The sequence below is a fragment of the Tsuneonella sp. HG249 genome (genome assembly GCF_053819205.1).
This window is the reverse complement of the sequence record NZ_JBSOQY010000002.1, coordinates 1-56,915: the sequence shown is the minus strand read 5'-3', so window position 1 is coordinate 56,915 and position 56,915 is coordinate 1. Positions and strand designations below refer to the sequence as shown.

General features: G+C 65.4%; 50 protein-coding genes and 1 pseudogene (1 of these 51 running past the window's edge). 29 read left to right on the top strand and 22 right to left on the bottom strand.

The features are described from left to right. Positions 1-889: the 3' portion of a DUF3667 domain-containing protein gene (locus tag ACWPM1_RS12355; RefSeq protein WP_455695211.1), read on the top strand. It extends 179 nt beyond the left edge of the window; only the last 889 of its 1,068 coding nucleotides appear in the window; its start codon lies beyond the left edge, outside the window; its stop codon occupies positions 887-889. A gap of 19 nt (positions 890-908) precedes the next feature. Here the strand turns inward: ACWPM1_RS12355 and nhaA are convergent, their stop codons facing one another. Further along, positions 909-2,156: a Na+/H+ antiporter NhaA gene (gene nhaA / locus ACWPM1_RS12350; protein ID WP_455695210.1), complete on the bottom strand. Its 1,248-nt coding sequence runs from the start codon at positions 2,154-2,156 to the stop codon at positions 909-911. Between the two features lie 162 nt (positions 2,157-2,318). On the opposite strand from nhaA, the gene ACWPM1_RS12345 reads away from it, so the two are divergent. Further along, complete coding sequence (locus ACWPM1_RS12345; protein WP_455695209.1) at positions 2,319-2,996, top strand: winged helix-turn-helix transcriptional regulator; 678 nt, start codon at positions 2,319-2,321, stop codon at positions 2,994-2,996. A 6-nt stretch (positions 2,997-3,002) separates the two neighbouring features. Here ACWPM1_RS12345 and ACWPM1_RS12340 read toward each other — a convergent pair whose 3' ends face one another. After that, positions 3,003-5,618 carry a TonB-dependent receptor domain-containing protein gene (locus ACWPM1_RS12340; RefSeq protein WP_455695208.1) on the bottom strand — a complete coding sequence of 872 codons (2,616 nt, stop codon included), beginning with the start codon at positions 5,616-5,618 and terminating at the stop codon, positions 3,003-3,005. A 182-nt stretch (positions 5,619-5,800) separates the two neighbouring features. Next, positions 5,801-7,393 carry a hypothetical protein gene (locus tag ACWPM1_RS12335; protein ID WP_455695207.1) on the bottom strand — a complete coding sequence of 531 codons (1,593 nt, stop codon included), beginning with the start codon at positions 7,391-7,393 and terminating at the stop codon, positions 5,801-5,803. A gap of 252 nt (positions 7,394-7,645) precedes the next feature. On the opposite strand from ACWPM1_RS12335, the gene ACWPM1_RS12330 reads away from it, so the two are divergent. After that, the gene (locus ACWPM1_RS12330; RefSeq protein ID WP_455695206.1) at positions 7,646-8,011 is read left to right on the top strand and encodes a hypothetical protein; all 366 of its coding nucleotides are present in this window, start codon (positions 7,646-7,648) and stop codon (positions 8,009-8,011) included. Positions 8,012-8,187: 176 nt separating this feature from the next. Here the strand turns inward: ACWPM1_RS12330 and ACWPM1_RS12325 are convergent, their stop codons facing one another. After that, a complete protein-coding gene (locus ACWPM1_RS12325; RefSeq protein ID WP_455695205.1) occupies positions 8,188-8,904 on the bottom strand; it encodes a response regulator in 717 nt (238 codons plus the stop codon). Further along, positions 8,904-11,177: a hybrid sensor histidine kinase/response regulator gene (locus tag ACWPM1_RS12320; RefSeq protein WP_455695204.1), complete on the bottom strand. Its 2,274-nt coding sequence runs from the start codon at positions 11,175-11,177 to the stop codon at positions 8,904-8,906. Before ACWPM1_RS12320 ends, ACWPM1_RS12325 begins: the two co-directional genes overlap by 1 nt. Before the next feature lie 165 nt (positions 11,178-11,342). Here ACWPM1_RS12320 and ACWPM1_RS12315 point away from each other — a divergent pair, with 165 nt between their 5' ends. The 7 genes from ACWPM1_RS12315 (at position 11,343) to ACWPM1_RS12285 (ending at position 17,390) form a co-directional block, all read left to right on the top strand. Then, positions 11,343-11,468, top strand: coding sequence for a hypothetical protein (locus ACWPM1_RS12315; protein ID WP_455695203.1), 126 nt, complete (start codon positions 11,343-11,345; stop codon positions 11,466-11,468). A 34-nt stretch (positions 11,469-11,502) separates the two neighbouring features. After that, entirely contained in the window at positions 11,503-12,414 is a 912-nt protein-coding gene (locus ACWPM1_RS12310; RefSeq protein ID WP_455695202.1) for a diiron oxygenase, read from the top strand. Between the two features lie 50 nt (positions 12,415-12,464). Continuing rightward, positions 12,465-13,022: an OsmC family protein gene (locus ACWPM1_RS12305; protein ID WP_455695201.1), complete on the top strand. Its 558-nt coding sequence runs from the start codon at positions 12,465-12,467 to the stop codon at positions 13,020-13,022. 96 nt (positions 13,023-13,118) lie between these two features. Further along, a complete protein-coding gene (locus ACWPM1_RS12300) occupies positions 13,119-14,072 on the top strand; it encodes a homocysteine S-methyltransferase family protein (RefSeq protein ID WP_455695200.1) in 954 nt (317 codons plus the stop codon). 26 nt (positions 14,073-14,098) lie between these two features. Continuing rightward, the gene (locus ACWPM1_RS12295) at positions 14,099-14,908 is read left to right on the top strand and encodes an alpha/beta fold hydrolase (RefSeq protein WP_455695199.1); all 810 of its coding nucleotides are present in this window, start codon (positions 14,099-14,101) and stop codon (positions 14,906-14,908) included. 124 nt (positions 14,909-15,032) lie between these two features. Beyond that, a complete protein-coding gene (locus ACWPM1_RS12290; protein ID WP_455695198.1) occupies positions 15,033-16,160 on the top strand; it encodes an ester cyclase in 1,128 nt (375 codons plus the stop codon). Positions 16,161-16,181: 21 nt separating this feature from the next. Then, positions 16,182-17,390: an MFS transporter gene (locus ACWPM1_RS12285; protein ID WP_455695197.1), complete on the top strand. Its 1,209-nt coding sequence runs from the start codon at positions 16,182-16,184 to the stop codon at positions 17,388-17,390. Here ACWPM1_RS12285 and ACWPM1_RS12280 read toward each other — a convergent pair. Continuing rightward, entirely contained in the window at positions 17,339-18,616 is a 1,278-nt protein-coding gene (locus ACWPM1_RS12280) for an NAD(P)/FAD-dependent oxidoreductase (protein ID WP_455695196.1), read from the bottom strand. The two genes, ACWPM1_RS12285 and ACWPM1_RS12280, sit on opposite strands and share 52 nt — an antisense overlap. A 91-nt stretch (positions 18,617-18,707) precedes the next feature. Between ACWPM1_RS12280 and ACWPM1_RS12275 the strand changes: the two genes are divergently transcribed. After that, complete coding sequence (locus tag ACWPM1_RS12275; RefSeq protein WP_455695195.1) at positions 18,708-19,889, top strand: pyridoxal phosphate-dependent aminotransferase; 1,182 nt, start codon at positions 18,708-18,710, stop codon at positions 19,887-19,889. On the opposite strand, the gene ACWPM1_RS12270 is transcribed toward ACWPM1_RS12275, so the two are convergent. Further along, entirely contained in the window at positions 19,856-20,974 is a 1,119-nt protein-coding gene (locus ACWPM1_RS12270; RefSeq protein WP_455695194.1) for an NAD(P)/FAD-dependent oxidoreductase, read from the bottom strand. The two genes, ACWPM1_RS12275 and ACWPM1_RS12270, sit on opposite strands and share 34 nt — an antisense overlap. Positions 20,975-21,233: 259 nt before the next feature. On the opposite strand from ACWPM1_RS12270, the gene ACWPM1_RS12265 reads away from it, so the two are divergent. The 6 genes from ACWPM1_RS12265 (at position 21,234) to ACWPM1_RS12240 (ending at position 29,240) form a co-directional block, all read left to right on the top strand. Beyond that, the gene (locus ACWPM1_RS12265; RefSeq protein WP_455695193.1) at positions 21,234-23,975 is read left to right on the top strand and encodes a TonB-dependent receptor; all 2,742 of its coding nucleotides are present in this window, start codon (positions 21,234-21,236) and stop codon (positions 23,973-23,975) included. Between the two features lie 82 nt (positions 23,976-24,057). Continuing rightward, entirely contained in the window at positions 24,058-25,095 is a 1,038-nt protein-coding gene (locus ACWPM1_RS12260) for a histone deacetylase family protein (RefSeq protein WP_455695192.1), read from the top strand. Continuing rightward, positions 25,092-26,012 (top strand): SMP-30/gluconolactonase/LRE family protein, encoded by a 921-nt coding sequence (locus ACWPM1_RS12255; protein ID WP_455695191.1) that lies wholly within the window; start codon positions 25,092-25,094, stop codon positions 26,010-26,012. Before ACWPM1_RS12260 ends, ACWPM1_RS12255 begins: the two co-directional genes overlap by 4 nt. Before the next feature lie 113 nt (positions 26,013-26,125). Continuing rightward, positions 26,126-27,175, top strand: coding sequence for an ester cyclase (locus tag ACWPM1_RS12250; RefSeq protein ID WP_455695190.1), 1,050 nt, complete (start codon positions 26,126-26,128; stop codon positions 27,173-27,175). Positions 27,176-27,193: 18 nt separating this feature from the next. Then, on the top strand, positions 27,194-28,453 hold the full coding sequence (locus ACWPM1_RS12245) for an MFS transporter (protein ID WP_455695189.1): 1,260 nt from the start codon (positions 27,194-27,196) through the stop codon (positions 28,451-28,453). A gap of 13 nt (positions 28,454-28,466) precedes the next feature. Further along, complete coding sequence (locus ACWPM1_RS12240; RefSeq protein ID WP_455695188.1) at positions 28,467-29,240, top strand: HpcH/HpaI aldolase family protein; 774 nt, start codon at positions 28,467-28,469, stop codon at positions 29,238-29,240. A gap of 10 nt (positions 29,241-29,250) precedes the next feature. On the opposite strand, the gene ACWPM1_RS12235 is transcribed toward ACWPM1_RS12240, so the two are convergent. Then, on the bottom strand, positions 29,251-30,744 hold the full coding sequence (locus ACWPM1_RS12235; protein ID WP_455695187.1) for an MFS transporter: 1,494 nt from the start codon (positions 30,742-30,744) through the stop codon (positions 29,251-29,253). Positions 30,745-30,823: 79 nt separating this feature from the next. Further along, the gene (locus ACWPM1_RS12230) at positions 30,824-31,879 is read right to left on the bottom strand and encodes a serine hydrolase domain-containing protein (RefSeq protein ID WP_455695186.1); all 1,056 of its coding nucleotides are present in this window, start codon (positions 31,877-31,879) and stop codon (positions 30,824-30,826) included. Positions 31,880-31,942: 63 nt separating this feature from the next. On the opposite strand from ACWPM1_RS12230, the gene ACWPM1_RS12225 reads away from it, so the two are divergent. Then, a complete protein-coding gene (locus ACWPM1_RS12225; RefSeq protein WP_455695185.1) occupies positions 31,943-32,395 on the top strand; it encodes a cupin domain-containing protein in 453 nt (150 codons plus the stop codon). On the opposite strand, the gene ACWPM1_RS12220 is transcribed toward ACWPM1_RS12225, so the two are convergent. Further along, positions 32,392-33,270, bottom strand: a complete 879-nt coding sequence (locus tag ACWPM1_RS12220) for a LysR substrate-binding domain-containing protein (RefSeq protein ID WP_455695184.1) — start codon at positions 33,268-33,270, stop codon at positions 32,392-32,394. The two genes, ACWPM1_RS12225 and ACWPM1_RS12220, sit on opposite strands and share 4 nt — an antisense overlap. 132 nt (positions 33,271-33,402) lie before the next feature. Here ACWPM1_RS12220 and ACWPM1_RS12215 point away from each other — a divergent pair, with 132 nt between their 5' ends. After that, positions 33,403-34,596: an acetylornithine transaminase gene (locus tag ACWPM1_RS12215; protein ID WP_455695183.1), complete on the top strand. Its 1,194-nt coding sequence runs from the start codon at positions 33,403-33,405 to the stop codon at positions 34,594-34,596. Continuing rightward, positions 34,593-35,993 (top strand): succinylglutamate-semialdehyde dehydrogenase, encoded by a 1,401-nt coding sequence (gene astD, locus ACWPM1_RS12210; RefSeq protein ID WP_455695182.1) that lies wholly within the window; start codon positions 34,593-34,595, stop codon positions 35,991-35,993. Before ACWPM1_RS12215 ends, astD begins: the two co-directional genes overlap by 4 nt. Position 35,994: 1 nt before the next feature. On the opposite strand, the gene ACWPM1_RS12205 is transcribed toward astD, so the two are convergent. The 3 genes from ACWPM1_RS12205 to hisD all read right to left on the bottom strand — a co-directional run bounded on the left by ACWPM1_RS12205 (position 35,995) and on the right by hisD (position 39,178). After that, entirely contained in the window at positions 35,995-37,020 is a 1,026-nt protein-coding gene (locus ACWPM1_RS12205; protein ID WP_455695181.1) for a LacI family DNA-binding transcriptional regulator, read from the bottom strand. Positions 37,021-37,083: 63 nt separating this feature from the next. Beyond that, a complete protein-coding gene (locus tag ACWPM1_RS12200; RefSeq protein ID WP_455695180.1) occupies positions 37,084-37,848 on the bottom strand; it encodes an SDR family NAD(P)-dependent oxidoreductase in 765 nt (254 codons plus the stop codon). 7 nt (positions 37,849-37,855) lie between these two features. After that, on the bottom strand, positions 37,856-39,178 hold the full coding sequence (gene hisD, locus ACWPM1_RS12195) for a histidinol dehydrogenase (protein WP_455695179.1): 1,323 nt from the start codon (positions 39,176-39,178) through the stop codon (positions 37,856-37,858). An 86-nt stretch (positions 39,179-39,264) separates the two neighbouring features. On the opposite strand from hisD, the gene ACWPM1_RS12190 reads away from it, so the two are divergent. After that, a complete protein-coding gene (locus ACWPM1_RS12190) occupies positions 39,265-40,227 on the top strand; it encodes a cupin domain-containing protein (RefSeq protein ID WP_455695178.1) in 963 nt (320 codons plus the stop codon). A 12-nt stretch (positions 40,228-40,239) separates the two neighbouring features. Here the strand turns inward: ACWPM1_RS12190 and ACWPM1_RS12185 are convergent, their stop codons facing one another. The 8 genes from ACWPM1_RS12185 to ACWPM1_RS12150 are packed head-to-tail and all read right to left on the bottom strand — an operon-like array spanning position 40,240 to position 48,568. After that, a complete protein-coding gene (locus tag ACWPM1_RS12185; RefSeq protein ID WP_455695177.1) occupies positions 40,240-41,388 on the bottom strand; it encodes a cobalamin-independent methionine synthase II family protein in 1,149 nt (382 codons plus the stop codon). Further along, positions 41,370-42,098 carry an alpha/beta fold hydrolase gene (locus tag ACWPM1_RS12180; RefSeq protein WP_455695176.1) on the bottom strand — a complete coding sequence of 243 codons (729 nt, stop codon included), beginning with the start codon at positions 42,096-42,098 and terminating at the stop codon, positions 41,370-41,372. The genes ACWPM1_RS12185 and ACWPM1_RS12180 overlap by 19 nt, the downstream gene beginning before the upstream one ends. 5 nt (positions 42,099-42,103) lie before the next feature. Beyond that, positions 42,104-42,745, bottom strand: coding sequence for a hypothetical protein (locus ACWPM1_RS12175; RefSeq protein WP_455695175.1), 642 nt, complete (start codon positions 42,743-42,745; stop codon positions 42,104-42,106). Continuing rightward, entirely contained in the window at positions 42,742-43,812 is a 1,071-nt protein-coding gene (locus ACWPM1_RS12170) for an ester cyclase (protein WP_455695174.1), read from the bottom strand. The genes ACWPM1_RS12175 and ACWPM1_RS12170 overlap by 4 nt, the downstream gene beginning before the upstream one ends. Continuing rightward, positions 43,812-44,885, bottom strand: a complete 1,074-nt coding sequence (locus ACWPM1_RS12165; protein WP_455695173.1) for an ester cyclase — start codon at positions 44,883-44,885, stop codon at positions 43,812-43,814. The genes ACWPM1_RS12170 and ACWPM1_RS12165 overlap by 1 nt, the downstream gene beginning before the upstream one ends. After that, positions 44,885-45,931, bottom strand: coding sequence for an arginine N-succinyltransferase (locus ACWPM1_RS12160; protein ID WP_455695172.1), 1,047 nt, complete (start codon positions 45,929-45,931; stop codon positions 44,885-44,887). The genes ACWPM1_RS12165 and ACWPM1_RS12160 overlap by 1 nt, the downstream gene beginning before the upstream one ends. Positions 45,932-45,953: 22 nt before the next feature. Then, positions 45,954-47,816 (bottom strand): hypothetical protein, encoded by a 1,863-nt coding sequence (locus ACWPM1_RS12155; protein ID WP_455695171.1) that lies wholly within the window; start codon positions 47,814-47,816, stop codon positions 45,954-45,956. Further along, positions 47,813-48,568: a hypothetical protein gene (locus ACWPM1_RS12150; RefSeq protein WP_455695170.1), complete on the bottom strand. Its 756-nt coding sequence runs from the start codon at positions 48,566-48,568 to the stop codon at positions 47,813-47,815. The genes ACWPM1_RS12155 and ACWPM1_RS12150 overlap by 4 nt, the downstream gene beginning before the upstream one ends. A 141-nt stretch (positions 48,569-48,709) precedes the next feature. On the opposite strand from ACWPM1_RS12150, the gene ACWPM1_RS12145 reads away from it, so the two are divergent. The 4 genes from ACWPM1_RS12145 (at position 48,710) to purU (ending at position 53,252) form a co-directional block, all read left to right on the top strand. Beyond that, entirely contained in the window at positions 48,710-49,633 is a 924-nt protein-coding gene (locus ACWPM1_RS12145; RefSeq protein ID WP_455695169.1) for an ornithine cyclodeaminase family protein, read from the top strand. After that, positions 49,626-50,867, top strand: coding sequence for an MFS transporter (locus ACWPM1_RS12140; protein ID WP_455695168.1), 1,242 nt, complete (start codon positions 49,626-49,628; stop codon positions 50,865-50,867). The genes ACWPM1_RS12145 and ACWPM1_RS12140 overlap by 8 nt, the downstream gene beginning before the upstream one ends. Before the next feature lie 23 nt (positions 50,868-50,890). Continuing rightward, complete coding sequence (locus tag ACWPM1_RS12135) at positions 50,891-52,357, top strand: MFS transporter (RefSeq protein WP_455695167.1); 1,467 nt, start codon at positions 50,891-50,893, stop codon at positions 52,355-52,357. A gap of 67 nt (positions 52,358-52,424) precedes the next feature. Continuing rightward, a complete protein-coding gene (purU, locus tag ACWPM1_RS12130; RefSeq protein ID WP_455695317.1) occupies positions 52,425-53,252 on the top strand; it encodes a formyltetrahydrofolate deformylase in 828 nt (275 codons plus the stop codon). Here the strand turns inward: purU and ACWPM1_RS12125 are convergent, their stop codons facing one another. Continuing rightward, the gene (locus tag ACWPM1_RS12125; protein ID WP_455695166.1) at positions 53,253-54,275 is read right to left on the bottom strand and encodes a hypothetical protein; all 1,023 of its coding nucleotides are present in this window, start codon (positions 54,273-54,275) and stop codon (positions 53,253-53,255) included. Between the two features lie 1,233 nt (positions 54,276-55,508). Here ACWPM1_RS12125 and ACWPM1_RS12120 point away from each other — a divergent pair. The 4 genes and pseudogenes from ACWPM1_RS12120 to ACWPM1_RS12105 all read left to right on the top strand — a co-directional run. Further along, positions 55,509-55,859: an ArsR/SmtB family transcription factor gene (locus ACWPM1_RS12120; protein ID WP_057883725.1), complete on the top strand. Its 351-nt coding sequence runs from the start codon at positions 55,509-55,511 to the stop codon at positions 55,857-55,859. Beyond that, positions 55,856-56,326, top strand: coding sequence for an ArsI/CadI family heavy metal resistance metalloenzyme (locus tag ACWPM1_RS12115; RefSeq protein WP_057883336.1), 471 nt, complete (start codon positions 55,856-55,858; stop codon positions 56,324-56,326). Before ACWPM1_RS12120 ends, ACWPM1_RS12115 begins: the two co-directional genes overlap by 4 nt. After that, complete coding sequence (arsC, locus tag ACWPM1_RS12110; protein ID WP_455695165.1) at positions 56,323-56,730, top strand: arsenate reductase (glutaredoxin); 408 nt, start codon at positions 56,323-56,325, stop codon at positions 56,728-56,730. Before ACWPM1_RS12115 ends, arsC begins: the two co-directional genes overlap by 4 nt. Further along, positions 56,723-56,915: pseudogene (locus ACWPM1_RS12105) on the top strand (arsenical-resistance protein); the annotation flags it as partial. The gene arsC and the pseudogene ACWPM1_RS12105, both read left to right, overlap by 8 nt.

Below are 56,915 nucleotides of genomic sequence, written 5' to 3'. Positions count from 1 at the left end.
CCACGTGCACCGGACGCTCAGGGCATTCTTTCACGACCTGCTCCACGGCGTGCTGCATTTCGAAGGCAAGACGTGGCGCACGATCCCTTTGCTCGTCTGGCAGCCGGGCAGGCTGACTCGGGAGTACATCGACGGGAGGCGCGCGCGCTACGTCAGCCCGATCGCCCTGTTCCTGTTCGTGGTGTTCCTGAGCTTCGCGCTGTTCAACGCGCTGGGAGGGTCGCTGGAGAATGGCGTTGGGCCGGAGGGCCAAGGCGTCGTGCAGATCAAGACTGCGTACGACACCGGCGAAGCCGAACTTGCGGAGTTACTCGATCGCCGCCGGAAGACCGCCGATCCAGCCGAGATCTCGCGGATCGATGGCCAGATGGCTGAGGTACGCCAGCGACAGGCCGCCCTCGAAGGAGTGGCGAGCCAGATCGGCGGCGATTTTGCTGACGGCTTCCCCGGGGACTCGATCCCCAGGAACACCAGGCTCGGTCAACTCGTCGAGCATGTGCGCGAGAACCCGCAACTGGCGATCTACAAGGCACAGACCGGCGCCTACAAATACAGCTGGATGCTCATCCCGCTGTCGGTGCCGTTCGTCTGGCTGCTGTTTCCGTTCAACCGCCGCTTCCGGGGGTATGACCACACCGTTTTCGTTACGTACTCGATCGCGTTCATGATCGCCCTCCTCGCGGTGATCAGCCTGTTGCTCTACGCCGGGTCGGGCGGCGCGGGTCTGCTTCTCGCATTGTACGCCCCTTTTCACCTCTACCGGCAACTGCGGGGGACTTACTTCCTCTCGCGCGCGGGTGCGGTCGGGCGCACGCTGGCGATCAGCCTGTTTGCGTGGCTGGCCATTGCACTGTTCGCGCTGGCGATATTCTGGATAGCCGGCGCCTGAGCCTTCCGTCCTCGGCAGGCTAGCGAACGTCCCCATCCGCTTCGATCTCGCCGGTCTGAGCCGTTTCCTCGGCGAGATGATCTGGATGCGAGGGAGCGAGTCGCAGGAGCAGGTAGCCGGTCACGGCTGCGAGCACGGAGCCTCCCAGCGTGCCCAACTTCGCGTCTTCCACGATAGAAGGCTCGGCGAACGCCAGCCCGCCGATGAACAGGCTCATCGTGAAGCCGATCCCGCACAGCACCGCGACCCCGTAAATCTGCAGCCAGGTGGCCGCTCTCGGCTTGGCGGCGAAACCGAGGCGGACGGCCAGCCACACCGCCGAAAAGATGCCGACCTGCTTGCCGAAGAACAGCCCCGCCGCAATCCCGAGCGGCACGGGCGCCGCGAGGTCCGCCAACCCCACGCCGGCGAGCGAGACCCCCGCGTTGGCGAATCCGAACAGGGGTACGATAAAATAAGCCACCGGAGCATCGAGCGCGTGCTCGAGCTTGTGGAGGGGCGAGTCTGCCGCGTCGGGCAGGCCCGGCGTGCGCACGATCGGGATTGCGAACGCGGCAAGCACGCCGGCCACCGTCGCATGCACGCCTGACAGCAGAACCGCGTACCAGAGTACCAGAAAGGCGAGCAGGTAGAGCGGCAAGCTGCGCACGCCTAACCTGTTCATCGCGAACATGGCCGCGAGCACTAGGGCGGCCGCGGCCAGCGCGGGAATGGCCAGCTCGGCGGTGTAGAACACGGCGATTATCGCGACAGCGCCCATGTCGTCGACGATCGCGACCGATACCAGGAACAGCTTGAGTGCCGTCGGTGCCCTCGCCCCCAGCAGCGCGAGCACGCCGATCGCGAACGCAATGTCGGTCGCCGCGGGGATCGCCCACCCGCGGGCGAGCTGCGGATCACCAGCGCAAAACAATAGGTAGACCGCCGCAGGCACCGCCATTCCGGCGGCAGCTGCGACCACGGGGAGCCGGCGCTGCTGCCAGGTGGCGAGACGGCCGTCGACCAGTTCGCGTTTGATCTCCAGGCCGACGAACAGGAAGAACACCGCCATCAGGCCATCGTTGATCCACAGGTGGGCCGTCATCGGTCCAAGCTTCGGGGTCAACGTGGGTCCGAGCGGCTCGTGCAGCGCGTGGAAATACAGCGGAGCGAGATCGGAGTTAGCGACGATCATGGCGGCCAGCGAAGCCGCCATCAAAATGATGCCGCCCGCGGACTCGCTCGCAAGGAAGGCGCGCAGAACCGAGCGATCTTGTGCCTTGCTCATCGCCGGACCCTTAAGGCGACGGCCGCGCGGCGCAACAGTGATTGGGCCTCCACAGCGCCACAAAGCGCCGCATTGCGTGGTCTCACGAGCATTCGCATGTAGTCACGCGCCCGTCACATCGCGCTGCCACTCATTCCGCATACGAACGGGAACGGCAGGGCAATGAGCGTCGTCAATATCTTCCTCACCAATCCCACGGCCGCGGCGATGGAGGATTTCACGCACGGCCAGGATCGGTTCGTTTTCGGACGGCTGACCGCCGAAGGGCCGGAGCGGCTGATCGAAGGACCTGTCTGGTTTTTCGTCGACTGGGTGATGGATTCGCTTGCCGGGATCGAAATGTGCCGCCGTTTGCGCGCCGACCCCCGCACCGCCGCCGCGCACATCACGATAGTGCTCGAAGCCGACGATGCGGACGACCGGCGCCGGGCCCTGCGCGCCGGGGCCGACGATTACGCTGTCGGTCCGCTGGACCGTCGCGCGATCCTCGATCGTGTCCTGGCGGTGGACCCTCATGCCCGTCGTCGCTTCTCGCCCGGACGGATGGAGTTGGGCGCGCTCACGATCGATCTCGACGCGCTCATGGCCCGGTGGAACGGCAAGCCCGTCGTCCTCCCGCCGAACGAGTTCCGCCTGCTCCGGCTGATGGCCGAGAACGCCGACCATGTCCTTTCCCGCGAAGACGTCATAGTCGGCCTCGGCAAGCACGGTCACCCGCTCGACGCCCGCACGGTCGACGTATGGATCGGCCGCCTGCGGCGAGCGCTCAAAGCGGCCGGCGCGGGCAACCCGCTGCGAACCGTGCGTTCGTTCGGCTACGTCTTCGATACCCCCAACTAAACGGGGTCAGAACTTCGCGCTGATGGAAGCAGCGAAAGTCGTTCCAATGTCGTAATTGTTGATCCGGGCGCGGCCGCTGGCGTAATCCTGGACTTCGATGCGGCCGCGTCCGAAGATGTTGCGCGCCTCGAACTTCAGCTCGATCGGCGGCCAGCCTTCGTTCTCCCAACCTTGCCGCGCGACGATGTCGACGTTGAGGCCCGGCCTTTCGACGATGTCGGGATCGAGCACCCCGCCCGTATTGGCACCGCGAGAAGTCACCCGGTCGCTGGCGTATGTAAGCAGAAGGGTGAGCTGCTCCAGGCGGTCCATGTTCTCGATCCCGAACTGGAGGTTCGCCAGGTGATCCGACTGTCCGGTGAGCGGGCTGCCATCGGTAAATACCTGGCTTGCCGGGGCGATCACCGGGCTGTCGATGTTACCGGGGAACAGCACCGTTTCGTCATCCGGCCCGACCTTCAGGCTCGACTGGCTCCAGGTGTAGTTGGCCGAGAGCGCGATGCGATAGGGTGTCAGCCCCTCGCCCAGCGCCTCGAGGCCGATATATTTCACCACTTCGGCCTCGATGCCGTAGAGATCGGCCTTCGGCGCGTTGGCATTGGTGATCTGGAGGCCGCCCGAGGCGTCGATCGTCGCGATCGTCTCGATCGGGTCGCTGAGCGACTTGTAGAACCCCGCGAGCGACAGGCGCTCGCCGCGACCCGGATACCATTCGACGCGCGCTTCAGCGTTCCACAGCTCGCTGTCGGTCAGGAACGGATTGCCCGCCAGAAGACGGTCCGACTCTACATCGAGGACGGGGATTGTGCCGAGTTCGCGGAACTGAGGCCGGGCAATGGTCTTCGAGCCATGCAGGCGGAACTGGAAGTCCTCGGCGAAATTCCACGTCGCGGTCGCGGCGGGGAGCCAATAGTCGTTGTCTTTGGCGATCACCGCGGGTGTTCCGGCGCCGACCGGGTTGTTGCCGTAAAGGTCGGGCAGCGTCAGGAGCTGCTCGGCGGTCTCGTAGCGCACGCCCGCCTCAAGCCGCAGGCCCTGCGCCAATTCGATGTCGGCGCGCACGTATCCGCCATGGACGGTGAGGTCGCCGCGGTATTCGGCTTGGCCGAAAGCGCGGTTGACCTGACGCAGCGAGATGTCCTCGAACGCGATGAGCTCGGGCGTCAGCAACTGGTAGATCGGCAGGTACGACTGCCCCGTTCCGGCGATCGGCGAAGCGCCGTCGTCGTAAACGAAGTTGAGGCTCTGGAACGTGCGCGCGGTGTCGCTGTAGGCGTAGCCGATCGACAGCTTGCCGTTGATCCAGTCCGACAGGTCGTACGCGAGGTCGGCGCCCGCTGCCCAGACATCCTCGTCGAGCGCGCTGAAGATGACGCCGGTCGGCGCCCCCAGCCGGACAGCATAGCCGCCGGTAGAGGGGACGTAGCGGTACTGCGTCGACCGTTCATAGGGCGAGTCGCGATCCGATTTGGAATAGCTGCCGCGCAGGTCGAACTCGACCTTGCCGAACTCGAACTCGCCCACTGCTTGCGATGTTAACAGTTGGCGGCGGACGAAGCTGCTCTCGTAGTTGAGTGAATCGTAAGGCCCGGTGAGCCGGTCCTCGTCGAGATCCTCGAACGGGGTCTGGACCTGCTCGAACGATCCCCGCACCCGGGCGACTTTCGAGGTATCGTTGATGTAAACGTTGGTGAGCCGCAGCTTGTGGCCCTGCGGCAGGTCGAGCCCGAGCGAGAGCAAGGCACTGCCTTGGATCTTGTTTTCGGTACGGACACCGTAGCTGCTGTTGATCAGCGAGCCCGCGGTCGCGGTTTCCTGGGTCGCGCCGCGCGTGCGCCAGCCGTTGGAGAAGCTCAGCGATGCCAGCGCGCCGAACCGGGTGTCTCCGAAATCGGTTCCGTAGCCGGCGGACATCGAAGCGCTGAAGTTGGCTGGAATGTCGCGATTGCGCTGGAGGATGAGTGTGTCCTCGTTCTCGAGCACGCCGGCATCGACCAGCGCGCCCTCGTTGTCGCGCAGCGCCGGCGGCAAGTCCCTCGTGCCGTCGTCGAAGCCGAACACGTCGCGCTTGCTGCCGTAGTAGGTGTAGCCGAGTTTGGCGGTGGTTTCGCTGTCTCCGCTGATGCCGACGCCCGCGGTGAGGTAGTTCTCGTCCGGCAAGGCGGCGGTGGTGAGGTTGATCACGCCGCCGCCGTATTCGCCGGGGTAGTTTACCGAGTAGCTCTTCTGGACGACAGCGCTGGAAACGATGCTGGTCGGGAAGATGTCGAGCGGTACCACTCGGCGAAGCGGCTCGGGCGAGGGAAGCGCAAGGCCGTTCAAAAGCGCCAGCGAATAGCGGTCGCCGAGACCGCGAACGTAAACGAAGCCGGCGGTATTGACGGACAGGCCGGTCACCCGCTGCAGCGCGCCGGAGATGTCCCCATCGCCCGTGCGCGCTATTTCCGCCGAGGACAGGACGCTGACGACTTGCGCCGTGTTCCGCACAGGTTCGGGAATGAAGCGCCCGGTAACCACGATTTCCGCGCCTTCGGACCCGGGGGCCGAGACTTCGACTTCCTCTTCGATATCCTCGGCCTGATCGGCCGGAGTCTGCGCCTCGTCGACGGGTGGTTCAGCCACGTCCGGACCCGCCGGCGGCATGGGCTGCGGTTCCACCTGAGCCAGCGCCGGTGTAGCGGCAAGGCCCGTTCCCGCGAGGAGAAGGGCAGCGATTAGGCGCGAGCGGCGCATTGGGTGTCCCCCGGATTGAATGTGCGGGGCGATGGCGTCCAAGCGCCATCACCCAGGTTGTCGCAAGTCGATCAGAAGACGCGGACGTCGATGCAGGCGAGGCCGCCGCGAAGGTCCGCCACGTCCGAGTTGCATGTCCAGTCGCGGGTCCACACGTCGGCCGGTCCGCTGAAGGCGCCGATGTAATTCACCTGCTGCAGGAAGCTGGCGATCGACCCCAGGCTTGTGGCCGCCACCACGGCGGTCTCGTTCGCGCCGTTAGCGACGCGGCCGACGGTGGAGCCGGTGAGGAACTGCAGCGTGTTCGTGAAGGCCCGGTTGACGTTCGAGTTCGCCGCATTGCTGAGCGCCGTCTCCTCGAACGTGTCCGAATCCGGGTCGATCAGCACGTCGCAATCGAACACCACCGAAAGGAACCGCGGGGGGCCGCGATCGGGGGTCCCGTTGTAAGCACCGGCCGCCTGGACCGTCTCGGCGTTATCGACGTCGAGACAGCCGTTGGTGCCGGCCGAGCGGGCGACGATAATGCCGTTGACGAAGTCGACGTCGGCACCGCCGCGCAGGCGGATAGCCGGCTCATTCGGTGAGTTCTGCAGCAGCGTGAAGTTGGCCAGCTTGAGATATTGGCGCGGCGCGGCGTCATTGGCCGCTGAGCTGTCGATCTCGAGCATCGTCTGGGCGCCCGCGGCGTCGCCCACCGTGCCGCCGGCGCGGCGCGCGGCGAACACGAACTGAACCGAGCCGATGTAGCCGTTGTCGGTATCGAGTGAATCGTCGGCAATGCCGGTCAGGATCAGGTGATCCATGTTCTGGGTGCCGCCGAACGACTCGATGCCGTCGTCGAGGCTGTTGTGGATCTGCAGGTACGACATCGTCGTTCCCGATCCGACGCCGCCGGTGGTGATCCCCTGGATCTCGCTGCCGCCGGAGCCGACGCCCGTGAAGTTGACCTGGACGTAGCGCAGTATGCCCGAGTTATCGTTGGCGATGTTGCCGCCAAACAGCGTGTCGACCGAGACGCCCTCGGCCTTGCGCCAGCACCCGGCCGAACCACCGACCGTCGAGGGGGAAACCGAAGGGTCGCAGTCGGAGACCGGCGCGCGACCGTTGATGATGAGGCCGCCCCACAAGTTGTCGGTTCGTTCGGTTATCCCGGACCCGGTCAGGTTGGCGAGGGCGGTAAAGATGATCGGCTGCGCGGCTGTCCCGTCGGCATTGAGCCGCGAGCCCCGATTGACGATCAGATTCGATTCGCGGGTGGCCGCGAATACGGTGACGCCGGGGAGGATGTTCAGCGTGGCGGCGGCACCGCCAGCGAGGTCGATGTCGCGACCCACATCGGTGCGGCCATTGAGGGAGTACATGATCCCGTCGGCGCGCCGGCCGCTCAACGTGACCGTGCCGGCGATGGCGTTGGGAACGACGCAGTTGCGGATCGTGCCGCGGTTGTTTTGCAGCGCCACGGTGCCGCCGTCGGTGGTGCCCGGCGTGCAGGTGGCGGCGGCGGTGACGGATCCGCCGGGGGTGCCGGTCGGGGTCGGGGTTGGGGTCGGCGCGGGGTTGACGATAATCGGCCCACCCGGTGCCACGACGTCGTCGGCACCGCACGCGCCGAGTGCGAGCGCGCTGCATCCGGCAAGAACCAGAGCCTGGAACTGTTTCACGATCTATACCCCTCATGAGCCTGCGATCATGCGGCACATCGGCCGCCGCGACTCGCGGAGTAGGGGTCTCCCGTGACAGTTTGTTTGCAAAATTGCCGCGAAAAATACGTGACTTAAACAATACGAAAGTGCGACGAATGTGACATCGGGCACGGCTTCAATGTTACAATTGAATGACACTATTTCATTTTTGTTGCAGTCGAGCAGGCCGAACGGCAGTTTCCTCTCCAACAAAGTCGTGGGAGAGTTTTCATGTCCGCCATTCTCGCCGTCGCAGGGCTGCTGGTAACCGCCGCCCCCACTCCGCCGATTCAGGCCGTCGACGCCGCTTACGAAGAGGTCGCCTCACACCGCGATGCCGATGCGATCGCCCGCCTCGAGGGTGAGGGCGCTGCCTTGCATCCGGCCCAGTTGATCAACCTCGGCATTGCCCATGCTCGCAGGGGAGACGTGGAGCGCGCTCGTGCGCTGTTCCACAAGGCGGCCAACGCCGAGGAAATCTACTCGCTCGAGACCGCCAGTGGTGCGTGGACCAATTCGCGCTTGCTCGCCCTCCGGGCGCTTGCCTCGCTCGATAACGGCACCATCGGCGGGGCTACCCGCACCGCGATGCGCTGATTCCCGCGCGGCGTCCCGCAACTGAAGCGATGGCCGCCGATGGGCCGCCGTTTCGCGGAAGTGCCAAGCGCCGCGTGCTACTGCCTCCCTTCGCACCAAGCATTTCCGGATGATAATCGCTCGACCGAACGTTTTCGCGTCGATTTGAAGCCCTTCATTCGCATCCGTTCGATCCGTCAGGTCCGGCGGCAGTCCGGGTTATAGAGATAACCCAGACCGCGGACGGTGCGGATGCAGTCGGGCTTTTCCGGGATGGGCTCGATCTTGCGCCGGATCCGGGCGATGCGGATGTCAATCGAGCGGTCGAACGGCTCCATGTCCTTCGCATGCGCCAGTTCGAGCAGCTGGTCGCGGCTGAGAACACGGTTGGGACGCTCGGCGAAGGTCTTCAGCAGCTCGAACTCCATCGAGGTCAACGGCACCTCGCTCCCGTCAGGCTCGAACAGCTTGCCCGACGCAAGGTTCAGGCGGCAGCGGCCCATCTGCACCTCGCGGCCCAAGGTGGCCGGGGCCTCCCCTCCCTGGCTCGCCCGCCGCATGACCGCGCGGACCCGCGCGAGCAGCTCGCGCAGGTTAAACGGCTTGGTGACATAATCGTCGGCCCCGATCTCGAGACCGACCACCCGGTCGACATCGTCGCTGCGGGCGGTCAACATGATGATCCCGGCATTGCCTTGCGCGCGGATTTCCCTCGCGAGAGTGAGCCCGTCGTCGCCTGGCATCGTGATGTCGAGCAGCGCCAGGTCCACTGCGCGCGTGGCCATCAGCTCGCGCATTTCGTCCGCGCTGCCGGCCTCGGATACCGAGAACCCGTTGCGAACAAGGTATTCGGCGACCGTGGAGCGCACCTCCCGGTCGTCATCCACCACCGCGATATGCGCGGTCTCCGCCATCAGGCGTCCTCACGCGGCATGAGAGCGGCAATCAGATAGTGGATGCCAGTGCGGGTGAAGGGCTTCTCCAGCACCGGCCTCTCGCTCGTGCGCAGAAAATCGGCCATGTCGCTGCCAAGCGTGTCTCCGGTGACGAACCCGAGCCGCTTGAGCAGCTGCGGCCGCCTCTCGCGGAGGCGCGTGTACATCTCCGGACCGCTCATGCCCGGCATGCGGAGATCGGAAACGATCATGTCGAAATCGGTCGTGTCGATTTTCGTCAACGCGGCCGCTCCGTCGCAAACGGTTGTCACTTCGAACCCCTCGCGTTCGAGCAACTCGGCGAGCGTTTCCGAAACGTCCGCCTCGTCGTCGACAACGAGCACACGGCCGCGGCCCTCACGCGGAGCGGCCGAAGATGCGTGGCGGGATTCGGGCATGGGAAAGCGCATCGGCCCCGCCGGCAGCTCGATGCGGAAGTGCGCGCCATGGCCCGTCGGCTGCAGGGTCAGGCGCCCTCCGTGCGCTTCGACTATGCCGCGTGAAAAGGCGAGGCCGATACCGGTTCCGGCCCCTTCTGGCTTGGTGGTGAAGAAGGGATCGAAAATCCTCGAGCGCAGGTCGGCCGGAACACCGGGTCCCGTGTCCAGCAAATCGATCAGTACCGATCCGCTCTGAGTCACCGCGGTCTGGATACGCAGGATCTTTTCGAACCGTTCTCCCCTGACCATCGCCTGTTGCGCGTTGACGATCAGGTTAGCGAAGACCTGGTGGAGCTGGTCTCGGTCGCCCTCGACCGCCGGCAGATTGCTGGCGAGGGTTATGCGGACCGAGATGCCCGCCGTGCGTAACGAGTAGTCGGTAAGTTCGAGAGCGGAGGATATCAGTTCGTTGATATCGACCACGCCCAACTGGGGTGCCTGCTGGCGCGCCATTGCGAGAAAGCTCTGCACGATCTTGGCGCAACGCTCGGCGGCCGTCGCGATCTTGCGCGCCCGCTCGGCGAACTGTGTTCCGGCTGCGTCTTCCTCCAGCATCTCGGTCTGACCGATCACCGCCGCGAGGGGGTTGTTGAGCTCGTGACTGACGCCAGCCAGCAGCGAGCCTAGCGCCGCCAGCTTCTCCGACTGGTGAAGGGCATCTCGCGAAGTGGCGAGATCTTCCTGCGCTCTCTTGCGTTCGGTGATCTCGAGCATGACCCCGTGGACCATCCGGTGTCCATCCGGAGCGATTGCCTCAGCACCGAGAGCGTAGAACCAGCGGATGCCGCCGCCTTCGTCAACGAGGCGGTATTCGTGCTCAATCCTCTCTTCAGGAAAGCCGGTACGATACGGGGTGGAAAAAGTAAGCCAGTCGTCGGGATGAAGGCGCTTCTTGAGCGAATGATAGTCGATGGGGTCATCCAGGCCATAACCGAAGCACTTGCGAGCGCGCGATGAGAACCAGATCTCAAGGGTTTCGGTGTCGTAGGTCCAGGTACCGAGCTTGCCCCCTTCCAGGGCCAGTTCCAGCCGATCTCGCGCGTGCTCCAGCTCTGCCTCGGCCCGCTTGCGCTCGGTTATGTCGAGGAGGATGCCGTGGGCGGTTCGTCTGCCGTCGGGCTGATCGACGCCGGCGCCCAGAGCGAGCAGCCAGCGAACTTCACCATCCGGCATGATAATCCGGTACTCGGTTTCCACCTGCCGGTCGGGGAAGCCCTCGAAGTAGGGTGCGGAGAGGCGCGGCCAATCCTCGGGGTGGATACGCTCGCGCACGCGCCGGAAATCCACCTCCGAGCCGGCGGGTAGCCCGTACAACTGCTTGGCAAATTCCGAGTAACGCAGTTCACCCGAACCGGCGTCGAACGTCCACGTCCCGAGCTTGGCGGCACGCACGGCGAATTCCAGTTGACGGCGCGTATCCTCCAGCTGTTGGCGCTGGCTGAAGTCGTGCAAAGGTCGCAGGTGGGCGCCGAAGAGCCGGCGCTCTCCTTCAAGCTCCGTGATGGTCACCTCGACCGGAAGCAGCGATCCATCCGATTTGAGCGCGTCGGTTTCGACCCTGCCACCCACATAGACCGGGTCACCGCCGGCAACGTAACGGGCCAGCCCGGTGCGATGCCTGTCGCGCAGGGCTTCCGGCACTATGAGGTCGGCAATCTGCGCTCCGATCGCCTGCTCGCGCGAGTAGCCCAGGAGTCGCTCGGAAGCGGGGTTGAACTCCTCGATCGTCCCACTCTCGTCTATGACGATGATGCAATCGAGCGATGAGCGGATGACCGCCGCTTCGACCGACACGGACTCGCTCTTCCCCATTTTCCCCGCTCCGGTGCGACCCGAAACGCCAGGCGCATACTAGCTCGGCCACGCGCTGTGACAATTGAAACACTTTAGCACGCTGCGCGAAATACGGCGGATACATGCCAGGTCGAAAAGGCCTCCATCGCCGCAATCGAGCGGCAGCAAGAATGGAGACCTCAAATGAACGACAGCAACACGGTCCGCTTTCGTGGTTTCGCGCTGCTTGCGATCGCCGCTTTCTGCAGCAGCGTCGTGATCAGCGGCGGCATCGCGATCTTCGAACTGCAGGGCGCGCTCATCGTCTGACCGGCCCTGGCCAATCACTCAGGAGGGAAAAAGAATGTACCAGAAATTCGACTTCGGACACATCCTCGCATCGTCGGCCCGTGCGGCCTGGCAGATCGAGGATGTGCTCCCCGCCGAGGCGGCGCTGGACTTCAAGCGCCGCTTCCTCCCGGAAAACCTTGCTCGCACCGGTGGGCTGGAAATCCTCGACGAGCGCGAGCAACGCATCCTCAACCAGATCCGCGGGCATGAATACCTGACCATATTCGGGCTGGTCGAGGAGTTCATCCTCCCCTTCGTGCTTGATCATGCGCGTCCGCAGCTCAGCGGCGATGACGAGCGGGTTCGCGCCCTGCTCAACTTCGCCGGCGAGGAAGCCAAGCACATCCACCTCTTCAAGCTGTTCCATGCTCGCTTCACCGAGGCCTTCGGCACGCCTTGTGAGGTGATCGGTCCGCCGGAAGCGATTGCGGCAGAGGTGCTGCGGCACGATCCGCTCGCAGTGGCGATGATCATCCTCCACGTCGAATGGATGACGCAGCGGCACTACGTCGACAGCGTCCGCGACGATGGCGATCTCGATCCGCTATTTAAAAGCCTGCTCAAGCATCACTGGATGGAGGAGGCGCAGCATGCCCGGCTCGACCAGCTGATGGTCGAGGCACTCGCCGAAGGGCGCGACGAGGAGGGTATCCAGAGGGCAATCGACGAGTACCTCGAGATCGGCGGGTTCCTCGACGATGGGCTGAAGGCTCAAACCGGCTTCAACCTCGACGCTTTCGAGCGTGCCACGGGGCGTCACCTGACCGAGGACGAACGGGCCGCCCTGACCGAGCAACAGCACCAGGCGCTGCGCTGGACCTATCTCGGCTCCGGCATGACGCATCCCAAATTCGTCGCCAGCCTCGAGGCGATCTCGCCCGTGGCCGCGCGCCGGATCGCCGACGTCGCCCCACTTTTCTGCTGACGCGGCGTGATTTCTCTGAAGCAACGCCAGATTTTCAAGGAGTATCAATCATGTTGGACAAGACCACCCGCCCCGCCGTTAACGACTTTGATCTCGAAGCTCTCGATGAAACCGTAGCCGCCATCGAGCAGGATCCAGGCTGTGGCCGCGTCGAGTTCGCGGTCAAGACCGAGTGGACCGGACAGACCCGTTCGGAAACAACCGTCGAGGGCTATACGATCGGCGGCGAACGCGTTGACCGCCGCTTCAAAATCATCGCGGACGAGCCTTGCGAGTTGCTCGGCAGCAATAGCGCGCCCAATCCCCAGGAGCTGCTAATGAGCGCGGTCAATGCGTGCATGATGGTCGGCTATGTGGCGCAAGCCTCGGTGCGCGGCATCAAGCTCGAATCCTGCCGTATCGAGACGCAGGGCGAGCTCGACCTGCGCGGCTTTCTCGGCCTCGATGAAACCATTCCGCCCGGATACCGCCGCATCACTTACCGCGTGTTCATCGAGGGCGATGGCACTCGTGAGCAGTTCGAGGAAATCCACGCCGCGGTTCAGGCCACCTCGCCCAACTACTTCAATATGGCGCAACCCATCCAGATGTGCGGCACGCTCGTCTGAATTGTTTGCGTCGTGTGCGGCGCCGGTCGACTCAGTCCCCCCTGCCCGGCCGGCGTCGCACGCTTCTTCTTGCCACTTCCTCCAGAACCAAGTGCAATGAGCCAATATCGCAATGCCCTGCCTCAACTCGACGGCGACCTGTACCTGACCGACGCCGGGCTCGAGACCGACCTCATATTCAACCACGGCATCGAGATCCGCGAGTTTGCCGCTCATACGCTGCTCCCCGACCCGCGTGGCCGGGCGGCCGTAGAGCGGTACTTCGAGGCCTTCCTCGCGCTCGCGCGGCAGATCGACACCGGTTACATCCTCGATACCGTCACGTGGAAAGCGCACCGCCACTGGGAGCGCGATCTCGGCGAGACCCCGCAGCAGCTCAAGGCCGCCAACGAGGCGTCGGTGGCACTGGCCGCGAGGCTGCGCGACGTTGCTGGCAATACCAAGCCGCTCGTCCTCAACGCCGTGATCGGCCCTTGCGGCGATGCCTATCGCCCGGCGCAACGGATTTCGGCGGACCAGGCCGAACGGTATTATGCCGAGCAGCTAGGCTGGCTCGCTGAGACGCCGATCGACATGGTCACAGGGCTCACATTCAGTCAGGCGAGCGAAGCCACCGGGTTGGTCCGCGCCGCGGGCTCTGCCGGCCTTCCCGTAGTGATCTCGTTTACCGTGGAAACGGACGGCAGACTGCCCGACGGTCAGCCTCTCGGCGAAGCCATCCAATCGGTCGACGACGAGACGAGCAAGACGGCCGCCTACTTCATGGTCAACTGCGCACACCCCGATCATTTCGCTGGCGCTCTCGCGGGCGGATGGGCGCGGCGCGTACGCGGGATAAGGGCCAACGCATCGCGGCGGAGCCACGCCGAGCTCGACGAGGCGGCCGACCTCGACGCCGGCGACCCGGACGAGCTGGGTACGCTTTACGCCGAACTACGCCGCCGCCTGCCATGGCTCAACGTATTCGGCGCGTGTTGCGGCGGCGACCTGCGCCACGTGGAGTGCATCGCCCGCTCGATCGGCGGCAGCGCCACTCAGGCCGCCGCCTAAGGCCAGCCATTTTCAGGAGAAGTCCCATGCTGGATTCAATCTCGACCGCCAGCCGCACGCTGGTCACGCCTGCGGGGGTACAGCTCGAATACGAAACCTACGGCTCAGGGCCCCCGCTGGTGCTGGTCCACGGCGCGCTCAGCGATCACCGCACCAATTGGATGCACGTAAAGCCGATGTTGGCAGAGCGCTTTACCGTGTTCGCCATCGCCCGTCGGGGCCGGGGACGGACAGACGCCACTCACGGCCATGCGTTGGCCGATGAGGTAGTGGACGTCATGGCTCTGATCCGGGAGATCGGCCCTCCGGTGTACCTCCTCGGACATTCCTACGGTGCCCACGTCGCTCTGGGCGTGGCGACGGCGACGCCGCGCTCGGTGGCCAGGCTCGTGCTCTATGAGCCTCCCCGGCTCGGACTCATGGAGCCGAAACACCGCGCCGCGCTGGCCGAGCTCGGCGCTCGCGAGGAGTGGGACGCGCTCGCGTGGACATTCTTCAGCGAAGTGCTCGAGGTACCGCTTGCAGATCTCGCATCCTACCGGGCTAGCGACGACTGGGCCGGCGTGCTGGCGGATGCGCCGGCTACGCTGGAAGATCTGACGGCGTTGCCGCGCCACAGCTTCGATCTTGCGAGCTGCGCCGAATTGACCATGCCCGTGCTGCTTCAGTCCGGCTCGGAAAGCCCGCCGCACCTGTGGTTGACGAACGCTCTGGCCCGGCATCTGCCGGCGTGCAGCTTGGACGTGCTCCAAGGCCAGGCCCACGAAGGCATGACGACCGCGCCCGAGCAGTACGCCAAATCGGTCATCCGATTTCTCGAAACTCCCGCGAGCTGAACCACTGCAGGAGCCAAAAGTTGCCTGCGGTCACGCTAGCATCCTGATTGCGTGCTCGATCTCGACATGTGCACGGGGCAGCGCTTGCCCAGACCATCGACCGTTGTCAGCCTATTGACTGCGGATGCATAAACCCTCAACAGTGATGGCCTCGATCCACGCCTTCACGAGGGACGCAATGCGCGATTCAAGCACACCTTTCGCTCTCCCGGAACGCCCACCAGTCACCCGGATCCGCCAGGTTCGCACCGCGGACCTGTTGCGGCCGAGCGGTCCGCGCACCCAGTCGCTAAGCGGCTTCGAGGACGATTTCGTCGATATCGTCGATTACATCATCCGCATCACCCATCAGATCTGGGTCGATCGAGGCGTTGGGCGGATTTACGACACCTACGACGCCAACTGCGTGGTCTATTCCGCGCTCGGGACCATCCGCTCCGTCGAGGACGTCGTCGCCAATACGCTGCACAGCATCGCGGGCACTGGCGACGGGGAATCGCACCATCTCAACGTTGCGTGGAGCGGCGACGAGGAAGAAGGTTTCTACACCTCGCACCTGGGCTTTGCCTATTCGACTAATACCGGGGCCACCGCGTTCGGTCCCGCGACAGGGCGACGCACGGGGCGCTTTTTCGTGGCCGATTGCATCACCAGGGACAACCGCATCCACACCGAGTGGCTGATGCGCGACAACGGCGCGGCAGTGCGCCAGATGGGCTTCGACCTGCACGAGGTGGCGCGGCGGATGGCCGACGCGCCCGCAATGGAGCAGCCGACGCTCTCTGTGCCGGGGCGGCTCAACGGGCAGGCGGCGCCGGAACCTTACATGGGGCCTACCGACACCGTGCACGGCTGGGTCGAGCACCACTTCGACTTGTGGAACATGCGCCGCTTCGATCACTTGGCGATGCACTACGCCCCGGGGGTGATCGCCCACTGGTGCGGAGGCCGGACGGCGCAAGGGCTGCGCAACGTCACCGCATTGATACTGCACCTCCTTGCCAGCATGCCGACCAGCACGATCCGGGCCGAGCACGTCAGCTGGTCGGAGGAGACCGATGGGGTAATCGTGGCGGTGCGCTGGACGCTCGAAGGCTGGACCCGCCAGGGCGGCATGCTCGGCGATGTGCCGCCCGGGCGGCCTGCCTCGATCATGGGATCGACCCACTTCCGCTTCCGCGATGGGATGATCGTCGAGGAATGGACGATCTTCGATGAGGTCGGGACCCTGGTGCAAATCTATCGCGCCTGAAGCGGGTTCTCCGGGGTTCCAATGAAGCGCTTCATTGACGTCCGCGGCGCGGCGATCGCGTATCTGCTGGCACTGCAGTTCTTCTACGCCTGGGCATGGAGCAGCAGCGATGTGCTGCGGCCGCTGTTCCGGCGCCTGTACGGTCTGTCGCTGGGCGAAGCGGGTGCGGCGTACTCCGCCCAGGTTGCCGGCGCGTTCGTCGGCGCGGTCCTCATTGGTCAGGTCCGCCACCGGTTCGGACGCCGCCCCACCCTCGCATTGATCGGCTGCGGTTGCGGCATCACCCTTGCCGCCGGTGGACTAGTGACCGACCTCGCTGGCTTGATCGCCCAGCGGCTGGCACTCGGATTGTTCATGGGCGCGGTGTTCCCTGTGACCATCGGCATCCTTGTCGACCTGTTTCCCCCAGGCCAGCGGGGACGCCTGGCCAGCTTTGTCGACGCAACCTACTTCTCGGCCGTCATCGTGCTGGGGTGGGCCACCGCACTGTGGATCGAGATCGACTGGCGGCTGCTATTCTGGCCGGCGGGCGGGCTCATGATCCTCATCGGGCTTGGCGCGCTTCGGCTGCCCCTTTCCGATCACGCAGACGACCGCCCGGATCGGGCCCCGCGTGCCCGAGACCTGTTCGCGCCCGGGCTCCGCCGGCGGACGCTGGCGCTCACTGCGCTGGTATCGGCCAATGCCTGCGGTCACCAGGCCTTCGTCGGCTGGCTGACAGTTTACCTGGTCGAGGTGAACGGGGTGTCGAGCGAAGGCGTCGCGGCGACGCTAACCGCGCAATACAGCGGAAGCGTGATCGGCTGCTTCGCCTGGGGGATCGTGATCGACAAGGCGGGCCGGCGGGCGGGCGCCATCGGTCTGATCGCTGCCGGGGTATTCACGACCCTTTTTGTGCTGGCGCCCGATCCGCTGTTCATCAAGCAGGCGGCGGTGTTCGGGTTCGGCTTCGGGTTTGGCGCGGTAGCCACACTTGGGCCTTGGCTGGCCGAGCTCTATCCGCCTGCGTTGCGCGAGCCCGCGACTTCGATCTTTCAGTGGGGCCGGGCGCTCAGCCTAGCCGCCCCGCCCACCACGGGCGTGCTGGCCGAGGCGATCGGGCTGTCAGCGGTGATGGGGCTGGCGGCCGCGGCGTTCGTCACCTCGGGCCTCATCTGGCGGGCATTGCCCGAGACCCATCAGAGCGCCTGGCGCAGCACGGTGCCCCAGCCGAACCGGTGGGCCCGATAAGGCCGCGGATCGATGTGCGGGGTCTCGCCGCACAGCAGCTCGGCCGCCAGGCGCCCGCTCGCCGGGCCTCCGATCATGCCGTCATGACCGTGGCCCGCGACTATCGCGACGCGCGGCGCGCCGGGCAGCAGCCCGATCGCGGGCACGCTATCGGGCAAGGCCGGGCGGCTTCCCATCCACGACTGTTTATCGGTGACCCTCAGCCCGGGGAACAGCCGCTCGGCGCGCACCCACAGTGCTTCTGCACGGGCGTAATTCGGAGGGGCGTCGGCATCGGCAATTTCCACCGTCCCGCCTAGCCGCAGACCCCGCTCCATCGGGGTGATCGCGAAACCGCCCTCGCGGTAGATCATCGGTATCTTGAGATCGTACGAGGCATTGACGAGCTGAAGGTGGTAGCCTCGTTCGGCCACCAGCGGGATTTTGAGCCCCAGCGGCCGCACGAGTTCAGGGCTGCGGGCCCCCGCAGCTACGACCACCTGGCCCATCTCGTGCCGGTGACCATCGTCGCACCAGACGGTGCAGCCGTCTTCGTGAGGCACGAGGCGATCGACCTTACGCTGGATCAGCCGGCCGCCCTGCCCCAGTACGCGCTCGCCCAGCGCAGCGCACAGCGCGCCGGGATCGGGCGTATGCGCATTGCCCGGAAAGAACACGGCGCGGCGCGCATGCGCGGCAATGCCGGGCACCCGCTCCTCGATCTCCGCCCGGCCAAGCTCCTCGCACACAATCCCGAGTTCCGCGCGCAGCTCAGCACCGAGCCGCTCTGCTACGGTCGGCTCTTCGCCCTGGAGGATGGTGATCCCGCCCCGCTCGTGGATATGTCGCGGATAGGCTTCGCCGAGCAAGGCGGCGTATTCGCGCAAGGTGTTGCGATGCAGCCCGCGCAAGGCATCCACCCCGCGTCGCACAGCGGGCGGGCGACTCGCAACCAGCCACTGGGCCAGGAACGGCAGCGAGGCGAACGCATCGGCCGGCCGGACCGCGAGCGGCGCAAGCGGATCGAGCAGCCAGCGAGGCACCTTGCGGATCATTCCCGGCATCGCGACGGGGAGATGCGCATCGGGATTGATCAGGCCACCGCTGCCCCATGAGCAGCCGAGCCCGATGCCCAGCGGATCGAACAGCGTCACGCCGCGTCCACGAGCCTGCAAATTGAGCGCGGTCGCCAATCCCACGATCCCCGCGCCGATTACCGCGACGTCGGTTTCGTTCGAATCCTTCACCCGCTCACCCCTTCGTCAAACCAATGCCTAGGCTAGTGCATTCGGATGCACTTGGCTATGTCGCGCAAACCCAGCCATCGGGAGAGCCGCCTTGCCGCACCCTGCCGCAGCCGTCGCCGCGATGCCCGCCAGCGGCATCCGCACCATCACCAACCTGGCGCTGGCAATGCCCGATGCCATCCGGCTCGAGATCGGCGAGCCCAACTTCGCGACCCCGTCGCACATCGTCGAGGCCGCGCACCGCGCCGCGCGCGACGGGTTCACGCGCTACACCCACACCCAAGGGCTTCTCCCGCTTCGCGAGGCTTGGTGCGAGCGTCTCGCGCGGGTGAACGGCTGCGTGACGTCGCCCGATCGCACCATCGTGACCGCAGGTGCGGTCGCCGGGCTCCACGCGGCCTTCGCCGCGGTCCTCGCGCCAGGCGATGAGATCCTGATCCCCGATCCGGGCTGGCCCAACTGGGGCATGATCGCCGCACTGATTGGCGCGCGAACGGTCGGCTATCCTTGTCTCGCAAGTCGCGGCTGGCAGCCGGACTTGGATCAACTCCAAGCGCTGGTCACGCCGCGGACCCGCGCGATCCTGGTGAACTCCCCCGGCAATCCCACCGGCGCGGTGCTTGGCCTCGCGGCGCTCGAAGCCGTCGCTGCCTTCGCCGAACGGCACGACCTGTGGCTGATCTCCGACGAATGCTACGACGCCATCGTCTTCGACGGCGAGCACCTCAGCACCGCGGCGGTCGCATCAGCCGAGCGCACGATCACCATCGTCAGCTGTTCGAAGACGTACGCCATGACGGGATGGCGGATGGGCTGCGTCGCCGCGCCGGAGCGACTGATTCCGGCAATTGCGAAGGTGCAGCAAGCCACGCAAGCGAGCGTCTGCGCGGTGGCGCAGAAGGCGGCCGAAGCCGCGTTGACTGGCCCCCAGGACTGCGTGGCCGTGATGCGCGCGTTCTATCGCGCCCGGCGAGACCAGGCGGTGGGGCTGCTCGCCGCCTTGGGCCGGCCGATCGCTTCCCCCAAAGGCGCTTTCTACGCGATGGTCGACCTGTCCGACGCGGTGCAGGACGATACCGCGTTCGCCCACGATCTGTTGACGACACATGGGGTTGCCGTCGCGCCAGGCAGCGCCTTCGGCCCGGCCGGTTCCGGCAGCGTGCGCATCGCGCTGTGCGTCGGGCCGGATGCACTCGCAAGTGGCCTTCCGCTGGTGGTCGAGGCGGCGAACTCCGCGGCTCAGGCCCCCTCCCCCGGGCGCAACGGGCAGTGAGCCGCCAACCCGAAGCGGTCGACGTGCTCGCCCGCTGAACCGCTCAGCACCGCCTTGGCGACATACTCGCCCAGCACGGGCCCGAACTTGAACGCGTGGCCCGATCCTCCCCCGGCGATAAGAATCCTGTCTGCTTCCGGGTGGCGGTCGATGATGAAATCCTCGCTTGCAGTGTTCTCGAGCTGGCTGACGTAGGTCGACACCACCGGCTGCCCCACCAGCCCCGGCAGCCGCGCGCACACGTAAGCCTCAGCGCCCTCCAGCGCGAGACGAGACGGCACACGCTCGGTCTCGTCTGGGTCCATATCGATTCCCCTCATCGGTGGGGCGATCTTGACCCCGTTGCCCAGGTCGGCCGAAGTCCAGCCGAGCGCGTCGACCAGGTTGGGGCACCGCTCCCACCCATAGCGCATGTCCCCTGGCGGAGGCGCGACGAACACCAGTTCCCGCCGGGGCGTGCGGATTAGCGGTCCGAGCAGGCCGGGCAGCAGGGTGCCGAGCCAAGGTCCGCAGGCAAGCACAATCGTCCCGCAGTGCAGCTCCTGTCCGTCGACCTCGATGCTCGTGCGAACCCCCTCCCCGGTCAATCGGGCCTGTCCGTGGACAACCAATCCCCCGCGGGAGAGGAAAGCGCGCTGCACCGTCTGGAGCCCGTTGGCCGCGGCCAGCACTCCGGACTCCGGTTCGTAAAACACGTATTGGTCGGCCGGGCTGATCTGAGGCCAGCGTTGCACCACTTCGTCCGGCCCCAGCTGCTCGAAAGGCGCGCCGACCTCGGCGAACAGTCTCGCCTGGTCTGCCAGTTCCTCAGTCGTCCCGGCGCGAATGCTGCCGGACGGATAGACGAGGCGCTCACCGAATTCCGCCTCTCGCTCATGCCAGCGGACCCATGCTTGCCGCGCCCAGCGGGTGTAGAACGCGTTGCCGGCATAGGCCGCGCGAATGTTGCGCGACTCTCCGCCGCTCGACGAGTGATCGTTGCCGGCGCCGAGCATGTCGACGAGTGTGACGCGCAATCCCGCTTCGGCGAGGTGCAAAGCGGTCCACGACCCGAAGGCGCCCGCACCGATAACCGCGACATCCAACGCCCTCTCCTCAAGCCAAACTGCTCTCGCCATTCACCGTATGAGAGATGAGTGCGCAGTCAAGCGGGTACGCAACCACGCGAATAGAAGCGAGTTCCTGCCGCGGAGAGAGAGTAATTTATGTCCTGTAATTCGCCCGGGAGCAGCACAATCCTGTCGCGCTAGCTCCGGGTCAGGCATTGTACTGCTCACGCACTCTTGACTTCGGCTGCAAGATGATGGCATTCCGATGACAGAGGAAACCAGGGAAGGGGCCATCATGAGCAGAAGTCGTTTGAACGCGGTGTGGCGCGCGACGCCGGTCATCGCGCCGATGTTGGTCGCGGCGGCCGGGCTCGGCGCCTATAGCCCGGCGTATGCGCAAGAAGCGCCTACGGACGCCGCCCGGGAAGCTCTCCTGCCGGGCGAGATCGTCGTCACCGCCCAGCGCCGCGAGGAATCGCTTTCCGATGTGCCAATTTCGATCGTAGCCATCGGCAACGAGGAACTGACCAACCGGAACGTCACCGATGCCTCGCGACTCGAGCAGGTCGCGCCCGGGCTGCAACTCGGCCGTTCCGGCACTGACGTCCGCCCGGCGATTCGCGGTACCTACACCGAGCAGATCCAGGGCAACTCCGATCCTCGGGTTGGGTTCTATATCGATGAAATCTATCAGTCGCGCACCTCACAGCTGAGCGTACCGTTTGTCGATCTCGCCCGCGTCGAGGTCCAGAAGGGCCCGCAGGGCACGCTGTATGGCCGCAACAGCTTCGGTGGCAACATCGCTCTGATCACCAACGTGCCGGATGACGACCGCGTCGAAGGGGGTGTTGACCTACTCTATGGCGATTATGATCGCTTACTTGCCAGCGCCTTCGTCAACCTGCCGATCGCAGATGGGCTGGCGGCCCGTTTCGCGGGCGCGATCGAGCGCCGCGACCCGTATATCATCAGTGTCACCAATCCTGCCGCCAGCTATGACGATTTGAACCAGCAGTACATTCGCGGTGCCTTGCGCTGGGCGCCTCCCGGGATGGACAACGGCCTCGAGATCATCCTGCGCGGCTCCTACTGGCATCAGGACGATGCCGGCGCGAATACCTTCAACTCGAAAGCGATCGGCGTGCTGGTTGATCCGTCGCTGATCACGCAGCCGGGCGGAACGCTCAACATCGGTGGGGGGACCTTCACTCTTCCCCAAGGGTTCAATGGCCGCTCATTCGCGACCGGTCAGTTCTTCCCCTACAACGCTTTCCGCGACGGCATCCCGGATATCAACGGTGCCGACATTGGGATCATGATCCCTGGGCCGTACCTCGCGCTGAACGACGAGCCCAACTTCAATCGAGTCAATTCCAAGCAGTTCTCCGCAACCGTCAATGTGGACCTGTCCGACTGGTTGGCCTTCCGCTCGATCACCGGCTACGTCGATTTTAAAGCTGTTCGCGGCGGCGACAACGATGGCACCCCGGCCCCGTTCGGCGTTGCCTACTTTATCACCGAGAACAAGGCATTCAGCCAGGAACTCCAGCTGCTGTCAAACGACAAGGCCAGCCCCCTGCAATACACGTTCGGCGCGTACTATCTGCACGACCGGGTGCCGGACGGGTTCCTGTCGGCGCGCCCCAATCGCCAGTACGGAACGGCCTTCGCCCTGGCGAATGGTCTGACGCCACTCTATTTCGGCAGCAACTTCACGTTGCTTCCCAGCACAGCGCCGTTTTCCAACGCCTTCTTCGGCCCCGGTAGCGATGCGTGGAACCCACTGTCGTACTTGGACACCAAGTCCTATGCGGGCTACGGCCAAGTTTCCTACACGTTCGCCGAAAAGCTGACCGTTACCGGTGGGCTGCGTTACACTGTTGACGACAAGAACTTCTATTCGGCGCTCGGCAATGCGGGCGCTCCGGCAGGATCTTTCCTCGCCTATGAGCCGGATTTATCCTTCAACCGCGAATGCAATGGCTTCACACCCGCGAACACCACCACTGGCGGTGTCGTTTCGAACGCACTGGTCACCCGTTGCGGGCAGAAGACCTTCAAGTTCTTCACCTATCGCGCGGCAGTCGACTACAAGCCGAATGACGACATGCTCCTTTACGCCAGCTACTCTACCGGCAGGCGTTCGGGTGGCTTCTCCTACAGCGTCATTCCCGGAACGGCCGACAACTCGCTACCATTCGTGGACACCGAAGGGGTCGAGGCCTGGGAAGCGGGCCTGAAGGCCTCGCTGTTCGACCGGCGGGTGCAGGTGAACCTCGCAGCATTCTACAACAAGTATAGCAACCTACAGGTCCAGCGCAGCTTCCCCAATCCGGCCCAAGCCAACAGCGTGATTACCGTCGGCGGCAACGGCGGAACCGGCGACGCACCGGGCATTGACCTCGAACTCACCGCCCAGCCCTTCGAGCGACTGCGCTTGAATGTCGCGGCGAACTACCTGCGCGCCCGGGTTGATCCATTCCCCGCTCCTACGTTCAGCAACGGCATCTGCGACATTGTCGCGCCGGGCGGCACGTGCACTACTCGCCCCGAAGTCCGCTATGGCTTTGGCGGCGGGATTACGCCCAACCCCGTGAGCAATCCCGAATTGTTCGTGCCGGTGCTTGGGGCCAACGGTCAGCAACTGTTCGTAAACGGCATCCCGCAGTTCGAGACGCTTGGCACAGGGAAGCGCGATCGCGTCCAGAACCAGTCCGATTTCACGCTGCGTGCGGGGATTGCCTACGACATCGACCTTGGCGGGATGGGCACCCTCACCCCCGAGGTGCAAACCTACTACAACGACGGTTATCTGCTCTCGCCACTGCTGGTGAACTTCGAGCAGGAATCCTACACCAAGACCGATCTCTACCTGACCTGGCGGAGCGAGGAGGAAGATCTGTCGCTCCAGGCCTTTGTCCAAAACCTCGAGAACGAGGCGGTGATCGGCCGCGTCACCACGGGCAGCGGCGGTGCCTTCAGCGGCACCTATCAGCCGCCGCGGACCTGGGGCCTGCGCCTGAGCTACCGCCACTGACCACAGGCTACCCTCCGCCGGCCGCGCGCCGGCGGAGGCGGCTTGATTTTGCCGAGTAGCGAAAGGGCCCGCGGACCGCGCCATGCGCCTGTTTTTCGATCCGCAGGAATTGATGCACGCTCCGCTTGCCGAGTTGCATAACGGCGGCTTCGCCGATTACCGCGAACATCCTGGGCGGGTCCACAGCGTGCTCGCCTCGATCGGCCAAACCGAGTCGCCGCCCGACTTTGGACTCGCTCCCCTGACGGCGGTTCACACCCCTCCATACCTGGAATTTCTGCAGTCCGCCCATGCGGAGTGGCTAGCGGCGGGGCGGACCGGCGACGCACTGCCGTACGTTTGGCCCGTACGCCGGCGCCGCGACCTGCGGCTCGAGCGGATCGATGCGCGGCTCGGTCGCTTCAGTTTCGATGCGACCACGCCGGTGACGGCCGATACCTGGTCGTCTGCCTATGCCGGAGCCCAAGCCGCCTTGGGGGCGACGCACGCCGTGCTGGACGGCGCAAACGCGTCCTTCGCCCTGTGCCGTCCGCCCGGCCATCATGCCGGCGCCGACTACATGGGGGGCTATTGCTATCTCAACGGCGCCGCCATCGCCGCCCAAGCGGCCCGCGATTCTGGCCGGGACCGGGTCGCCATTCTCGACATCGATTACCACCACGGCAACGGCACACAAGATATCTTCTGGGATCGCGGCGACGTCCTTTATGCCTCGCTTCATGCCGACCCCGCGACCGATTACCCCTTCTACTGGGGCCATGCGGACGAGCGCGGCGAGGGCGAAGGCGCGGGGGCAACGCTCAACCTTCCCCTGCCTTGGGGAACCGGGGTGTATGATTACCGAAACGCCCTCGCCGCGGCGCTGCGGGCCATAGAGAACTTCGCGCCCGCGCTCATCGTCGTCAGTTTTGGTGCCGATACGTTCGCGGGCGATCCGATCTGCAGCTTCGAGCTCGCCACGCAGGACTACGTCGCAGTCGCCGCCGACATCGCGCGCTGCGGCATTCCAGCCATCATCCTCCTCGAGGGCGGCTACGCCACCGAGGAGCTTGGAGCCAACGTCGCCAGCTTCTTGCAAGGATTCGAACAGGGCACCGAGTCAGCGGAAGCATCGGCATGAGCGAGTGGACATTGATGGCGAGTGGTCTCGGCTTCCCCGAAGGACCGATCGCCTGCGAGGATGGCAGCGTCCTGGTGGTGGAGATCGAGGCGGGCGCGATAACTCGCGTCTCCGCCGACGGCACGGTGAAGCGGGTGGTGCAAACCGGCGGTGGCCCCAATGGCATGGCCGTTGGTCCTGACGGGATGCTGTACCTCTGCAACAACGGCGGCTGCCTGTGGCGCGAGTGGAATGGCATGCGCCTGCCGCACGGCACGCCAGACATCTACCAGGGCGGCTCGATCCAGCGGGTCGATCTTGCGTCCGGCCGGGTGGAAACGCTCTACACCCACGCCGGAGACGTTCCTTTAAAGGGTCCCAACGACATCGTGTTCGACGAGCAGGGTGGGTTCTGGTTCACCGACAATGGGAAGGGGACCGCGCGCCAGAAGAGCGTGACCGGTGTGTTCTACGCAGCCACCGACGGCAGCAGCTGCCGCGAAGTCATTTTCCCGCTCGACGGCCCGAACGGCGTCGGCATCTCGCCCGACGGCCGCACTCTCTATGTCAGCGAGACCCCACCCGCGCGCCTGTGGGCCTACGAGATCGTCGCACCGGGCGAGGTCGCGCTCACCCCGGGCCTGCGGGGAATGAGCGGGCGCCTCATCTACTCGACCACTGGCATCGCCGCCTACGATAGCCTTGCGGTGGAAGAAGGCGGCAACATCTGCGTCGCTACGATCGGTTACGCGGGCATCACCGTGGTCTCGCCCGACGGGAGGCTGGTCGAGCACGTTCCGACGGACGACCCGTTCACGACCAACATCGCCTTCGGCGGCCCTGACATGGGAACCGCCTATGTCACACTCGGCGGAACGGGCCGGCTCGTCAGTCGCCCCTGGTCGCGCCCCGGTCTGCGGCTGGCTCACGAGAGATGAGCCTGCTTAGTCCCCTGTCCCGCCGGACATTCAACGCCGGCGGAGCGGCTGGATTGATTACGCTTGCGATACCGGTCGCTGCAAGCCTGCCCTCCCTCAGAAAGGAACCCACAATGTCGGCCCACGCCCGAAACAAGCGCCTGCTAGCGGATTTCCTCGCCGGGATGGGGTCGGGCGACATCCGCCGGGATCTGGACAAGCACTGCCACGCCGATTGCCGGTTTGAGATTTTTCACCCGTTCAACACCATCGACGGGCTGGACGCTGTTGCCGAGAAGTTCTTTGCCCCACTCCGCGCCTCCTTCCCCAACCTCGAGTACCGGCAAGCCTTCTACTTGGGCGGCGAATACGAAGGCCGCGAGATGGTCAGTACTTGGGGGCACGTTCACGGCACCTTCGACGCCCCGTGGCTTGGTATTCCGCCGACCAATAGCCTGGCCTTCCTATCGTTCGGCCTCAACGCCATCGTCCGTGACGGCAAAATGAGCAAAGTCTACATCCTGCTCGATATCGTCGATGTGATGCGACAGGCCGGATATTATCCGTTCCGCGACTCCCCCGGGACCATGGAGCGCTGGCCGTTCCCGCCTGCCGACACTGGAGCGACCGCGCTCAGCCACGACGCGGAACTCGGCGCGGAATCCTTGCGGATCATTCGCGAGATGCAGACTGGACTGCTCAAGCCCGACGAGATCAAGGCGCAAGTCAGCCGCCATAGCCCTCACTGGCATGAGAACATGAACTGGTACGGCCCAGCCGGCATCGGCTCGATGCGGGGGAGGCGCAGCTACGGCAACTTCCACGGGTCGCTGTTCCTGCAAGCGTTTCCCGACCGTGGCGGGTTCCCCCGCGAGGAGGGCGGCCCCCAGGACGCGCCAGGCCACTACATTCGCGTGGGGGATGGACGCTATGCCGTGACTGCGGGTTACCCGTCGCTGCGCGGCACGCACACCGGTCCGGAATGGCTCGGTTTGCCTCCCACGGGGCGCAAGATCGAGCTGAGGGTGGCCGATTGGTACAGGCTCGACAACGACGGCAAGATTTATGACAACTGGGTGATGATGGATATCCCGCACATCGTGCACCAGATGGGCATGGATATCTTCCACGATCTCGAACACTTCGTCGACCGCGCCAAGCCCCGCCAACGCTTGGCGCAGTAGCTGACGGCCCCGCCGACGATGTCCATTTTGCGCGAAGCGGCCTACTGGCAGGAACTGTGGCGCGAGCGGCGACCGCTCAGCGCGGCGGCGCTGGGAACCGGTTTCAGCATCTCGCTTAACATGTTCATCGCCAGCGTATTCGTGCCAGCGATGCAGGCGGAATTCGGATGGACCGGGGCGAACATCTCGGTTGCCGGCACGTTCGGGCTGATTGGCCTGCTTACCTTCCCACTCGCCGGGCGGCTGGCCGACCGGTTCGGAAGCCAGCGGGTGATGCTGGGTGGGGTCATCGCCATTCCGGGGTGCTATCTGCTCTACAGCCTGCAGAGCGGGGCGTTGTGGCAATTTTATACCATCCAGGCGCTGTGGTCGCTGTTCGCGGTGTTGTGGAGTGCCACCGTGCTCGGCCGGATCGCTGCCGGACGGCTGACCCTTGCGCGCGGTTTTGGGATCGCGCTGTTGCTCAGCGCGCCAGCCGCGACCGGAGCCATTGCCGCGCCGCTGCTCAGCGAATTGATGGACAGCGAAGGCTGGCGCCAAGGCTACCGGGTGCTGGCCGCAGTGTCGCTGGCGGCCGGCCTGATCTCGGCCGCGCTTCTGCCCTCGCAGACCGGCGCGCACGCTGCGCCGACCGACCGGAGGCCCGATCGCGATGCCTTGCGGGCGATTTTTCGCTCGCGCGCGTTCCAGATCCTCGCGGCCGCGATGCTGTTGTGCAATCTCGGCACGATCATAACCGGGCTGCAATTCGCGCCGATGCTGCTCGAGCGCGGGACCCATCCCGCACGCGTCGGCGGCTACCTGAGCGCATACGCCATCGCGGTGATCGTCGGCCGCTTCGCAATCGGATTGTCGCTCGACCGGTTCCCCACGCGCTACGTCGCGGCCGTCGGCATGGGCCTGCCCGCGCTCGGCTTCGCGCTGATTGCCGGATCGGACGCGGCGACATCGGCTATGCTGGCGGGAGTAGCCTTGCTGGGAATATCGCAGGGGGCGGAAGGGGACATCGCCGGCTACGTCGGCGCGCAGTACCTTGGGCCCGGTCTCTTCAGCACCACGTTCGGGCTCGTCACCGCGGCCACCAGCCTCGCCGGGTTCATCGGCTCGGTTACCTCCGGGATCGTCCTCGACGGCGGCGGAGGCTTCGGCCCGTTCCTGGCATTTCTCGCGGTGACCACCGCGGCCGGCGCGGCGCTGTTCCTGTTTCTGCCGCGACCGCCAGCGAAAGAGACAGTGGTCTTGGACGGGGCGTTGTCTTCGGGTTCGAGCGCATCATGAAGGGATTGTCTGAGTGAGTTCCAGCGACGCGCAGGCGAACACGTTCAAGCAACGGCTGGCCGCCGGCGAGCCCTTGCTGGGCATCTTCCAGAAGATACCTCATCCCCACGTAGTGGAGGTGCTCGCGACCGGTGGCCTCGACTGCATTTGCATCGATGCCGAGCACGCGCCGTTCGACCGCGGGGCGATCGACTTGTGCATAATGGCTGCCCGTGCCGGCGGTCTTCCGGCCATGGTCCGCCCGGCCAGTGCCACGCCGCACGAGCTGCTCAATGCGCTCGACTGCGGCGCCGACGGGGTAGTCGTCCCCCATATCCGCTCCGCCGAGGAAGCCGCCACGCTGGCGCGAATTGCGCATTATGGGCCGGGAGGCCGCGGTTTTGCCGGCTCTACCCGTGCGGCGGGCTACGGCTTGAGCTCGATCCCCGGCCATCTCGCCGCGACCGCGGCGCGCACCGCTGTGATCGCGCAGATCGAGGACGCCGAGGCGCTTGAAGAGATCGACGCCATTGCCGCGGTCGAAGGCATCGACGCGCTGTTCGTGGGGCGGATCGATCTCACTATCTCGCTCGGCTGCACCTCAGCCGACGACGAGCGGGTGGTGGCGGCAGTCGATCGGATCGTCTCGGCGTGCAAGAGCGCAGGCCGCGCGTCGGGCATGTTTCTCTCGCGCGCTGGGGATGTGGGTCATTGGCGCAACAAGGGAGCAAGCTTGTTCCTGTTGTCCTCAGACGCCAGCTTTTTGCGCTCGGGTGCACGCGGCCTGCGGAGCGACGCCGGGCTCTAGGCCCGCGGAATTATGCAAGCGCGGACTCTGTTGGCGGAACGGCAGCCCGCTCGGCGCGGGCCACCTCCAGCGCTGAGCGCGTGGATTCGTAACTCTTCCGGGTGACCCGCGTCATGCAGTAAAGCGCGGCCGCGATGGTGCCAGGAATGATAGTCAGGAGGAAGGCAAGGCCGATCCCATCGAGCGCCGTCTGTTCAACCTGACCCGGTACTGCCTTGGCCGGGAAGCTGATTAAAACAAGGGTCCAACCCGCGAGCAGCGTACCAAGCGCGGTGTCCACCCGCTGGAAGAAGGTCCGCGCGGCAAAGAGGATGCCCTCCTGCCGCAATCCGGTTCGCAGTTCGTTTTCGTCCGCGATGTCGGCCAGCGCCGATCGGCTCGTGGTCGTCAGGAGGCTATATCCAACATGCTGGAACAGCGAGAACGCGATCAGGATTGCCAGCAGGTATGGGGTTTCGTGTGAAATCACGCCGAAATACGCGAGCGCGATCGGAATGGCCGGCCCGACCGCGTACATGAGACACGCGGCGCCGGCGGTCCAATTCTTGTCGAACCGGTTGTGCAGGCGTTTGACGATGAAGCCCGCAAACACATACCCGGTCAGGCTGCCGACGAAGAACCATGCGATCTCGTCGTTGGTGAGCTGCCAGAAGTAGGTCATCGTGTAGAGGTAGAGGCCGTTCCGCACTCCGGTCATCAGAGCGAAAAACAGCAGGCCGAACAGCATGATCACGTAGTTGCGGTTCTTCAGAGCGCGCAGGATGTCGCGCCAGAATTCGACCAGGCTGAACTTGGGCGTGTCGAGCCCCGTCTGCGTCAGATAGGGGATGCGCGAGACGGTCGCGAAGGCGGAATAGAACCGCAGCACAAGCAGCGTCGCGGCGGTCCACAGCGCGAACGCTGGATAATTTGAGGGATCAAGGGCGCCATTGGGGAACCCTTCGCTAGCCTTGAAGAACAGCTTCAGCGCGATCAACGCCGTGACCGCGTCGCCCACCCAGGCGAAGAAGGTGTTGTAGGCCATCACGCTCGAGCGCTCGATATAATCGTCGGACAATTCTCCGCCGAGCGCGAGGTGGGGGGCTTCGTACGCCGACGCGGTCTGCTGGAGCAGGATGTAGAACACCGTCAGCCAGATCAGCAGGCCGGTGCTGCTCAGGCCCGCTGGCGGGCTGTAGAGCGCGTAGAAACACAGCGCGACCGGCGCCGCCGCCGCGAACATGAAGGGATGGCGCCGGCCGAGCCTTGTTCGCACCCGGTCCGACCACGAACCGACTATGGGTTCGAACACCGCGTTGACCATCAACCCTGCGGACATCGCCAGGCCGACCAGACCCGGTGAAACGCCCAGCACCTGGTTGTAGTAGATCAGCAGAAACAGGCTGGTGCCCTGGAAGGTTATTGCCTCCGCAGTCGCGCCGAGACCGTAGGATATCTTGTAGCCGACCGTCAGCGGCGGCGCTGCGCTCGCGGGGACTGAGGGAATGCTTCCGACCGTGTCCATCCCGGCTCTCGACGCAGTTGTTCAACACCGGAAGCTGACACCCTTTGCAAACGAATGCAACGGGCTGCGGGAGGACTCGTCAGGAGCGGATGAGACCCCGCACCCGGCGGTAGAAATCCTGGCGCTCGGGCCCCAATCCCTCGTCATCGACCGCTTTCGGCCAGTTGCCGCTGCTGGCGATCACCAGTCGCGTCGCGGGATCGATGAAGATGCCCTGGCCGAATATTCCGCGCGCGTCGAAGCTGCCGTCGTCGTTGGTCCACCAGCAGTAGCCGTAGCCGTGCCCGGGCTTGCCGATGTCGGCCTGCTTCGTGGTCGCCTCGCCTAGCCACCCCTCCGGAACGATGGAGGAGCCTTCGATGACCGCGCCATCCAGGATGAATTGACCGAAGCGCGCAAAGTCGCGCAAGGACACCGACAGGCAACACCCGCCGACCTCGCGTCCATCGGCGGCGAGGATCCACGCGGCATCGCGTTCCATCGACAGGGGCTGCCAGATCTTCTCGGCGAGATAGGCTGATAGGTTCCTTCCGGTTGCCGCGGCGAGAGCGGAACCCAACAGGTTGGTTTCGCCGGTGTTGTAGAGCCACTCGCTGCCGGCGGGCGCCGCCTTTTCCAGCCTGCGCATGTAGGCGGTCATTGTGTCGATGTCGGGCTCGGGAGTTTGTGCCCAGAAGCGTACGACGTCGGCTTGGGGATCGTCATACGTCTCGTCCCAGCGAACGCCCGATGTCATCGTTAGCAGCTGGCGGATCGTCACGTCATCGTAGGCGCTGCCCGCCAAACCCGGCAGGTAGGTGGCAATCCGGTCGTCCATATCGCGGATTGCACCGTCCTTGATGGCCGCGCCGATCAGCGTCGAAGTGATTGACTTCGCAAGCGAGAAACTGGTCCAGTGCCCTGTTTCATCGTATTCGTCAGCGTAACGCTCAAACCGCACGCGGCCCTCGTGGAGGATGATCAGGCCGGCGTTGCACTGCCGGCACATGTGCCGATCGATGTCGAAATCGAACTCGAGCGGCGGGCCCGGCTCGAGCGGCCAGGGATGCGGTCCGGACGGGACCTCGCGGACGCTGTAGATGCGGTCGATAGATCGCAGCCCCCGGCGGCGTTGCTCCTGCGACCAGAATAGCATTGACGCCTCCGTCTAATCCGTATGAACCCTCAGCCGTCCGTAGATCAGGCCGAGGAATTTGCGATGCCCAAACTGTCGCTCGACGCGATTCCGGCCACCAATCAGTCGGGCTTTCCGGCTCAGTACACCGATGTGCTGCAGGGTCGCTGGTATCGCCGCCTTGCGAAAGCAGGCGGGCTGATCGATTTCGGGGTGACCCACGTGCGCCTCGAGCCAGGGGCTTGGTCCTCGCAGCGGCATTGGCATCCAGAAGCCGATGAATTCGTCGTCATGATTGCTGGCGAGGCCATGCTGGTCGACGATCACGGCGAGCATCCGATGACCGCCGGCGACAGCGCCGCCTTTCCGAAGAACGATGGCAACGGCCATTGCCTGATAAACCGCAGCGATACCGACTGCAGCTTTATCGTCGTCGGCCCCCAGGTGCCCTGGCCGGTCCATTTCCCGGATATCGATATTCACCACTTTGCCGATGGCAAAAAGCGCCGCAAGAACGGGAGCGAGTTCGACGCTTAGCCGGCGCTGCTCGCCCCGCACGCTTCGGCCAGCAGCCACGCGCGGAACTTGCGAAACGCGCTCTTCTCGAGCTTTTCGGCGGGGTAAACGAGATAATAGGCGCCGTCGCTTTCGAGGGCGGAAGCCGACAGGGCAATCAAGCGCCCGTCGCGCACCTCTTCCTCGATGAGATACTCTGGAATGAGCGCGGCGCCCGCGCCCGACGATGCGGCCTGCGCCAGCATCGCGAAATGTTCGTAACGCGCGGCGGGCTTGCGCCGAGCCAGGGTGACGCCCGTCTGGGCGGCCCACTGGTCCCACGCGTCTGGGCGGTTGGCGAGCGTCAGCAACGGGACCTGCGAGACAAGCTCTGGCGACGGATGGTTCCCGCTTTTACCGGCCACCGCCGGCGACACCACCGGAACGCACCGTTCGCCGAACAGTCGCTCGCACCGCGCGCCCTGCCAATCCGGCTGGCCGAAATGGATTGCCGCGTCGAACGTCTCGGCTGCGAACGCAAACTCGTCGCTGCGCGCGAACAGGTTCACCACCAGCTCGGGGTACGCGCGGGCGAGGCGCGTCAGGCGCGGCGCCAGCCACCGCATGCCGAAGCTCGGAAGTGTTGCAAGGGTGATCGCCCCGTCATCCAGCTCGGAGCGAAAGCGGGCGCTCGCCGCGACGATTGCGGTCAGCGGTCCGCCGATGGCATCGGCATAGGCGCGGCCGCGCTCGGTCAACTGCAGGTAGGGGCCTGCCCGCACGAACAGGCGCACGCCTAGCCCTGCTTCGAGCTTGGCGATCTGCCGGCTTACCGCGCTTTGAGTGAGATTGAGCTCGGCAGCCGCGCGGGTAAAATTGCCCGTGCGCGCGGCGGCGGCAAAGCACCGGAGAGACATCATACTTGGCGCTGGATACGTAGGACGCGAAGCCATCCATCATTCCTGTTTGGAAGGATTGAGCGAACTCTAGTCGCTTTTGCATCCGTCACAAGCGTGCCACTTCGGGCGGATAGCCAAGGAGGCCGATCCATGCCCGCATCGCATTTGCTGGACGTCTACAACCGCGCCGATCCCCTGTTTGTGCGCGGTGAGGGTCCGTGGCTGTTCACCGATAGCGGCGATGCTTGGCTGGATTGTGTTTCAGGCATCGCGACCAACGCGCTCGGCCACGCCCACCCCGTCTTGCGCGCCGCCCTCGAGCGCCAGGCCGGCAAGCTGTGGCACGTCTCGAACATGTTCCGCGTCGAAGGGCAGGAGCGGCTGGCCGCCAAACTCGCGGCGCACACCTTTGCCGACCGCATGTTCTTCACCAACTCCGGGGCCGAAGCGGTCGAATGCGCGCTCAAGCTGGCGCGGCGCTACCATCACGCCCGCGGCGATCCGCAGCGCACGATGATCTATTCGCTGAAGGGCGCGTTCCATGGGCGGACCTACGCCACGATCAACGCAACGGCCAACCCCGCGTATCTGGACGGCTTCGGCCCCAGCTTGCCCGGCTACGCCTCGCTGTCGATTGACGACCGGATAATAGTTGAGCGCGCGCTGGCCGCCGACGACACCGCCGCCCTGATCCTCGAGCCGGTGCAGGGCGAAGGCGGCGCGCGCGAATTGCCCGGAGATATGCTGCGCTGGCTGCGGCGCGAATGCACGCGGCGCGGGATCCTGCTGATCTACGACGAGGTGCAGTCGGGCATGGGCCGGACGGGCCGCCTCTTCGCGCACCAGTGGCATCGTGGGTGCGAGCCCGACGTGATGGCGGTCGCCAAGGCGCTGGGTGGGGGTTTTCCGGTCGGGGCGTGTCTCGCCAATGAGGAAGCCGCGGCCGGCATGGTCCCCGGCTGCCACGGCTCGACCTTCGGCGGCAACCCGCTGGCGATGGCGGTCGCCGAGGCGGCCTTCGACATCATTGCCGACCCGGACTTTCTCGACACTGTCGAGGCCACGGCGGGCGCGCTGCGCGAAGGGCTCGAGGTCCTTGCAGCACGGCATCCTGCGGTGATCCGCGATGTGCGCGGCAAGGGCATGCTGGTGGGCATAGGGGTCCATCCCAACAACCGCGCGTTCATGGCCGCCGCCCGCGACCAGCGACTGCTGGTCGCGGGCGGAGGCGACAACATCGTGCGGCTGCTCCCGCCGCTCAATATCTCGCGCCGCGAGGTGGACGAGATCCTGAGCCGATTCGAAGAAACTTGCGCGTCTATGGCGCTTGCGGAAGCATCTTGAGCCTTCGGTCGGTCGACCCTGCGTCGGGCGAGCTCGTCTGGGAAGGTGCCGCGGCTGGGGCGCACGAGTGCGCCGCGGCGGTGGCCCGCACGCGCCAGGCGTTCCCCGCCTGGCGCCGCACGCCACTTGGCAAGCGTAGCGAAATCCTGGAGCGCTACGCCATCGTGTTGAAGCGAAACGAGGCCGAACTGGCCGAGCTGATCGCGCGCGAAACGGGCAAGCCCTTGTGGGAGAGCCGCACCGAAGTTGCCTCGATGGCCGGCAAAGTGGCGCTGTCCATCCAAGCGCAAGGCGAACGCGCCGGGGACCGATCCGACGATACCGCGTTCGGCCAGGCGGAGCTGCGCCATCGCCCCCACGGCGTGATGGCCGTGCTCGGGCCGTACAACTTCCCCGGCCACCTCCCTAATGGACACATCGTACCGGCTTTGCTCGCGGGCAACTGCGTGGTGTTCAAGCCATCCGAGCACACCCCCGCTGTAGGCGAACGACTGGTCGGCCTGCTGCGCGAGGCGGGCGTGCCGAATGGTGTCGTCGAGATCGTCCAGGGCGGACGGGACACCGGCGCCGCCTTGTTAGCGTGCGATGTCGATGGCGTGCTGTTCACCGGGTCAGCGGCCGGCGGCAAGGCAATCCGCCGAGCGTTCGTCGACCGACCGGCGGTGATCCTTGCGCTCGAGCTCGGCGGCAACAATCCGCTGATCGCGTGGGGCGGCGAGGTCGGCGCGATCAGCGAGATCGTGGTGCAATCGGCCTTCATCACGACCGGCCAGCGCTGCTCGTGCGCTCGGCGGCTGATCGTTCCGGCCGGTCATACGGGAGACCGAATCGTCGGATCGGTCCTCGCGCGCAGCGAGAGCCTGCGGATCGGCGCCTGGAACGATGAGGAAGAGCCGTTCATGGGCCCACTGATCGGCGACGGCGCCGCCGATGCGGCGCTGGCGGCCCAAGCACGCCTCATCGAGCTCGGGGCGGCGCGGCTCCGGCCAATGGAGCGGCTGCCACGGTCGCCCGCGTTTGTTTCGCCCGGCGTGCTCGACGCAACCGGAGTGGATCTACCGGACGAAGAGATCTTTGCGCCGTTGATGACCGTCTATCGCGCGGCGAACTTTAACGAGGCGATCGAACTGGCGAACCGCACACGCTTCGGTCTCGCGGCGGGGCTGATCAGCAACGACGACGAACTGTGGCAGCAATTCAGAACGGAAGCGCGCGCCGGCGTCATCAACCGCAACCGGCCGACCACCGGGGCCTCGGGCGCGATGCCTTTCGGCGGGCTAGGGGAATCGGGCAATCACCGGCCCAGCGCGTACTACGCGGCGGATTACTGCGCATATCCTGTCGCCAGCGTGGTGGCCGATCGCGTGGCGCCCCTCGCGTCCCTGCCCGGCAGCTAGTTCAGCTCAATAGCCGCGCCGAACGCCCCTCGACGAGGGCCCCGCTGAAGTTGCGCACCTCGGGTGGGAGCTCCGGGTTGGCGATCCGTTCGAGGAGCATCGTCACAGCTGCCTCGGTCATCCGGCGCACCGGCTGACGGATTGTGGTGAGGCGATAGCTCGGCCACGCCGCCGGCCCGACCCCGTCGAACCCTACGATCGACAAGTCGTCCGGGATCGAGAGGCCAAACTCGTCGCGCGCCGCATCTATCGCGCCGATCGCCATGAGGTCGTTGGCGCAGATCAGCGCGTCGGGCCGCTGCTTCATCGCCATCGCCGCGCGCAGACCGTCCGCCCCGCTCTCGTGGTCGAACCGGCCGGGGAACACTTTGGCCTCCAAGCCATGATGCGCGAGACGGGTCAGCGCACCGTCGACGCGCTGATTGCCGACGTAGCTGTCGGCGGGGCCAGAGAGAATCGCGAACCGCTTGTGCCCCGCTTCGACGAGGCGATCGACCAGCAGCCGCTCACCGCCGACGGAATCGCAAAACACGCTCGGGACGGCGTCGTTCTCGGCGTAGCGATTGTACAGCACCACCGGCACATGATGCCGTTCGAACAGCGCGAGGTGCTCGGGCGTCAGCCGCGCCGCCGCGATCGCACCATCGACCCGGTAGCGCCAGATCTGCGACAGCACCTCGCCGGCATCGCCCTCGTTCTGCAGCGCGAACAGCAGCACCCGGATGCCCTGCTCGTCGAGCCGCTGAGTGAGCTCTGCAAGAACCTGAGGGTAATACAGGTTGGTGAGGTTGGAGATAAGCACCGCCACCAGGTTCGAACGCTTGGTGATCAGGCTGGAAGCAAAAACGTTAGGTTCGTAGCCGAGCTTGGCAGCGGCCTTGAGAATGACCTTGCGCTTCTCGTCCGAGAGACTGTTTCCGGGCCGGAAACAGCGCGATACGGCTGACTGGGAGACGCCCGCAAGCCGCGCGACATCGTACGATGTCGGCCGCCGGCGGTCGTCGGTATTGGAAGGGTCGCGTTTCATGGGCGCGGACCCTAGCTTACGGATTGCCGGGAGCAAGTGGCATGGAGCAAGGGGCGCAGCCTACTACTCCGCCGTCCAGCCCCCATCGACGACGATACTAGTGCCGGTGACCAAGGCGGAAGCGTCGGATGCGAGATAGACGATCGCTCCCATCAGATCCTCGACTTGACCCAGGCGACCCAACTTGATCTTCTGGAGCACGCTTGCCTTAAAGGCCGAGTCCTCGAAGAACGGCTGGGTGAGCGGGGTCTCGATGAAGGTCGGCGCAATCGTGTTGGAGCGGATGCGATGCGTGGCCAGATCCAACGCGAAGGCCTTGCTCATCCCCTCCAGCGCCCATTTGGACGCGCAGTAGAGGCTGCGGTTGGGTCCACCAACATGCCCCATCTGGCTGCCGATGTGGATCATGCTGCCGGGCTCTGCGGCGCTGGAAAGCGCTTTGGCGAACCCTTGCGCGACGAAGAACGCGGCCTTTACGTTGAGATCGAGGACCGCGTCGTAATCGGCCTCAGCGACTTCGGTCATCGCCATCGGCCGGTTGGTGCCGGCGTTGTTCACAAGGACATGGAACGCCGGCCGCTCACCGAAGAAGGCCGCCAGCCGCGGCAAATCCGTCACGTCCAGGACGGCGGCATCGGCCAGCCCGCCCACCTCGCGGATGGCGCGTGCACCGGCTTCCACTGTCTCAGCCGTACGCGCGACCAGCGTCACGGCGGCTCCGGCTTCCGCCAGAGCGGCGGCGGCTGCGAGGCCGATCCCGCCGCCAGCCCCGGTCACGAGCGCGCGCCGCCCGTCGAGGCGAAACGACGGTGTCCTTGGCAGCGTCACCCGCCGCTCACGCGGTCTCGAGCGCCTCGGCGATGCCGGCATAGGGCACGTTGCGGCCGCCGTAGCGGCGCACGCGGACGTTGGCCTGCTCCCCATGGCCGGCGAACCCTTCGAGCGCGCACAGCCGGCTGCAGTACTCGCCGATCATCGCCGAGGCCGCATCGGTCGTCACCCGCTGGAAGGTGCACGTCTTGAGGAACTTGCCCACCCACAGCCCGCCAGTGTAGCGCGCGGCCTTCTTGGTCGGCAGCGTGTGGTTGGTGCCGATCACCTTGTCGCCATAGGCGACGTTGGTGCGGGGGCCCAGGAACAGCGCGCCGTAGTTCCTCAGGTGCTCGAGGAAGTAGTCGGGATCGCGGGTCATCACCTGGACGTGCTCGTTGGCGTAGTCGTCGGCGACGCGGACCATCTCGGCTTCGTCTTCACAGACCACGACCTCGCCGTAGTTGTCCCACGCCTGGCGCGCGATCGGCGCGGTAGGCAGGATTTCGAGCAGGCGCTCGACCTCGCGCATCGTCTCGCGGGCGAGCTTCTCGGAGGTCGTGATCAGGATCGCGGGGCTTTCCGGCCCATGCTCCGCCTGTCCGAGCAAGTCGGTGGCGCACATCTCGGCATCGACGGTCTCGTCGGCGATCACCATTGTCTCGGTCGGGCCGGCGAACAGGTCGATCCCCACCCGTCCGTAAAGCTGACGCTTCGCTTCGGCCACGAAGGCGTTGCCGGGGCCCACCAGCATGTCCACCGCACCGATTGATTCGGTGCCGATCGCCATCGCGCCGATCGCCTGAATGCCGCCGAGTGCATAGATCTCGTCCGCGCCGGCCATCGCCTGCGCCGCCACCACTGCCGCGGCGGGTTTGCCTTCGAACGGCGGCGCGCAGGTGATCACCCGCGGCACACCGGCAACCCGCGCGGTGATCACGCTCATGTGCGCAGAAGCGAGCAGCGGGTACTTGCCGCCGGGCACATAGCAGCCAGCGCCGTTCACCGGCACGTGCTTATGGCCCAGAACCACGCCCGGGAGCGTCTCGACCTCGACTTCGAGCATGCTGTCCTTCTGGATCTGCGCGAAGTTGCGAACCTGAGTCTGCGCGAACTCGATGTCCTTGAGATCCTGCCTGGTCAGTTGGTCGATGCAATCCTGTATTTCCTGCGGCGAAAGCCGGTAATCGTCGCGGTCCCAGCCGTCGAACTTGACCGACAGCTCGCGCACCGCGGCATCTCCGCGCCGTCCGATGTCGGCCAGCGTCGCCTCGACGGTGTCGCGCACCTTGCGGTCGAGGTCCGCGCGTGCTTCCGCGGTCACTCCGCGCTTCAACCAGGTGGCCATGTCGAATCCCTCCAAAAGTGCAAAAGCGTATTGACTGCGAATGCAGAAACTTGCAACACCGTTGTGCAGTTCAGGAGTGGTGTGGGATGAACATGGGGGTGGACGGACGCGAGCGCGTCCGTAACTGGAGCGCCGAGGCGCTGGAGTCCCGGATCGTACGCTATCGCGATCTCATCCCCTGCACGAATGCGTTTATCGACACCCGCACGCCTGGCTCCGACAAGAAAGAGAACTTCACAATCATCGGGCCTGGCGTCGCCGAGAACCCAGAGCAGCACGTCCACATCACCGAAGCCCACGGGTTCAACATTGGCGGCGCGCGCCAGCCGCCCAATTGCATCAATTCACAGCACAGCCACGATACCGCGGAAGTGTTCGTGGTTCACACCGGCCTTTGGCGGTTTACCTTCGGGGAGCATGGCGAGGACGCACAGGTCGAGGCCGGCCCCGGCGACATCGTCTCGTTCCCCATCCACGCTTTTCGCGGTTTCGAGAACATCGGCGACGACACGGCATTCCTGTGGTCCGTCCTCGGGGGCGACGACCCCGGGCGCGTGCTGTGGGCGCCGCAGGTCTTCGAAATGGCCGCCGAGTACGGCCTGGTCCTGCTCGAGAACGGCGCGCTGGTCGATACGACACAGGGGCAGACCCCGCCGCCCGGCGTCGCGCCCATGCCGGTTACCAGCCGCGCGGCGATCGCCAGCCTGCGCAAGATGAGACCAGAGGACGAGGACGAGATAATCGCCCGCGCCCCGGACCACGCCACGCCTGGCGAGAGCCTGGTCATCGGCCAGGGAGGGCAGCTACCGGCGGCCGATGGGTTCACCGTGTCGCGCCTCATACTGGCTGCCAACGAAGCCAACCCATCGTCCGCGCCGGTGAAGCCCGAAGTCGTCTTCGTGCAAAGCGGTTCGGCCTTGGTGCGCACCCCGGATGGGACCGTGAACCTGGGCACGGGCGACACAATGACCGTGCCGTCGCGGCTTGAACGCTCCTACCACGCGCTCGGCACGGGCGCCGAGCTCGTTGTGGTCCGGGGCACCGACTGAATTCGAAGCGGGCTACGCCCAGGCGGGGATGCGGTTACTTGCGATGGCCGCACCTTCGGCCAGCGTAGCGAGCTTGGCCCAGACGATTTCCGGATCGACCGCGCCGAACCCGGCGAAGGTCGAAAAACCGCAGTCCGTGCCGGCGATGACCCTCTCCGGCCCGACCATTCGTGCGTATCGCTCGACACGCTCGGCAACCACTCGCGGGTGCTCGATGAAGTTGGTGGTCGAATCGATCACGCCCGGGATCAGGATCTTGTCCGCCGGCAGCCGGGCCAGATTGGCCTCGAACGCCTCCCAATCGTGCTGGTGGCGGGGGTTGGACGTCTCGAACAGCAGGCCGGCGGGCTTTGTCTGAAGCAGAGTCGGCAGGATCACGCCCATCTCGACATCGCAATGGTGGGGACCCTCGTAGTTGCCCCAGCAGACGTGCATCCGGCACCGCTCGCCCGGCACGTTGCGCAAAGCGTGGTTGAGCACGTCGACATGGCGGCCGATCGCGATGAGGTAGTCCTCGTCCGATCGGTCCTTGAACATCATATGCCGGCCGAGGCCCAAGTCCGGACTGTCGAGCTGGAGGATCAGCCCGGCCGCGACGATCGCTTCATATTCCGGACGCATCGCCTCAGCGAGCGCCTCGAGATAGGCATCGTCATTCGTATAGAAGTCGTTCGGCTGGAAGAGCGCGATGACTCCCGGCGACGCTGCGTTCATGAAGCCTTGGGGATCGCCGTGCGCCGCGCGCGCGGCGGCGAAATGGCGGATATCGTCCTCTAGTGGCGCCAACGTGACGGGCGCCACTTCACTCACGCAGCGCGGCCGGCGGTAGCTTGGAGTGCCCCCTCCCTTCGACTGCCGCTCGAGGAAGCTGGGGAACGCTTCCAGGTCTGCCGGGGCACGGCGGGGGCTGTCGCCCGCAAAGCCACTGACCCGGTCCTTGATGTAGGTCGCGTAGCTGATCTTGCTCATCTCGCCGTCCGACACGATGTCGATCTCCGCCTCGACCTGCCGGCGCACGGTCTCGTGCACCGCTTCTGCCACCACTTTTTCGAAGCGCGCCGTGTCCACAGGTTCCTCGCGTTCCGCAGCGAACAGCAGCTCGGTGAGCTCGGTCCCGCGCGGGAGCGAGCCGACATGAGTGGTCAGTATACGGTTTGGCATTGAGTGTCCTCGGCAAGCCAGCTGATCAGCGTATCGGCAATGGCATCTGATTTTTCGAGTGGCAGCAGGTGCCCCGCGCCCGGTACTTCAGTTAAACGTGCGTTTGGCCCGATCATGTCTGCCCACCGCCGGTGCCATTCGGGCGGGCACAAGCGATCCTCGCTTCCACAAGCGAGCAGCACGGGCATCGTGAAGTCGGGTAGCACCGGCCGCAGATCACCGCGCAACCGCAGCGCTTCGCTTTGCGCGATAAACGCATCGGGCCCCAGCGCGCGCGCCATTTCCATAACCGTATCGAGCAGGGCCCGGTCGCCCCGGTTTTCCTCCGCAAGGTAGTGCGGCTTGAGTTCGTCGGCGACGAGCGTTTCCAGCTGGCCGCCACGCACCGCCTCCTGCTGGCGAGGTCGCACGGCCGCACGCTCCGGAAGGTCCGCCGTGGCGTTGAAGGCGAGCAGCCCGAGAGCCGCCACGCGCTCCGGGGCGCGCCGCGCGAGCTCGGCGGCCACGATCGCGCCCATCGAAAACCCGACCACCGCAGCCGGTCCGTCGATCGTGCGGCCGACCAACTCGGCCATTTCCGCGATCGAGTCCTGATCGAGGCGCGGCGCGTGACAAACGGTGTGCCCGGCTTCCTCCAGCCGCTTCACAACGGGTCGCCACAGCCGGGCGTCGCACATGTTGCCCGGGATCAGCAGGACGGGAGGGATCACCATGCCTAAAAGCGGGGGCTCCATTCGCGCGGCGGGCTTTGCTCGCCGACCACACGCGCCTTTCCGTCCGCACCGAGGCCGATGATCGCGTAGCCGAATGAGGCAGAGCGGCTCGTCTCGTTGCCCATAGTAAAGATTGCCAAGAGCGCCGCGCTACTTTGGGCGTTTCCGAACGCGCGCACCACAAAAGCGCGGACCCTCAAACCACCGGCCCTGCGAACCTCGTCGATGTGGCCCCTGGCCGCCGCCAGAAGGCGCTCGGCGCCTGCCACGTCGAGATCGGGATGGTCTTCAGCCCAGAAGAATACATCCCCGCGCTGCTGGCGCATGTCCGGATCGAACGCGATGTCGATCGCCAGCTCTCCGGGGAAGTCGATCCCGCGACCCACACGCCACATCCGCCCGGCGCGGCCACCGTAGACATCGGCTATCATTGCGTCGTGCTCGCCGATCAGCGCAGCCCCCTGCGAGGTCTCGACTGCCAGCGCATCGTCGCCGGCAAACGGCTTTACGCAGAACGCCGCGAGGATCGATTCGAGGCCGATCAACTCCCCGCGACCCCAGCCGCAGCGGGCGTTGCCCAACAGGCCGTCGTCCGCCGGAGTGTCGCCACGCCCCACGGCCCGCAGATGATCGAGGGTGCTCATGCTCCCAGCCCTCCGGCGATCTGCCGCAACACCGCCACTTCGTCGAACACCGTCAGATCCTCCACGATCTTGCCAGCGCGAAGCCGGTAATGCGACACGGCCAGAAGATAGAGTTCGCGCCCGGAGGCCTCCCCCCACACCCCGGTCGCCTTGTGGGCGCCAGTGAGCGACCAGCGGATCGCGACCGCCGTATCTCCATGCGGCAGCGGGCGCGCCGCGACATGCTCGCAGCGGAAAGCGCGCTGGTGCATCCCGTTGCACAGCTGATTGACGCAGCCGATCCAATATCCGCGGCCGAAACCGTGTCGGCGCGAGGGCCACCGGATCTCGGCGGCAGGCGAGAACATCTGCGCGGCGTCGCCCCACAGGTCCTCGGCGAATGCCGCCCGCAGCATCGCGGCCAGCGGTGCCGCCGGGTGCCCTTCCTCAATTTCTACATCGGGTTCGTTGCGGGTGGCGGCGATCGCTTCGGCGCGCCATCTGTGGCGCGATTGGTCGCCCTCGCGATCCAATTCGGCCGCGGCCTCGGCCATCGCGCGCGGATCGGCACCGACCTGCCACATGGCCACCGCGTTGTCGCGCACCAGCCATTCCTCGACGATACGGTTGGCGACGCACTTGCAGTCCGCGATCGTCGAAACGCCGGTGCCGCGCATGGTCGCTTTACCGACCAGCGGCTCATCGCCGAAGTGAGTCGAGCGACTCGCGATCTTGTGTGAGCTGTAGAATACCCCGGGCGCGTCCTCGCTCCACACGACATCTTCAGCCAGGACTACCCGGTCTGCGTAGCTGGCCAGCGAGGTCACCGTATTCTGCGTCACCACCTCAGCCCCAACCGAGGGGCCGGCGAGCGTGTGCATGACGCAATCATCGCTGTAGTGGGAGCGGCACAGGCCGACGTTCTTCTCTTCCCAGATGCGGTGGGTGCAGCGCACGATGTAATCGACGAAATCGCGGTAAACGGGCTCGAAGCCGTCGAGCTTCTGGCGCGCCGGACCCTCCTCGAGCTGCTCGCGCATCGGCCGCCCGACAGGGGACAGCACCTGCGGATCCTGATCCCAGGGCATCAGCAGTACGCCTGCGCCAAAACACCGATTTCGTCGAACAGCATCCATTCCTCCACGACCTTGCCCCCCGCTATGCGCAGGTGGCTCATTCCCATCATGAAAACCGGTTTACCCGCCGGGCATTCGCCCAGCACGCCCCCCGGCGCGCTGCGCCCCTCCAGCACCCAGCGCACTGCCACGATCACGCCGTCGGCCTCCTCGGTCCAGCAGACATGCTCGACCCGCATGACGCCGTCGGGAATTGCGGCGAGCACATGCAGCACTAGCGACTGGTAATTACGCAGCCCTTGTGCGGTTCGTCCGCCGCCGGCGTGCGCGATTACATCGTCGGCGTAGGCGCGTGGCAGCCAGTCGAGCCGCCGCAAGTTCCACACGTCGTGGAACAGCGCGTGCGCCCAGTCTGCGAGCGTGGTCTCATCCAGCTCCAGCCGTGTGCGCGGAGCCTGTCCGTCGAGCCGGGTGCCGGGAGAGACGACGAATGTCTCCGCCATGCCGGCTTCGGCAGCCTTGCGCGCAATGACGTGGGGGTCGTAGCCCAGTTGCCTGACCGCGGCTCCGTTGTCGCGCACCAGCCATTCTGTGTGGATGCGGTTGTCCTTGCTGATGCAGTCGGCGACGAAGCGGATGGAGGTGCGCCGGTTAGTCCCGGGCCCCCACGCGGTCCGGCCGACGTTGGTCGAGCGGCTGTGGCCGAGGTGCGATGTGTAAAACCCCTGGTCCTCGTCGCCGCTCCAGGCGACCGCCAGATGATGAATCTCGCCATCCGGGTAGGCATTGAGCGTAGTGACGGTGGAGGCGATCACCTCCTCGACCGAGCGGACGATACCGTACGAGGAATAGACCGTGCAGCTCGCGTCGTAGGTATCGTAGATGTAGCCCACCGCACGATCCATCCAGATCTCGTCGGTGATCCGCACGACATAGTCGACGATGTCGGGGAAGCGATCCTCGAAGCCTCGCATCGGCTGGGTGCGTTCGCCGGGCGGCTGGCGCAAGGCGCGTGCGTCCTGCTGGCGCAGGAGGGTGACCGCGGGTCGCTGCGGCAACACGAACGGAAGTGTCTGGTCGGTCATCAGGCGGTCTCCAGCAGAGCAATGCGCAGCGTGTCGCCCTCCGACACCGAGAGCAACCGCGCCGTCGCCGGATCAAGCGTGACGCGCTCGCCTCTTGCCTGTGCCGTGCCGCGCGCGAGGCGGAACTCGCTGCCAAACCCGGTCGCAATCAGGGCGCGCGAGCCGCCTTCGCCCTCCTCGAAGAACGCTGCTTCGCACGAATGCGCGACGGTGCGCACCGAGTCGATCGGCGCCACCAGCGTCGGCCCGCCGTCGAAAATATCGACGTAGCCCTCGTCACGGAAGCCTTCGGCGAGCAGCATCGCGTGCGCCGGCCGGCCGTCGTTGTGTGGCCGTCCCAGCGCCGCCTGCGCTTCCGCCGGCAGCATCGAGATATAGATCGGGTACCGCGGGCCGAGATCGGCGATGAACTGGTTCCCGTGGATGGCCCCCGTGCGGTCGGCCTCTTCGAACTCCATGTCGTAGAAGTGCCGACCGATCGCCTCCCACACTGGGGAGCCGCCGCTCTCGTCCTGATAGCCGCGCAGCTCGGCGATGACGCGCTCGCCGAACCAGCCACGGTGTGCCGCGATGAACATGTACCGCGCGCGCGCCATCAGCTGCCCGAGCGCCTGGCCGCGCATCGCGGGATCGACGAACAGTCCGCCGACCTCGGTCTCGCCGTCGAAATCATTGACCAGATTGAGCAAGCGTTGCGACTTCGACCGACCGACCGCGCGCGACAGCGACGCCTGCCGCGTGATGCGGTAGCTGTAGAACGGCCACTCAGCGCCCACTCGCGCGAAGATCATGCCGGTTGCGGCGATCCGCCCGGCGAGCTCGGCCACCAGCATGATCGCCGCGCCATCGGCCCGCGCCTGCTGGTCCGACAGCGCCTGTTCGGCCGAGGCGATCCGCCGTTCCAGCGCGTCCCGATCGGGTGGCAGATTGGTCAGTCCGGTCCCGCCGCGGCGCGTCAGCTCGAGGACCGCGTCGAGGTCGTCGGCGCTTACCGGGCGAATGAGTGAACCGTCCCCTTCCATCGCCTCGGTGTAGCGCGGATGCATCCGCAGTCAACCGCGTATCTCCTCACGCAGGCTGGCCGAGAATTTGCTCGACGGCCGCGCGTCCTGCCATTGCCGAGCCGGCCCAATCGGCGCCCGGCGCCCAGGCAATTCGGCCAACGGGATGCTTTGCCAGGTCCGCCGCGGCGATCTGCCCCGGCGCCGCGAAGTAGAACCCCGGGGGAGGGGTGACGAACGCGTGGCCCCAGCGGTTGAGCACCATCCCGGCGATGTCCCGACCGGCATCGAACCCCCCCACTGCGAACATTGTCTCCAGCTGGCGCACGATGCGCTTCTCGTATTCGGCATAGGATGTCGAATAGAGCTCCATTCGCGCGTCAGGGCCTTGCGCCTCGAGTGGCAGGTTGGCCCGCGGGAACGCCACGTACATCGTCATCACGATCGGCTTGTCGGGATGGAACGGTGCTGGCGAGCCCCCGCCCCACACCATCGGCTTGCGAATGTTGCAGTAGAACCCGGTCCCCTCGAACCACCGCGCGGCCGAGATGCCGAGCTTGTCGAGGAATCGCCAGTTGCGCAGCGCCACGTTCACCATCAGCATCGGCGAATAAAGGTAGCAGTCGAACGCCGCGCGGTGAGCTTCGGGGAGGTCCTGGATTATGCGCTTGGCGACCCAGGCCCCGATCCCCAGGACGGCCGCTCCGGCGGTCGCCTTGTGCAGCTTGCCGTCGCGTTCGTAGATGACCTCGACTCGCCCACCGGGAAGGTTGGCGACCCGGATCACCGTCGCCCGCTGGCGAACGCGGCATGCCGCCCCCGGCCGGTCGAGCGCGGCGGGCGCGATGCGCCCGAAGGTCTCGCTGGGGGATCCTTTTCGCGAGAACGCATCTGGCACCGCCGCCCGCACCAGCGCCCGCGCCAGCACTGTGTTGCCCGAAGGGAAGCTGATGAACCGCTCTGCATTGGCTGCCTCGGTGCTGCCGGGCGCATAGCGCTCCAGGCCCGGAAACGACCGCGCCCCATATGCCGAGATCTGCGGCCCGGTGATGCACATGCCTTGGGTGATGTAAGCGAGCGCCTCCGGCGTCGCCTTGAGCTCGCGCGTGGCGAAGTCCGAAAAGCTCATCGCATCGAGCCGCGCCCCCTCCGCTCGGCTCACCGTCCCTGCTCGCTTGCGCACCCGCATCGCGAACAGCGACCGCTTCGTCGCCTCGGAGAAGGGGGCGCGGCGCAGCTCGTCCTGCCAGATGTCTTTCGCCCACCCCCCCTCGCCGAAGAAGTAGCCGACGTTGGCGCTTTGCTCGCCGTAGTAGAGCGGCGATGAAGTCGACGCAGCAAAGGCGACCGCCCGGTTGCCGTCTTCGCGCTCTGCGAATTCGAACTCTCGCGGCAGGCCGAGATCGGCCCAGATTTCGGCGCCGCGGTCCTCCGGCGATTTGGGCAGCACGAAGTTGAGGGAAGCCTGCGAGCTGGCGAGGCGATATCCGTCGATCTCGAACTCGTTGGCCTTGGCGTAGCCGCCAAATATCTCCTGGTTGTCGAGCAGCAGGCAGGTGCCCTGAGGATGATCCTTGCGGAACGCGTGCAGCGCGCCGAGGCCGGCAAAGCCGCCTCCCACGACAATCAGGTCGTAGCGTTCGCCGGTGTCCACCAGGGCGGCCGTGTCCGAGAAGGCCGCGTCGCGGATGCGGTGGCCGGCTTCCATCGTGCGCCAGGTGTTGCCGTTTGAGCCGCTGTATTCGCCCAGCCCACTGGGTCCGTTCCATTCCGCCCCCAGTCCGGACGGGGGCGGCCCGGCAGCGTTGTCGACCGAGGACCCGCACCCGTGCAGCAGAGCAGCGCCGGCGCCAACGAGCGCGCCATTGCAGAAGTCACGCCGGGTCACGCGCGAACCTGTCAGCGGACCGCTGCGGTTCCGTCCGATCACTTGCGCAGCTCCGCGGCATTGGGGACCGGATCCGCGGCGAAGCAGTAGAATAGCCCGTCGCCCCCGGTCTTCTTTAGATCGGTCAGGCTGCAGCCGGTGGTCTGGTGGGCCGAGTTCCACGAGATGCTGAGGCCGATCGTGTCGCGGTCCGAATGGCCGATCTGCGCGCTGCCCTCAGCCCCGGAATACGTCCAGTTGCGGCAGGTCCGATCGAAGCGGTTGTCCGGGTAAGCCCGCCCGTCATCTGTCGACCCGGTCAGGATGTCATGCCGGAGGACGGGGTCGCCCTTGCCGCCGATGCGTTCGCCTCGCTCGGTCAACGCGGAGCCCTGGCTGACGAGATTGCCGGCGCGCGCAAGTTCGGCGTTGTCGCCGTGAAGGTGCGCGAGGTCGCGGGCGATGCGAATGCGCTCCAAGTTGAACCATGGGCCTTTCCCGATCCGCTCGCGGGCGTGGATGGCGCGCGCGCTTGGGGTGGCCTGGGTGCTGAGGTAAGCCCGCCACTGGCGGCCGGGCAGCGCAGCTTCCGCAGCCAGTTGCGCGCAATGCGCATCGGCTCCCCCCAGGCCTCCGAGATTGCCGCCCTCGAGGCCGCGACTCGTGACGAAGAAGCTTGGGTCCCCCTTGGGAACCTGCTCGAAAGGGGGAATGGCGCCTTGGCCGACGGGGGCGGATGCCGCGCACGCGGACAGCGCAGTCAGCGAAACAGCTAGAGCTAACGGGCGAACTTTATCAGAGGGATAAAACGTCACGGACTGCGATCCTTGCAAGAATCCTTGCACCTTCCAGCCTACCGGCTATGCATTCAAAGTCAACGTTCCTCACAGAACGGAGCTAGGAGACTGGCCGTCGGTTTTGAGCCCGCCATTGTTACCGACGCAGTGGTCGACCGGATGGTGTCGCCTGCGGACGTACTCGAGGTCATCGCCGGCGCATTTGTCGATCCGCCGATAGCGCCGCCGCGCGCCATAGCCTCGTGCCGTGGCGATGGCGTCGCGCGCACCTTGCTGGCCATGCCCGCGCTACGGCCGGGAGGGATTGCGATCGTCAAGGTCGTCCATTCCGCTTGCGGCGGGCTGAACAGCCATCTCCTTGCATTCGACACCTGCGGCACATTGCTCGCCGTTGTCGAGGCACACCGGCTGACCGCGCTGCGCACCGCCGCTGCTTCGGTGCTCGCGGCACGGACGCTCCGGGTGGGCGGCGCGCGCTCGCTTGCGGTGCTAGGAGCGGGACGGCAGGCGCGTGCGCACGTCGAAGCCTACGCCGCGGCCTTTCCGATCGAGAAGATCGCGATCTGGGCTCGGCGCAACGACGCCGCACGCGAACTTGCTGCGTTTGCCGCGGATCACGTCGCCGCGGTGCGGGTCGAATCATCCCCCGCCGAGGCCGCGGCCAACGCCGACATCGTCGCCTGCGCTACACCGTCGACGAACCCACTAGTGACGGGCGACATGATCGGCCCGCGCACCCACGTCGATCTGGTCGGCGGCTTTCGGCCCGACATGCGCGAAGTGGATGATACATTGATGTGTCGAGCCTCGATCGTCGCCGATACTGCCGCCGCGCTCACGGAGGCGGGCGATCTGGTCCAACCGCTCGCGGCTGGGGTGATCACCCGCGATCAGATTGTCCTCCTGAAGGACATCCTCGCCGGCCGGGTCCCGGCCCCATGCCGCGAGGTGACCGTGTTCAAATCGGTCGGCCACGCTGCCGAAGATCTCGTCGTCATGGAATTGCTGCTCGCCGGGCTGGGGCTGGTAGCGAACGCACTTTCGCAACATGAGATTCTGGAAGGGGTAGCTTCCCATGCGTGATGCAACTCCCCGCCTGCGGGCGGAAGATATCTCTCTCAACCGGCGCACGATCGCCTTCGTGCTGCTGATGGTGTTCGAATTCTTCTACGGCTGGTCGTGGAACACGGTCGACGTGCTGCGGCCCCAAATCCGCGAAGAGCTCGGACTCACGCTGACCCAGGCCGGATCGGCCTACACCGCCCAAAGCCTCGGCGCGCTGATCGGATCGGTGACCTTCGGGGTGCTGGCCGATCGTTACGGACGCCGTCCGATGCTGATCGCGATCATCATCGGCACGTCGGTAGCGGCCGCCGCGGGTGCTTATGTTGCCTCGTACGAAATGCTGCTCGGCCAGCGGTTCATCCTAGGGCTGTTCCTCGGCGGGAATTTTCCGGTTCTGATCGGAACCTACATGGGCCTGTTCTCGAGCCGGGTGCGGGGGAAGCTCGCCAGCATCGGACAGGGTACGTACAACGTATCGGTGATCGCCCTGGGGGCGGCGTATGGCATGTTTGCCGAACGCAGTGACTGGCAGCTGCTCCTGCTGATCGGCTCCGTGCCCTCAATGATCCTCGCTCCGCTGATCTTCTGGCTGATCCCCGACGACCGCAAGATGACCGCGTTCGGCGCCGATCCGAACGAGCCCAAGAACGAACGGATGCCGCTGTTCGAGCTGTTCTCGCCGGCGCTACGGCGCACGACGTGGCTGCTGTTCGCGCTCGTGGCGCTCAACTTCTTTGCCTACCAGGCCTTCGCCGGGTGGACGACCACCTTCCTTAAGGACGAACAGGGCCTCTCGTCCGAAACGATCGGCTGGATCATCTCGACCCAATTCACCGGTGCGTTGATCGGCGGGTTCTTCTGGGGCTGGTTCAGCGACCGCTTCGGCCGTCGGCCTACCGGCATCGGCTTTGCGCTCGGCGCTCTGTCGGTGCTCGCTTACGTGACCATCGCGCAAACGCCGACCGCGTTTGCGATCGCCGGCTTCTGCTGGGGCTTCGCCATCACCGCATCGGTTGCGTGGGCGCCGTGGATGTCGGAGTTGTATCCGATGCGAGTGCGATCTTCGGCGATGTCGATCTTCAACTGGGGCCGGATCATATCGATGACCGCCCCGCTCTTGACGGGTGAGATCGCGGCGAACTTCGGCCTCAAGACGGCGATGTCGCTCGGCATCGTTGGTTTCGGCCTCGGCGCACTGGTGTGGTTCGCGCTTCCGGAAACGGTTTCGCGGCGCAAGCCAGCGACCCAGTAAGAAAAACGGACGGGAGAGAGAACTTGGCGAGCCAGAACCGACACGTCGCCGCCGAGGGCGATGCGCCCCCGCTGCGGGTCCAGGACAAAGTCGCCTACGGCCTCGGCAGCACCGCCGAAGCGCTGGTGTTCACCGCGACGTCCAGCTTCACGCTGTTGTTCTACAACCAGGTGCGTGGGCTCGACGCCGGCCTAGTCGGCACCGCGCTGGCCGTCGGCCTGCTCGTCAACGCCTTCGTCGATCCGATGGTGGGGTCGTGGTCGGACCGAACGCGCAGCAAGTGGGGGCGGCGGCACCCCTTTATGTTCGGCGCGATCCTGCCCGCGGCGGTGCTGTTCTACGCCCTCTACAATCCGCCAGATCTCTCGCCTACCTGGCAGCTCATCTGGCTTGGCATCACCAACACTCTGCTGCTCCAGGTGATGACGGTCTACCACACCCCGCACCTCGCGCTGGGGGGCGAAATGTCGACCGACTACCTCGGCCGAACGAGCGTGATGGCCTACAACACGTTCTGCCTGTGGCTCGGGGACACGATTGGCTGGTTGCTGGCGTTCCGGGTGATCTTCGCGGCGAGCGACGAGTTCCCCAACGGGGCGCTCGATCCCACGCGCTACCCAATGTTCTCGATCACCATCGCGGTACTGATCGTGCTGATCCTGGGCTATTCGAGCTGGTCGACAATGAACCGCATCCCCTATCTGCCCCAGCCGCGCGCTGAGCAGAAAAGCTTTGGACCGCGCGAGCTGTGGCGCGACATCCGCCAGGCGCTGAGCAACCGAAACTACGTCGTCCTGTTGATTGGCCTGTTCTTCCTGTCGATGATGACCGGGGTGCGGATCGGCCTGTGGCTGTACACCGCGACTTATTTCTGGGAGCTCGACAACAACCAGATCAGCTTCTTCGTGATCGGCAGCTTCAGCGGCTATCTGTTCGCGGCTTTCGTGGTGAAGCGTCTGCACGCCAAGCTCGACAAACGCTGGACCGGCGCGCTGGCGCTGGCCTTGTATAGTGCGGGTCCGGCGATCCCGCTGGCCCTCGGCTATTTTGGGGTCCTGAGCGCCGAGACCGAGGGCATCCTGTGGATCCTGATTGCCTTCTCTGTGCTCCAGCACGCGCCCTACAGCCTGATGCAGACTACGGTAACATCCGCGCTGGCAGACATCGCCGACGAGAACGAACTCAGGTACGGCGTGCGCCAGGAGGGAGTACTCTACGCCACGCGAACGTTCTTCCAGAGGGTCGATCAGGCGCTTGGCACCGCGCTTGCCGGATGGGTGCTGAATACGATCGCCTTTCCGACCAACGCCAAGCCCGGCGAGGTTTCGAACGAGGTCCTAATGGCGCTGGCCGCGGCCTTCGCCTTGTCGGCCATTCCGGGTCTAATCGCGGGCATCTTCTACGGGATGCTGCGGGTCACGCGGGAGACCTACGATGTAACGCGCGCCGCGCTCGACGAAAGAGCCGCGGCGTTGAAGGCAGGGTCCTAGCGTCTTGGCCGAGCGGTCGGCGCCCGTGTCGTCGCTAAACGAGGGCGCCGACGGCGGGGCATGTCTGGTGCTCAGCTTCAGCGCCCCGGACCAGCCGGGCATCGTCGCGCGCGTCTCATCGTGCGTGGCGGCGTTGGGCTGCGACATCCGCGATGCCCAAGTGCACGGGGATGCCGCCAGCGGCCTGTTCTTCGTGCGCCTGGTTCTCGTCACGCCGGTCGACCGGGACGAAGTGGCTGCAGCGCTAGGTCCGGTCGCCCGCTCGCTCCAGCTGGAATGGCGGCTCGAGTCGCGGGGCCGCAAGGTGCCCACGGTCATCGCGGTTTCCCGCTTCGGGCACTGCCTGACTGATCTGATCCACAGAACCGATATCGGGATGCTGCCGATCGTGATCACCGGCGTGGTGTCGAACCATGAGATCATGCGCGACCAAGTCGAATGGCATGGCTTGCCGTTTCATCGCCTACCCAGCGGCGCGGACAAGCCAGCGCAGGAAGATCGCATCCGCGAGGTCATGCAAGGAAGCGGGGCGGAACTGCTGGTTTTGGCGCGTTACATGCAAGTACTGTCCGCCGATCTTGCCGACGAGCTGCGCGGAAGGTGCATCAACATCCACCACAGCTTCCTGCCGAGCTTCGCTGGAGCAAAGCCGTATCACCAAGCGCACGAGCGGGGGGTGAAGATCATCGGGGCGACCGCGCACTATGTGACCGCCGATCTCGACGAAGGACCGATCATCGAGCAGGACGTCCGGCGGGTGACCCACGCCTCGAGCCCCGAGGCGATGGTGGCCGCCGGGCGCGAGGTCGAAGCGTCGGTGCTGGCCCGCGCCGTTCAATGGCACGCCGAGCAGCGTGTGTTCCTCGACGGCAACCGGACGGTGGTGCTGGCCTGATCAGCCCCCGCCGGAGTGGACCGCTTCCATTCGCCTGAGCACATCGAGCCCCTGCAGGTTTAGGAAGTGCAGGATGTCGATGAAAATCCAGTTTTCGGCCAGCTTGCCATCTTCAACGCGGTACATATCGATGACCCGCATGTCGGCCACGCCGGGGCCCGCCGTCATTCCGAGGTATCCACCGGCATTGCGCAAGGTCAGATTCGCCCAGCCGAAGAACCCGCCAAAGTCGCGCTCCGCGACCTTGGCAATGTGACCGTTGAACTTGTAATCGACCAGAGCATCCCGGAACGGAAAGCTGTGCTGCCGGAGATACCGCTCGATGGTGTAGGTGGCGCCAATTCCCGCCGGACCCCACCAGATCATGTCGTCGTGCCAATCTTGGGCCAGACGCCACGCCGGGTCTTCTTCCCGGGTCCGCACCTTCATGCCGTTTAGCATGCCGTTGATCACCGCGAGGGCGTTTGCGCTTCGGGCCGGATCCTGCCTTTCGTAGCACAACCCGTCGTGCGTTCGCGGGCCGGGCTGAACAAGCATGGCCCCGGTCTGCGGTGGGAGCGGGTTCTGCCCGGCTTGCATCATCAGGTGGAGGATGTCGCAGAACATGGCCGTTTCGACGATCTTCCCATCCTCGACGCGATTGAACTCGCAATAGCGCAGCATGCCGATGCGATGGGTTGGACGGATACCGAGCCAGGGTTCGTCGAACAGGCCCATCAAATGGCCCATCTCCACGACCCAGGTGCCCTGGAAACCGTCAATCTCGTTCAGTCCGGCGATAAAGATGTCAGGGCGACGCTGAAGGTGTTTCAGCGCGCCGCGTAACGGGGTCCAGAAAGACCCGGTGACCGCTTCAACTCCGTGCTGCTCGTGGAAGGGGTGCATGCCCCGCCAGTGCCAGTCTGCAGACACGAAACCCATGAGGGCCTTGTCGATCGTTTCCGGGGTAGAGCGATCAAGGGCGTCGTGAAACGCCCGCACCACGACCTTCTCTGCCTGGAAATCGTCTTTGGTCCACTGCATCGCGCCACACCTCCGCGGGCAACCGTATAGCATCTGCATTCGCAGTCAATCATGTGTGGATCGCGGTGGCGCCGGACTTGAACATGGCATACCGCGCCCTCTCGCTGTCCGCGCCGGGCAGCTGATTGGGCAAGCCGGTCGTGGCTCGCACAGGTCGCGAGGACCTTTCGTGCAGTCGCCGACAAGCGCGGTGGCTTCCTCCGTCGGGATTATCTTGATGTCGGCTGTCGCGGCCTCACCAAACATGGCGGTGAGAAGGTGGTCAGCACGTAGTCAGCCTGCTTGGATATTCGCCTCGACTAGTTGCGCAAGGTCATCGAAGATCAGATTAGCAGCCGCCACACAGAGCTCGGCTTCAGCCAGGAAGAGATCGCCGAGCGTGCGTGTGTCCACCTACCCAGGCGTAGCCGAGCGAGGCGAGGTCATCATCTCGGTCAACGACATAGCCCGGATCAGCGCCGCACTCGGGGTCGCGGCCGCAAAGCTGCTTGAGGTCTAAAGGCCGCGCCATTTCGCTGGCAGCCAGCTCGCTCAAGATTTGAATTGCTGATCAGTGCCGGGTTCGGGGCGATGTGCCATCAACGGTAGGTGTACCACGGTAAAAATTGTGTCCCGGATGCCGGCGGGTGCCAAGTTAGCAAATTTGGCGCGATTGAAGTCCGGAAATTCTGGAAATCGCGCGATGTCATCACAAACCGACCCTAAGACTGACCCCAAGCCATAACGCGGATGCAGGCACATCCAGGCCCGTTCAGGCGCATCCAGCCCACTCAACTTCATGAGGAAAGGCGCCGGGCGAGCCCAGTTCTGCGTAGTTTCTGGCGGAGAGGGTGTCTGCTCCGAGATTTGCCTATGTCATTGTCTGCGCTTACTTTTCCAAAGCCGCTTTTGAGCGGTCCCCACAGTACTCCCCACACCCTTGGTGCGATGAACAGAAGAGGCATCAGATTCTGGGGGAATTCTGTTTTTTTAACAGACACTTCGGGAATGTGGCTTTCCGAAAAAGCCCGGAAAAGGCCCGCAGAAAGCCAGTAACGTATTGGTTCGATGCCTTTTTAGGGACTCGGCACCCAATTTTGGCCCCCTCTGCCGGCGATCGATAAAACTCGCTTTGCGCCCTTAGCGGGCAGCGTGCCCTATCCCATCAAGTGGGTAAACGCACACTCGTTTCGAGATTGGTCGAAATATAACTTGACCGCTGCGATTACCGGCAATATTTCGATCCTCATGGAAATGAGTTCATCCGCTGCCGTCGAGGCGCTTGGCGCCCTTGCGCAGGAGCATCGCCTGGCATTGTTTCGCTTGCTGGTTCAGGCCGGCGATGACGGTATGCCCGCGGGCGCCATTGCCGAGACACTCGGTGTCCCCAATTCGTCCCTGTCGTTCCATCTGGCGCACCTCACGCGCGCAGAGCTGATCCAGCAGCGGCGGCAGGGACGCTCGCTCATCTACACGGCCGACTATGCGGCGATGAGCGCGCTGGTCGCCTACCTCATGGAGAATTGCTGCGGCGGTGCGGCCTGCGCGCCGGCGGCACAATGCGGCGAGGATGCCGCGCAGCCTCAGGAAAGGATTTCCGCATGAAGCGTCTGCATGTCCACGTCGGCGTCACCGATCTGAGCACGTCCATCGGGTTCTACTCGACCCTGTTTGGGGCGGAGCCGACCGTGACGAAGGATGATTATGCCAAGTGGATGCTGGAGGACCCCCGCGTCAATTTCGCGATCTCCTCGGGCAACCACGCTGCCAAAGGCATCGAGCATCTCGGCATCCAGGTCGAAAACGGCGAGGAACTGACCGAGGTTTATGATCGGCTCAAGGCAGCCGATCGTCCTGTACTGGAGGAAGGCGCGACCACCTGTTGCTACGCCAAGTCGGAAAAGAGCTGGATTGCCGATCCGGACGGCATCGTCTGGGAAGCCTTTCTCACCAATGGCGACGCCACAATCTACGGCGATAGCCCCGCACTGGCGGCTCTTTCCACCAATGCCGCCGATGGCGCATGCTGCGCTCCCACCGTGCCCGCTCAAACGGCGAGCTGCTGCGGATGAGCGTCACCTTCTACCACAACCCGGCTTGCGGGACGTCGCGCAACACGTTGGCGCTGATCCGCGCGACGGGGACCGAGCCTCAAGTGATCCACTATCTGGAGACCCCGCCAAGCCGGGAGGAACTGGTTTCGCTTATTCGGCGCATGGGCATCGGCCCGCGCGATCTCCTTCGCGAAAGAGGCACGCCCTACGTGGAGCTTGGGCTTGCGGAGCCGTCGCTCACGGACGATCAACTCATCGATGCGATGATAGAGCACCCAGTCCTGATCAACCGTCCGATCGTGGTGGGCCCGAATGGCGCAAAGCTCTGTCGGCCGTCCGAAGAGGTTCTCTCGGTCCTCGATCGGACACTCGACGCGGTTTTCGTGAAGGAAGACGGGGAGGTTGTGCCCGCCAATGGCTGATGCTGGATTGGCGGCGCGGCCCGCAATGTCGATGTTCGAGCGGCATCTTTCGGTATGGGTGCTGCTCTGCATCGGGGTCGGCATCGCTCTCGGGGCGGCCGTTCCGGGCGCCTTCGCGGCGATAGCCGCTGCGGAGATCGCGCGGGTCAACCTGCCCGTCGCGGTGCTCATCTGGCTGATGATCA

Bases quoted from the DNA above. Each gene is read 5' to 3' on its own strand.
- ACWPM1_RS12300 (WP_455695200.1), top strand. From the start codon at position 13,119: ATGAGCCAATATCGCAATGCCCTGCCTCAACTCGACGGCGACCTGTAC.
- ACWPM1_RS12190 (WP_455695178.1), top strand. From the start codon at position 39,265: ATGAACATGGGGGTGGACGGACGCGAGCGCGTCCGTAACTGGAGCGCC.
- ACWPM1_RS12115 (WP_057883336.1), top strand. From the start codon at position 55,856: ATGAAGCGTCTGCATGTCCACGTCGGCGTCACCGATCTGAGCACGTCC.
- ACWPM1_RS12235 (WP_455695187.1), bottom strand. From the start codon at position 30,744: ATGGACACGGTCGGAAGCATTCCCTCAGTCCCCGCGAGCGCAGCGCCG.
- ACWPM1_RS12320 (WP_455695204.1), bottom strand. From the start codon at position 11,177: ATGGGGAAGAGCGAGTCCGTGTCGGTCGAAGCGGCGGTCATCCGCTCA.
- ACWPM1_RS12265 (WP_455695193.1), top strand. From the start codon at position 21,234: ATGAGCAGAAGTCGTTTGAACGCGGTGTGGCGCGCGACGCCGGTCATC.
- ACWPM1_RS12325 (WP_455695205.1), bottom strand. From the start codon at position 8,904: ATGGCGGAGACCGCGCATATCGCGGTGGTGGATGACGACCGGGAGGTG.
- ACWPM1_RS12245 (WP_455695189.1), top strand. From the start codon at position 27,194: ATGTCCATTTTGCGCGAAGCGGCCTACTGGCAGGAACTGTGGCGCGAG.
- ACWPM1_RS12175 (WP_455695175.1), bottom strand. From the start codon at position 42,745: ATGAGCACCCTCGATCATCTGCGGGCCGTGGGGCGTGGCGACACTCCG.
- ACWPM1_RS12165 (WP_455695173.1), bottom strand. From the start codon at position 44,885: ATGACCGACCAGACACTTCCGTTCGTGTTGCCGCAGCGACCCGCGGTC.
- ACWPM1_RS12330 (WP_455695206.1), top strand. From the start codon at position 7,646: ATGTCCGCCATTCTCGCCGTCGCAGGGCTGCTGGTAACCGCCGCCCCC.
- ACWPM1_RS12310 (WP_455695202.1), top strand. From the start codon at position 11,503: ATGTACCAGAAATTCGACTTCGGACACATCCTCGCATCGTCGGCCCGT.
- hisD (WP_455695179.1), bottom strand. From the start codon at position 39,178: ATGGCCACCTGGTTGAAGCGCGGAGTGACCGCGGAAGCACGCGCGGAC.
- ACWPM1_RS12220 (WP_455695184.1), bottom strand. From the start codon at position 33,270: ATGTCTCTCCGGTGCTTTGCCGCCGCCGCGCGCACGGGCAATTTTACC.
- ACWPM1_RS12255 (WP_455695191.1), top strand. From the start codon at position 25,092: ATGAGCGAGTGGACATTGATGGCGAGTGGTCTCGGCTTCCCCGAAGGA.
- ACWPM1_RS12215 (WP_455695183.1), top strand. From the start codon at position 33,403: ATGCCCGCATCGCATTTGCTGGACGTCTACAACCGCGCCGATCCCCTG.
- ACWPM1_RS12250 (WP_455695190.1), top strand. From the start codon at position 26,126: ATGTCGGCCCACGCCCGAAACAAGCGCCTGCTAGCGGATTTCCTCGCC.
- ACWPM1_RS12315 (WP_455695203.1), top strand. From the start codon at position 11,343: ATGAACGACAGCAACACGGTCCGCTTTCGTGGTTTCGCGCTGCTTGCG.
- ACWPM1_RS12225 (WP_455695185.1), top strand. From the start codon at position 31,943: ATGCCCAAACTGTCGCTCGACGCGATTCCGGCCACCAATCAGTCGGGC.
- ACWPM1_RS12205 (WP_455695181.1), bottom strand. From the start codon at position 37,020: ATGAAACGCGACCCTTCCAATACCGACGACCGCCGGCGGCCGACATCG.
- ACWPM1_RS12140 (WP_455695168.1), top strand. From the start codon at position 49,626: ATGCGTGATGCAACTCCCCGCCTGCGGGCGGAAGATATCTCTCTCAAC.
- ACWPM1_RS12290 (WP_455695198.1), top strand. From the start codon at position 15,033: ATGCATAAACCCTCAACAGTGATGGCCTCGATCCACGCCTTCACGAGG.
- arsC (WP_455695165.1), top strand. From the start codon at position 56,323: ATGAGCGTCACCTTCTACCACAACCCGGCTTGCGGGACGTCGCGCAAC.
- ACWPM1_RS12285 (WP_455695197.1), top strand. From the start codon at position 16,182: ATGAAGCGCTTCATTGACGTCCGCGGCGCGGCGATCGCGTATCTGCTG.
- ACWPM1_RS12125 (WP_455695166.1), bottom strand. From the start codon at position 54,275: ATGCAGTGGACCAAAGACGATTTCCAGGCAGAGAAGGTCGTGGTGCGG.
- ACWPM1_RS12305 (WP_455695201.1), top strand. From the start codon at position 12,465: ATGTTGGACAAGACCACCCGCCCCGCCGTTAACGACTTTGATCTCGAA.
- ACWPM1_RS12345 (WP_455695209.1), top strand. From the start codon at position 2,319: ATGAGCGTCGTCAATATCTTCCTCACCAATCCCACGGCCGCGGCGATG.
- ACWPM1_RS12260 (WP_455695192.1), top strand. From the start codon at position 24,058: ATGCGCCTGTTTTTCGATCCGCAGGAATTGATGCACGCTCCGCTTGCC.
- ACWPM1_RS12120 (WP_057883725.1), top strand. From the start codon at position 55,509: ATGAGTTCATCCGCTGCCGTCGAGGCGCTTGGCGCCCTTGCGCAGGAG.
- ACWPM1_RS12160 (WP_455695172.1), bottom strand. From the start codon at position 45,931: ATGCATCCGCGCTACACCGAGGCGATGGAAGGGGACGGTTCACTCATT.
- ACWPM1_RS12145 (WP_455695169.1), top strand. From the start codon at position 48,710: ATGGTGTCGCCTGCGGACGTACTCGAGGTCATCGCCGGCGCATTTGTC.
- nhaA (WP_455695210.1), bottom strand. From the start codon at position 2,156: ATGAGCAAGGCACAAGATCGCTCGGTTCTGCGCGCCTTCCTTGCGAGC.
- ACWPM1_RS12230 (WP_455695186.1), bottom strand. From the start codon at position 31,879: ATGCTATTCTGGTCGCAGGAGCAACGCCGCCGGGGGCTGCGATCTATC.
- ACWPM1_RS12185 (WP_455695177.1), bottom strand. From the start codon at position 41,388: ATGCCAAACCGTATACTGACCACTCATGTCGGCTCGCTCCCGCGCGGG.
- ACWPM1_RS12170 (WP_455695174.1), bottom strand. From the start codon at position 43,812: ATGCCCTGGGATCAGGATCCGCAGGTGCTGTCCCCTGTCGGGCGGCCG.
- ACWPM1_RS12295 (WP_455695199.1), top strand. From the start codon at position 14,099: ATGCTGGATTCAATCTCGACCGCCAGCCGCACGCTGGTCACGCCTGCG.